The sequence below is a fragment of the Kitasatospora sp. NPDC018619 genome (assembly GCF_044391605.1).
Lineage (GTDB): Bacteria > Actinomycetota > Actinomycetes > Streptomycetales > Streptomycetaceae > Kitasatospora.
The window spans coordinates 377,228-430,803 of record NZ_JBISAI010000002.1 but is presented as its reverse complement, the minus strand read 5'-3'; the positions used below and the strand labels follow the sequence as shown (position 1 = coordinate 430,803).

Annotated in this window: 69 protein-coding genes and 3 tRNA genes (2 of these 72 running past the window's edge); 42 read left to right on the top strand and 30 right to left on the bottom strand. The window is 66.9% G+C overall.

What is annotated here, in order from left to right:
- The 3 genes in view from ACH5AR_RS04530 to ACH5AR_RS04520 are tightly spaced (at most 52 nt apart) and all read left to right on the top strand, a layout consistent with a single transcriptional unit that may run on beyond the window.
- Positions 1-72: the final stretch of an adenosylmethionine--8-amino-7-oxononanoate transaminase gene (locus ACH5AR_RS04530; protein WP_396299889.1), read on the top strand. Its footprint begins 1,233 nt before the window's first position; only the last 72 of its 1,305 coding nucleotides appear in the window; its start codon lies beyond the left edge, outside the window; its stop codon occupies positions 70-72.
- Positions 69-827, top strand: a complete 759-nt coding sequence (bioD, locus tag ACH5AR_RS04525; protein WP_396299888.1) for a dethiobiotin synthase — start codon at positions 69-71, stop codon at positions 825-827. The genes ACH5AR_RS04530 and bioD overlap by 4 nt, the downstream gene beginning before the upstream one ends.
- Positions 828-879: 52 nt before the next feature.
- Positions 880-1,326 (top strand): hypothetical protein, encoded by a 447-nt coding sequence (locus ACH5AR_RS04520; RefSeq protein ID WP_396299887.1) that lies wholly within the window; start codon positions 880-882, stop codon positions 1,324-1,326.
- 900 nt (positions 1,327-2,226) lie between these two features.
- Here ACH5AR_RS04520 and ACH5AR_RS04515 read toward each other — a convergent pair.
- On the bottom strand, positions 2,227-2,625 hold the full coding sequence (locus ACH5AR_RS04515; protein ID WP_396299886.1) for a hypothetical protein: 399 nt from the start codon (positions 2,623-2,625) through the stop codon (positions 2,227-2,229).
- A gap of 254 nt (positions 2,626-2,879) precedes the next feature.
- Complete coding sequence (locus ACH5AR_RS04510; protein ID WP_396299885.1) at positions 2,880-3,479, bottom strand: helix-turn-helix domain-containing protein; 600 nt, start codon at positions 3,477-3,479, stop codon at positions 2,880-2,882.
- A gap of 112 nt (positions 3,480-3,591) precedes the next feature.
- Here ACH5AR_RS04510 and ACH5AR_RS04505 point away from each other — a divergent pair, with 112 nt between their 5' ends.
- Positions 3,592-5,028, top strand: coding sequence for an aminopeptidase P family protein (locus ACH5AR_RS04505; protein WP_396299884.1), 1,437 nt, complete (start codon positions 3,592-3,594; stop codon positions 5,026-5,028).
- 136 nt (positions 5,029-5,164) lie between these two features.
- Here the strand turns inward: ACH5AR_RS04505 and ACH5AR_RS04500 are convergent, their stop codons facing one another.
- The 3 genes from ACH5AR_RS04500 to paaK are packed head-to-tail and all read right to left on the bottom strand — an operon-like array spanning position 5,165 to position 7,746.
- The gene (locus ACH5AR_RS04500) at positions 5,165-5,614 is read right to left on the bottom strand and encodes a GNAT family N-acetyltransferase (RefSeq protein ID WP_396299883.1); all 450 of its coding nucleotides are present in this window, start codon (positions 5,612-5,614) and stop codon (positions 5,165-5,167) included.
- A gap of 58 nt (positions 5,615-5,672) precedes the next feature.
- On the bottom strand, positions 5,673-6,344 hold the full coding sequence (locus tag ACH5AR_RS04495; protein WP_396299882.1) for a class I SAM-dependent methyltransferase: 672 nt from the start codon (positions 6,342-6,344) through the stop codon (positions 5,673-5,675).
- A gap of 52 nt (positions 6,345-6,396) precedes the next feature.
- Entirely contained in the window at positions 6,397-7,746 is a 1,350-nt protein-coding gene (gene paaK / locus ACH5AR_RS04490; RefSeq protein ID WP_396299881.1) for a phenylacetate--CoA ligase PaaK, read from the bottom strand.
- Positions 7,747-8,036: 290 nt separating this feature from the next.
- On the opposite strand from paaK, the gene ACH5AR_RS04485 reads away from it, so the two are divergent.
- Positions 8,037-9,578: a hypothetical protein gene (locus tag ACH5AR_RS04485; RefSeq protein ID WP_396299880.1), complete on the top strand. Its 1,542-nt coding sequence runs from the start codon at positions 8,037-8,039 to the stop codon at positions 9,576-9,578.
- 326 nt (positions 9,579-9,904) lie between these two features.
- Positions 9,905-11,068: an ROK family protein gene (locus ACH5AR_RS04480; protein WP_396299879.1), complete on the top strand. Its 1,164-nt coding sequence runs from the start codon at positions 9,905-9,907 to the stop codon at positions 11,066-11,068.
- A gap of 181 nt (positions 11,069-11,249) precedes the next feature.
- Here the strand turns inward: ACH5AR_RS04480 and ACH5AR_RS04475 are convergent, their stop codons facing one another.
- Positions 11,250-12,023: a GntR family transcriptional regulator gene (locus tag ACH5AR_RS04475; protein ID WP_396299878.1), complete on the bottom strand. Its 774-nt coding sequence runs from the start codon at positions 12,021-12,023 to the stop codon at positions 11,250-11,252.
- A gap of 308 nt (positions 12,024-12,331) precedes the next feature.
- Between ACH5AR_RS04475 and ACH5AR_RS04470 the strand changes: the two genes are divergently transcribed.
- Positions 12,332-13,135 (top strand): exodeoxyribonuclease III, encoded by an 804-nt coding sequence (locus ACH5AR_RS04470; RefSeq protein ID WP_396299877.1) that lies wholly within the window; start codon positions 12,332-12,334, stop codon positions 13,133-13,135.
- A 69-nt stretch (positions 13,136-13,204) separates the two neighbouring features.
- Positions 13,205-13,483 (top strand): hypothetical protein, encoded by a 279-nt coding sequence (locus ACH5AR_RS04465; RefSeq protein WP_396299876.1) that lies wholly within the window; start codon positions 13,205-13,207, stop codon positions 13,481-13,483.
- An 85-nt stretch (positions 13,484-13,568) separates the two neighbouring features.
- On the opposite strand, the gene ACH5AR_RS04460 is transcribed toward ACH5AR_RS04465, so the two are convergent.
- Both ACH5AR_RS04460 and ACH5AR_RS04455 read right to left on the bottom strand, forming a co-directional pair.
- Positions 13,569-13,811, bottom strand: a complete 243-nt coding sequence (locus ACH5AR_RS04460) for a hypothetical protein (protein WP_396299875.1) — start codon at positions 13,809-13,811, stop codon at positions 13,569-13,571.
- Positions 13,808-14,680 (bottom strand): helix-turn-helix domain-containing protein, encoded by an 873-nt coding sequence (locus ACH5AR_RS04455; RefSeq protein ID WP_396299874.1) that lies wholly within the window; start codon positions 14,678-14,680, stop codon positions 13,808-13,810. Before ACH5AR_RS04455 ends, ACH5AR_RS04460 begins: the two co-directional genes overlap by 4 nt.
- Positions 14,681-14,917: 237 nt before the next feature.
- Between ACH5AR_RS04455 and ACH5AR_RS04450 the strand changes: the two genes are divergently transcribed.
- The 7 genes from ACH5AR_RS04450 to ACH5AR_RS04420 all read left to right on the top strand — a co-directional run bounded on the left by ACH5AR_RS04450 (position 14,918) and on the right by ACH5AR_RS04420 (position 18,673).
- Positions 14,918-15,454: an ATP-binding protein gene (locus tag ACH5AR_RS04450; RefSeq protein ID WP_396299873.1), complete on the top strand. Its 537-nt coding sequence runs from the start codon at positions 14,918-14,920 to the stop codon at positions 15,452-15,454.
- Complete coding sequence (locus ACH5AR_RS04445) at positions 15,432-16,028, top strand: hypothetical protein (RefSeq protein ID WP_396299872.1); 597 nt, start codon at positions 15,432-15,434, stop codon at positions 16,026-16,028. Before ACH5AR_RS04450 ends, ACH5AR_RS04445 begins: the two co-directional genes overlap by 23 nt.
- Positions 16,025-16,486, top strand: coding sequence for an ATP-binding protein (locus ACH5AR_RS04440; protein WP_396299871.1), 462 nt, complete (start codon positions 16,025-16,027; stop codon positions 16,484-16,486). Before ACH5AR_RS04445 ends, ACH5AR_RS04440 begins: the two co-directional genes overlap by 4 nt.
- Before the next feature lie 68 nt (positions 16,487-16,554).
- Complete coding sequence (locus ACH5AR_RS04435) at positions 16,555-16,851, top strand: hypothetical protein (protein WP_396299870.1); 297 nt, start codon at positions 16,555-16,557, stop codon at positions 16,849-16,851.
- A gap of 277 nt (positions 16,852-17,128) precedes the next feature.
- Positions 17,129-17,356 carry a hypothetical protein gene (locus ACH5AR_RS04430; RefSeq protein ID WP_396299869.1) on the top strand — a complete coding sequence of 76 codons (228 nt, stop codon included), beginning with the start codon at positions 17,129-17,131 and terminating at the stop codon, positions 17,354-17,356.
- Between the two features lie 4 nt (positions 17,357-17,360).
- The gene (locus tag ACH5AR_RS04425) at positions 17,361-17,882 is read left to right on the top strand and encodes a hypothetical protein (protein ID WP_396299868.1); all 522 of its coding nucleotides are present in this window, start codon (positions 17,361-17,363) and stop codon (positions 17,880-17,882) included.
- Positions 17,879-18,673 carry a hypothetical protein gene (locus ACH5AR_RS04420; RefSeq protein ID WP_396299867.1) on the top strand — a complete coding sequence of 265 codons (795 nt, stop codon included), beginning with the start codon at positions 17,879-17,881 and terminating at the stop codon, positions 18,671-18,673. The genes ACH5AR_RS04425 and ACH5AR_RS04420 overlap by 4 nt, the downstream gene beginning before the upstream one ends.
- Positions 18,674-18,681: 8 nt before the next feature.
- On the opposite strand, the gene sufD is transcribed toward ACH5AR_RS04420, so the two are convergent.
- Positions 18,682-19,866 (bottom strand): Fe-S cluster assembly protein SufD, encoded by a 1,185-nt coding sequence (gene sufD, locus ACH5AR_RS04415; protein ID WP_396299866.1) that lies wholly within the window; start codon positions 19,864-19,866, stop codon positions 18,682-18,684.
- 208 nt (positions 19,867-20,074) lie between these two features.
- On the opposite strand from sufD, the gene ACH5AR_RS04410 reads away from it, so the two are divergent.
- Complete coding sequence (locus ACH5AR_RS04410) at positions 20,075-20,401, top strand: hypothetical protein (RefSeq protein WP_396299865.1); 327 nt, start codon at positions 20,075-20,077, stop codon at positions 20,399-20,401.
- A gap of 104 nt (positions 20,402-20,505) precedes the next feature.
- Positions 20,506-20,838: a hypothetical protein gene (locus ACH5AR_RS04405; RefSeq protein WP_380352158.1), complete on the top strand. Its 333-nt coding sequence runs from the start codon at positions 20,506-20,508 to the stop codon at positions 20,836-20,838.
- A gap of 61 nt (positions 20,839-20,899) precedes the next feature.
- Here ACH5AR_RS04405 and ACH5AR_RS04400 read toward each other — a convergent pair whose 3' ends face one another.
- From ACH5AR_RS04400 to ACH5AR_RS04300, 21 genes are all read right to left on the bottom strand, one after another.
- Positions 20,900-21,241, bottom strand: coding sequence for a histone-like nucleoid-structuring protein Lsr2 (locus ACH5AR_RS04400; RefSeq protein ID WP_117490992.1), 342 nt, complete (start codon positions 21,239-21,241; stop codon positions 20,900-20,902).
- A 39-nt stretch (positions 21,242-21,280) separates the two neighbouring features.
- A complete protein-coding gene (locus ACH5AR_RS04395; protein WP_396299864.1) occupies positions 21,281-21,655 on the bottom strand; it encodes a transglycosylase SLT domain-containing protein in 375 nt (124 codons plus the stop codon).
- A gap of 263 nt (positions 21,656-21,918) precedes the next feature.
- Positions 21,919-22,485, bottom strand: a complete 567-nt coding sequence (locus tag ACH5AR_RS04390) for a thymidine kinase (RefSeq protein WP_396299863.1) — start codon at positions 22,483-22,485, stop codon at positions 21,919-21,921.
- Complete coding sequence (locus tag ACH5AR_RS04385; RefSeq protein WP_396299862.1) at positions 22,478-22,636, bottom strand: hypothetical protein; 159 nt, start codon at positions 22,634-22,636, stop codon at positions 22,478-22,480. The genes ACH5AR_RS04390 and ACH5AR_RS04385 overlap by 8 nt, the downstream gene beginning before the upstream one ends.
- The gene (locus tag ACH5AR_RS04380) at positions 22,633-22,869 is read right to left on the bottom strand and encodes a hypothetical protein (protein ID WP_396299861.1); all 237 of its coding nucleotides are present in this window, start codon (positions 22,867-22,869) and stop codon (positions 22,633-22,635) included. Before ACH5AR_RS04380 ends, ACH5AR_RS04385 begins: the two co-directional genes overlap by 4 nt.
- Positions 22,866-23,090, bottom strand: coding sequence for a hypothetical protein (locus tag ACH5AR_RS04375; protein WP_396299860.1), 225 nt, complete (start codon positions 23,088-23,090; stop codon positions 22,866-22,868). The genes ACH5AR_RS04380 and ACH5AR_RS04375 overlap by 4 nt, the downstream gene beginning before the upstream one ends.
- Entirely contained in the window at positions 23,090-24,904 is a 1,815-nt protein-coding gene (locus ACH5AR_RS04370) for a DNA polymerase (RefSeq protein ID WP_396299859.1), read from the bottom strand. Before ACH5AR_RS04370 ends, ACH5AR_RS04375 begins: the two co-directional genes overlap by 1 nt.
- A gap of 273 nt (positions 24,905-25,177) precedes the next feature.
- On the bottom strand, positions 25,178-25,375 hold the full coding sequence (locus ACH5AR_RS04365; protein WP_117490981.1) for a hypothetical protein: 198 nt from the start codon (positions 25,373-25,375) through the stop codon (positions 25,178-25,180).
- Positions 25,368-25,643, bottom strand: coding sequence for a hypothetical protein (locus ACH5AR_RS04360; RefSeq protein ID WP_117490979.1), 276 nt, complete (start codon positions 25,641-25,643; stop codon positions 25,368-25,370). Before ACH5AR_RS04360 ends, ACH5AR_RS04365 begins: the two co-directional genes overlap by 8 nt.
- Before the next feature lie 79 nt (positions 25,644-25,722).
- Positions 25,723-26,244, bottom strand: coding sequence for a hypothetical protein (locus ACH5AR_RS04355; protein WP_396299858.1), 522 nt, complete (start codon positions 26,242-26,244; stop codon positions 25,723-25,725).
- 59 nt (positions 26,245-26,303) lie between these two features.
- Positions 26,304-28,331 carry a ribonucleoside-triphosphate reductase, adenosylcobalamin-dependent gene (gene nrdJ / locus ACH5AR_RS04350; protein ID WP_396299857.1) on the bottom strand — a complete coding sequence of 676 codons (2,028 nt, stop codon included), beginning with the start codon at positions 28,329-28,331 and terminating at the stop codon, positions 26,304-26,306.
- 8 nt (positions 28,332-28,339) lie between these two features.
- Positions 28,340-28,555: a hypothetical protein gene (locus ACH5AR_RS04345; RefSeq protein ID WP_117490971.1), complete on the bottom strand. Its 216-nt coding sequence runs from the start codon at positions 28,553-28,555 to the stop codon at positions 28,340-28,342.
- Positions 28,552-29,088: a hypothetical protein gene (locus tag ACH5AR_RS04340; protein WP_396299856.1), complete on the bottom strand. Its 537-nt coding sequence runs from the start codon at positions 29,086-29,088 to the stop codon at positions 28,552-28,554. Before ACH5AR_RS04340 ends, ACH5AR_RS04345 begins: the two co-directional genes overlap by 4 nt.
- On the bottom strand, positions 29,088-29,849 hold the full coding sequence (locus ACH5AR_RS04335; protein ID WP_117490967.1) for a metallophosphoesterase: 762 nt from the start codon (positions 29,847-29,849) through the stop codon (positions 29,088-29,090). The genes ACH5AR_RS04340 and ACH5AR_RS04335 overlap by 1 nt, the downstream gene beginning before the upstream one ends.
- A complete protein-coding gene (locus tag ACH5AR_RS04330) occupies positions 29,846-30,322 on the bottom strand; it encodes a DUF3310 domain-containing protein (protein ID WP_396299855.1) in 477 nt (158 codons plus the stop codon). The genes ACH5AR_RS04335 and ACH5AR_RS04330 overlap by 4 nt, the downstream gene beginning before the upstream one ends.
- Positions 30,319-30,897 (bottom strand): toprim domain-containing protein, encoded by a 579-nt coding sequence (locus tag ACH5AR_RS04325; protein ID WP_396299854.1) that lies wholly within the window; start codon positions 30,895-30,897, stop codon positions 30,319-30,321. Before ACH5AR_RS04325 ends, ACH5AR_RS04330 begins: the two co-directional genes overlap by 4 nt.
- Positions 30,788-31,183 (bottom strand): CHC2 zinc finger domain-containing protein, encoded by a 396-nt coding sequence (locus tag ACH5AR_RS04320; RefSeq protein ID WP_117490963.1) that lies wholly within the window; start codon positions 31,181-31,183, stop codon positions 30,788-30,790. Before ACH5AR_RS04320 ends, ACH5AR_RS04325 begins: the two co-directional genes overlap by 110 nt.
- A gap of 284 nt (positions 31,184-31,467) precedes the next feature.
- Positions 31,468-32,292 carry an AAA family ATPase gene (locus tag ACH5AR_RS04315; RefSeq protein ID WP_117490961.1) on the bottom strand — a complete coding sequence of 275 codons (825 nt, stop codon included), beginning with the start codon at positions 32,290-32,292 and terminating at the stop codon, positions 31,468-31,470.
- A 65-nt stretch (positions 32,293-32,357) separates the two neighbouring features.
- Positions 32,358-33,140, bottom strand: coding sequence for a RecB family exonuclease (locus ACH5AR_RS04310; protein ID WP_396299853.1), 783 nt, complete (start codon positions 33,138-33,140; stop codon positions 32,358-32,360).
- On the bottom strand, positions 33,137-33,394 hold the full coding sequence (locus tag ACH5AR_RS04305) for a hypothetical protein (RefSeq protein WP_396299852.1): 258 nt from the start codon (positions 33,392-33,394) through the stop codon (positions 33,137-33,139). Before ACH5AR_RS04305 ends, ACH5AR_RS04310 begins: the two co-directional genes overlap by 4 nt.
- A gap of 370 nt (positions 33,395-33,764) precedes the next feature.
- Complete coding sequence (locus tag ACH5AR_RS04300) at positions 33,765-34,223, bottom strand: hypothetical protein (protein ID WP_396299851.1); 459 nt, start codon at positions 34,221-34,223, stop codon at positions 33,765-33,767.
- 431 nt (positions 34,224-34,654) lie between these two features.
- Here ACH5AR_RS04300 and ACH5AR_RS04295 point away from each other — a divergent pair, with 431 nt between their 5' ends.
- The 25 genes from ACH5AR_RS04295 to ACH5AR_RS04175 form a co-directional block, all read left to right on the top strand.
- Positions 34,655-35,056, top strand: coding sequence for an HNH endonuclease (locus ACH5AR_RS04295; RefSeq protein WP_396299977.1), 402 nt, complete (start codon positions 34,655-34,657; stop codon positions 35,054-35,056).
- Between the two features lie 85 nt (positions 35,057-35,141).
- A complete protein-coding gene (locus ACH5AR_RS04290) occupies positions 35,142-35,486 on the top strand; it encodes an endonuclease VII domain-containing protein (RefSeq protein ID WP_259316803.1) in 345 nt (114 codons plus the stop codon).
- Between the two features lie 25 nt (positions 35,487-35,511).
- Positions 35,512-35,583: transfer RNA gene (locus ACH5AR_RS04285), tRNA-Asn, on the top strand.
- Between the two features lie 55 nt (positions 35,584-35,638).
- A tRNA-Ser gene (locus tag ACH5AR_RS04280) sits at positions 35,639-35,712 on the top strand.
- A gap of 2 nt (positions 35,713-35,714) precedes the next feature.
- Positions 35,715-35,788: transfer RNA gene (locus ACH5AR_RS04275), tRNA-Asp, on the top strand.
- Positions 35,789-35,822: 34 nt separating this feature from the next.
- Positions 35,823-35,996, top strand: a complete 174-nt coding sequence (locus ACH5AR_RS04270) for a hypothetical protein (protein WP_181970752.1) — start codon at positions 35,823-35,825, stop codon at positions 35,994-35,996.
- Positions 35,997-36,136: 140 nt separating this feature from the next.
- Positions 36,137-36,436, top strand: coding sequence for a hypothetical protein (locus ACH5AR_RS04265; protein WP_396299850.1), 300 nt, complete (start codon positions 36,137-36,139; stop codon positions 36,434-36,436).
- Between the two features lie 605 nt (positions 36,437-37,041).
- Positions 37,042-38,043: a terminase TerL endonuclease subunit gene (locus ACH5AR_RS04260; protein WP_117490947.1), complete on the top strand. Its 1,002-nt coding sequence runs from the start codon at positions 37,042-37,044 to the stop codon at positions 38,041-38,043.
- A gap of 9 nt (positions 38,044-38,052) precedes the next feature.
- Positions 38,053-39,567, top strand: coding sequence for a phage portal protein (locus ACH5AR_RS04255; protein ID WP_396299849.1), 1,515 nt, complete (start codon positions 38,053-38,055; stop codon positions 39,565-39,567).
- A 78-nt stretch (positions 39,568-39,645) separates the two neighbouring features.
- Entirely contained in the window at positions 39,646-40,212 is a 567-nt protein-coding gene (locus ACH5AR_RS04250) for a hypothetical protein (RefSeq protein ID WP_396299848.1), read from the top strand.
- Positions 40,213-40,259: 47 nt separating this feature from the next.
- Positions 40,260-41,327 (top strand): hypothetical protein, encoded by a 1,068-nt coding sequence (locus ACH5AR_RS04245; protein WP_396299847.1) that lies wholly within the window; start codon positions 40,260-40,262, stop codon positions 41,325-41,327.
- Between the two features lie 71 nt (positions 41,328-41,398).
- On the top strand, positions 41,399-42,046 hold the full coding sequence (locus tag ACH5AR_RS04240; protein WP_396299846.1) for a phage gp6-like head-tail connector protein: 648 nt from the start codon (positions 41,399-41,401) through the stop codon (positions 42,044-42,046).
- The gene (locus ACH5AR_RS04235) at positions 41,997-42,344 is read left to right on the top strand and encodes a hypothetical protein (RefSeq protein WP_396299845.1); all 348 of its coding nucleotides are present in this window, start codon (positions 41,997-41,999) and stop codon (positions 42,342-42,344) included. The genes ACH5AR_RS04240 and ACH5AR_RS04235 overlap by 50 nt, the downstream gene beginning before the upstream one ends.
- A complete protein-coding gene (locus ACH5AR_RS04230; protein ID WP_380352115.1) occupies positions 42,344-42,676 on the top strand; it encodes a hypothetical protein in 333 nt (110 codons plus the stop codon). Before ACH5AR_RS04235 ends, ACH5AR_RS04230 begins: the two co-directional genes overlap by 1 nt.
- A 23-nt stretch (positions 42,677-42,699) precedes the next feature.
- Positions 42,700-43,077 (top strand): hypothetical protein, encoded by a 378-nt coding sequence (locus ACH5AR_RS04225; protein ID WP_396299844.1) that lies wholly within the window; start codon positions 42,700-42,702, stop codon positions 43,075-43,077.
- Positions 43,074-43,715 carry a hypothetical protein gene (locus tag ACH5AR_RS04220; RefSeq protein ID WP_396299843.1) on the top strand — a complete coding sequence of 214 codons (642 nt, stop codon included), beginning with the start codon at positions 43,074-43,076 and terminating at the stop codon, positions 43,713-43,715. The genes ACH5AR_RS04225 and ACH5AR_RS04220 overlap by 4 nt, the downstream gene beginning before the upstream one ends.
- Before the next feature lie 111 nt (positions 43,716-43,826).
- On the top strand, positions 43,827-44,147 hold the full coding sequence (locus ACH5AR_RS04215; RefSeq protein WP_117490928.1) for a hypothetical protein: 321 nt from the start codon (positions 43,827-43,829) through the stop codon (positions 44,145-44,147).
- 131 nt (positions 44,148-44,278) lie between these two features.
- Positions 44,279-44,563: a hypothetical protein gene (locus ACH5AR_RS04210; protein ID WP_396299842.1), complete on the top strand. Its 285-nt coding sequence runs from the start codon at positions 44,279-44,281 to the stop codon at positions 44,561-44,563.
- A 9-nt stretch (positions 44,564-44,572) separates the two neighbouring features.
- Positions 44,573-48,118 carry a tape measure protein gene (locus ACH5AR_RS04205; RefSeq protein ID WP_396299841.1) on the top strand — a complete coding sequence of 1,182 codons (3,546 nt, stop codon included), beginning with the start codon at positions 44,573-44,575 and terminating at the stop codon, positions 48,116-48,118.
- Between the two features lie 73 nt (positions 48,119-48,191).
- A complete protein-coding gene (locus tag ACH5AR_RS04200) occupies positions 48,192-49,424 on the top strand; it encodes a siphovirus ReqiPepy6 Gp37-like family protein (RefSeq protein WP_396299840.1) in 1,233 nt (410 codons plus the stop codon).
- Positions 49,425-49,517: 93 nt separating this feature from the next.
- Entirely contained in the window at positions 49,518-50,441 is a 924-nt protein-coding gene (locus ACH5AR_RS04195) for a phage tail domain-containing protein (protein ID WP_396299839.1), read from the top strand.
- Between the two features lie 20 nt (positions 50,442-50,461).
- Positions 50,462-51,493: a hypothetical protein gene (locus ACH5AR_RS04190; RefSeq protein ID WP_396299838.1), complete on the top strand. Its 1,032-nt coding sequence runs from the start codon at positions 50,462-50,464 to the stop codon at positions 51,491-51,493.
- Positions 51,493-52,173, top strand: coding sequence for a hypothetical protein (locus ACH5AR_RS04185; RefSeq protein ID WP_396299837.1), 681 nt, complete (start codon positions 51,493-51,495; stop codon positions 52,171-52,173). Before ACH5AR_RS04190 ends, ACH5AR_RS04185 begins: the two co-directional genes overlap by 1 nt.
- Entirely contained in the window at positions 52,166-53,005 is an 840-nt protein-coding gene (locus tag ACH5AR_RS04180) for a hypothetical protein (RefSeq protein WP_396299836.1), read from the top strand. The genes ACH5AR_RS04185 and ACH5AR_RS04180 overlap by 8 nt, the downstream gene beginning before the upstream one ends.
- A gap of 3 nt (positions 53,006-53,008) precedes the next feature.
- Positions 53,009-53,576, top strand: partial view of a hypothetical protein gene (locus tag ACH5AR_RS04175; RefSeq protein ID WP_396299835.1) — the 5' portion only. It continues 41 nt past the right edge of the window; the window shows 568 of its 609 coding nt (coding positions 1-568); it begins with the start codon at positions 53,009-53,011; its stop codon lies beyond the right edge, outside the window.

Here is a 53,576-nt window from a genome sequence, read left to right as displayed (position 1 = left end):
CCCTATGTGACGGAGGACGAGGACGTGGCACGGATCGCTGCCGCCGTGACCGCCGCGGCGGTGAAGGGATGAGCGCGCGCATCCTGTTCGTGACGGGCACCAACACGGACGTCGGCAAGACCGTCGCCACGGCGGCGGTGGCCTCGGTGGCGCTGCGCTCCGGGCTGAAGGTCGCGGTGCTCAAGCCGGGGCAGACCGGGGTCGGCGCCGACGAGCCCGGCGACGCGGCGGAAGTCCGCCGCCTGGCCGGTGAGCTGACGGTCCGTGAGCTGGTGCGCTACCCCGAACCGCTGGCACCCGACACCGCCGCCCGACGGGCCGCGATGCCCCGCCTGTCCCCCGCCGCGGTGGTGTCCGAGGTCGCCGACCTGGCCGCCAGCCACGACCTGGTCCTGGTCGAGGGCGCCGGCGGACTGCTGGTCCGCTACGACGACGAGGGCCGCACGCTCGCCGACCAGGCCCGGGCCGTGCTCGACGCCGGGCTCCCGGCCGAGGTGCTCCTCGTGGCCTCCGCCGGCCTCGGCACCCTCAACATCGTCTCGCTGACCGCCGAGGCCCTCGCCGCCCGCGCGCTGCCCCTGGCCGGGGTGCTCGTCGGCTCCTGGCCCGCCGCCCCGGGCCTCGCCGAGCGCTGCAACCTGGCCGACCTCCCCCGCTGCGCCGGCGCCCCCCTGCTCGGCGCCCTGCCCGAGCGGGCGGGCGGGGCGGAGGACTTCGCCGCCCTCGCCCGGGCGGCGCTCTCCCCCGAACTCGGCGGCACCTGGAACGCCGAGCACTTCGCGCGGGTCCACCGGCCGGAATCGGCGCCGCTTCGCTCGATGGAGTGATCCCGGCTTCCGGCCCTGTCGGAAGCCGGGGCGGCTCAATACCGTTCCTTCCATGACAGACGGGCTCACCCCTGACGAGGCCCTGCGGGCCTTGGCCGCCCTGGAGGCGGCCTGGAAGGACGACGACGAGGCGCTGCTCGCGCTCGCGGCGGGCGGCGCCGGCGAACGGCCGCTGCCGGCACTGGTCGCCGCGTACGGCGAGCACGCCATGGACACCCTGATGGCCCTCGCCTTCGGGTTGCGCGCCACCATGAGCGACGAGGAGATCGCCGAGATCTCCGACGCCGTCAGCTCCAACATCGGCGCCCGGATGAGTGCCCTGCTCACCCAGACCCTCAAGGCCTGGGGCACCCTCGCACCGGCGGAGGACCTCTCCGTCACCAAGATCATCGCCCATACCGTGATCGACGCCATGCGCGCCGTCACGGAGGACCCGAGCAGGACCGAAGTGCTGCCGCTGCTGGCCACCTTCCGCAGCTACGCCCTCAACGGCACCTGAGGAAACCGGCTTTCGGCGTGGCACCCGCCCGGTGAGGTCGGCACGGTGGGACGCCACCGCACCGGGCGCGCGCGTGCGCGGGACGTCGGACCGGCCGACTTCCCGCGCTGTCGCCCCGCTGCCTGCACAGTGCCGCAGTCGGGCAGGGAGTCGGTGTTCTCGGCGATGTCGAGGTCCCGGACGTACCCGGCGCCGTCGGCCCACCGGACGCCGTTGCGGCCTGGGCGCTCGATGCCCAGGACCAGGCGTCTGCCGCTGTCGTCGGTGACCCGGCAGATGCCGGCCACGTCGCCGCCGGCCCAGGCAGTGCGGCGCAGGCCCGGTGGGCGGCGGTCCTGCGGTGGGCCGCGACGGTGGCGGCCCGCACGTCCGCCGCCGGTGGACGTGCGGGCACCCGCCGGCCCGGCCGTCAGGCCGTGGGCCCGCTCGGCCCCGGCGAACGGGTCCGTTCCCGCACGGCAGGCGGTGATCAGGCCGCGGTGGGCCAGGTCGCGGGCCTGGTCCACGGGCTGGCTCCGAGGGCCGGCTGTGCCGGGGCACTCGCCGTGGACGTCCTGGTGGAACTCCAGCACGGTGCTCAGGTCGGGAACGCCCGCCGGATGGGCGACGGCCGCATCGACCCCTCGGCGCCAGGAAGCCCGTGGCCGGGTCCACGAACTCCGCTCGCCCTGCGGCCCGGAGGACGAAACCACCCGAGCGGATCAGCGGCACGACGAGCACCGACCCGTCGGGCGCGCCGGTTGATCACCGGCCTGGAGGACCGGTGGTCCTCGAAGCGGGCGAGTTCGGTGATCCGCAGGCCCGGTCGATCGGATCTGCAGCCTGGCCGCGGCCGGCACGGGGCACCCGACGGGACCGCGGGTCGGTACGCAGCGGGCCCCGGCGGGCGGCGGGCACCCCTCAGCGGGCCTCGGCGACGAGGAAGCGGCCGGAGCGCCAGTGGAGCCGGGCGGGGCCGCCGGTGGGCCAGTCGTGGTTCAGGTGGCGGCGGCCGCGGCCGAGGGCGCCGAGGTCGTGGGGGCGCAGGGCGCCGCTCCGCAGGCCGGTGGCCTCGGCGGCGGTCAGCGGCAGGATGGTCACGTACTGGGCGTCGTCCCCGCCCATCCAGTCCACGACCTCGGTGAAGATCCACACGAACTGCTGCGAACAGTCCCGGCAGCGCCGGAGGTTGACGGAGAAGTGCGAGCCGTCCACCACCTCCGCCTCGTGCTCGAAGCCGTCCCGCTGCCGCCCCCACACGGCCCGCTCGTCCTCGCCGTAGCACTTCGCGCAGCCGAACTCCGCCATCGGCCTTCCCATCGGTCGACTCCCTGCTCCCGCGACGTCCCGGTCGCGGCCCATGATGCCCGCACGGCCCCGGTGGCCGGCCGGACTGTCACCCGACCGGGCAACAATTCACGGTCCGTTCCCGCGCTGTTGGCACCTCAGGGAGGAAGGCCGCACGGCCGGTTGACGTCCCGGGCCGGGGCGACGGGCCGCCCGCGCCGGCCGGCGGCGCCTGCGCGCCAGCGTTCGGCAAACCGAACGACCGGCCCGGTCCGCGGCGCCCCGGCTCAGTGCCCGTCCACCGGGCCGGCGAGGTGCGGCCGCTGCTCGGCGCGGTACTGCAGCAGGAGCACCGAGCGGACCGGCTCACCGCTCACCGCGGTGTAGCTGTGCGGCAGCGAGGCGTCGAAGCCGACGTAGTCGCCCGGCCCGAGCTCGATCTCGTGCCGCCCCGCCCGCACCCGCAGCCGCCCGGCCTGCACCACGGTGTGCTCGGTGCCGCCGTGGCCGCCCGAGAGCTGGGTGCCGTCGGTGCGGACCACCTGGTCGTAGACCTCGAACACGGCGTCCCCCGACTCGATCCGGCGCAGCGGGCGCAGGTCCACGCCCCGGCCGCTGAGCACCTCGGCCTCGGCGGCGCGCACCACCGTGACCTCGCCCGCCGGCCGGGCCTCGACCAGGTCGGAGATCGGCACGCCGAGCACCCGGGAGAGCCCGAGCACCGTCTCCAGGGTGGGATTGCCGGCCCCCGACTCCAGCTGGGAGAGCGTCGCCTTGCCGACCCCGGCCCGTCGGGACAGCTCGGACAGCGACAGTCCGCGCTGGGCCCGCACCCGCTTCAGGTTGGCGGCGAGGACACCCCGGACGGATTCCTCGGCATCGTTCACGCTCGACCTCTTCTCTCGCGGCTTCGTTCGATATACCGTACGGGACGCATGCCGACGGACGGGGCAGCGTAGCGAGACACCGCGCACCCACCACCCCCACCAGGAGAACGTAGTGACCGAGCCCGCCGAGACCATCACGTACCGAAAGAACGGCCTGACCCGCGGCGTCACGGACGAGCTCGCCGAGAGCATGAAGCAGGGCTGGGCCGACACCGAGCGCACCGCCCTGGAGCCGGTCCCGCAGGCCGCGCACACCGCCCGCCGCCGCGCGCGGCTGTCCGCCGCCTTCCCCGGTGAGCTGCTGGTCGTCCCGTCCGGCAACCCCAAGGTGCGGGCCAACGACACCGACTACCCGTTCCGCCCGTCCTCCGACTACGCCTACCTGACCGGCGACCGGTCCCAGGACGCCGTCCTGGTGCTCGTCCCGACCGGCGAGAGCGGCCACGAGGCGGTGCTCTACCTGCGCGACCGCTCCCGCACCGACAACGGCGAGTTCTGGCTGGACACCCACGGCGAGCTGTGGGACGGCCGCCGCAACAGCCTGACCGAGAGCGAGCGGCTGTTCGGCCTGCCCTGCCGCGACGTGCGCACCGTCCGCGCGGACCTGCGCGCCGCCACCGGCCCGGCCCGCGTGCTGCGCCGCCACGACGCGGGCGTGGAGGCGGCCCTCGCGGAGCGGACGGACCCCGGGCGGGACGAGGAGTTCGAGGTCTTCCTGTCCGGGATGCGCCTGGTCAAGGACGAGTTCGAGATCGAGGAGCTGCGCTTCGCCTGCGCCGCCACCGCCCGCGGCTTCGAGGACGTGGTGCGCGTCCTCGGCAGCGACTCGGCGACCGCCGAGCGGCTGATCGAGGGCACCTTCTTCGTCCGCGCCCGGATCGAGGGCAACGACGTGGGCTACAGCACGATCGCGGCGGCCGGCCCGCACGCCACCACCCTGCACTGGGTGCGCAACGACGGCCACGCCCGCCCCGGCGACCTGCTGCTGCTCGACGCGGGCGTGGAGACCAACCACCTCTACACCGCCGACGTCACCCGCACCCTGCCGGTCAGCGGCCGGTTCACCGAGCTCCAGCGCAGGGTCTACGACGCCGTGTACGCGGCCCAGGAGGCCGGCATCGCCGCGGTGCGCCCGGGCGGGCGGTTCCGCGACTTCCACCGCGCCGCCCAGCGCGAGCTCGCCGAACACCTCACCTCCTGGGGCCTGTTCGGCGACCTGAGCGCGGACAAGGTGTACGAGCTGGGCCTGCACCGCCGCTTCACCCTGGCCGGCACCGGGCACATGCTGGGCATCGACGTCCACGACTGCGCCCACTCGCGCACCGAGGAGCACGTGGACGGCCCGCTGGAGCCGGGCATGGTGCTCACCGTCGAGCCGGGCATCTACTTCCAGGAGAACGACCTGACGGTGCCGGCGGAGTACCGGGGCATCGGGGTGCGGATCGAGGACGACATCCTGGTCACCGAGGACGGCAACGAGAACCTCTCCGCCGCCCTCCCGCGCCGCTCCGACGAGGTCGAGGCCTGGCTGGCCCGCCTGCGCGGCTGAGCGCGGCCGAACGCGACGGAGCGCGAGGGAGCACCGCGGAGCGGCACCGGTGCGCGGGCGGCACCCCGGTGCCGCCCGCGCACCGGAAGCGGCCGCCAGCGCTCGGCGGCCGTCCGGACGGCGACCGGCCCGGCGCTCAGGCCCGCGCTCGGGCCGCCAGCGGCTTGACCCAGCGGCTCCACCGCGGCTCGGGCCGGTAGCCGGCCGCCTGCCAGGTGCGGTGGCCGAGGGCGTTGTCGTCCAGCACCATGGCGTCGGCGCGCCGCCCGCCGAGCGCGGCGAAGCGCTGCTCGGCGGCGGCCAGCAGCGCGGCGCCGATGCCCCGGCGGCGGTGCCCGGGGTCGACGGCGAGGCGGTAGAGGTGGCACCGCCAGCCGTCCCAGCCGGCGATCACCGTCCCGAGGAGGGCCGCCGGGTCCTCGGCCGGGGTGGCGACGATCAGGCAGTCCGGATCCCTGGCGAGCAGCGCGGCCAGCCCCGCCTCGTCGTCCGTGATGCTGGTGCCCTTGGCGGCGCGGGCCCAGAGGGCGAGCAGGGCGGGGATCTCGTCGGGGCGGGCGGCGCGCAGGGCGATCTGGTCGGTCATACCGGCCTGTCTAGCAGGCCGTCCGGCACGGCCGTGCGGATTTCCACCCCGTGGACGGTCAGCCCAGCCGCCACACCGTGGTGGTCTTGACCGCGGTGTCCTCCAGGTCCGCGACCACCGGCACCCGGTACGCCGCCACCGCGGTGAACCGCTCCCGGGGCAGGTAGGCGCGCCCCGGGTCGCCGACGATCACGGTGGCCCCGCGCGCCGCGGCCCGTTCCAGGAAGGGCAGGAAGCGGGCGGCCATGGCCCGTTCGTAGAAGACGTCGCCCGCGAGCACCACCTCGGCGGGCCCGCCGTCGCCGTCCACCAGGTCCACCAGCGCGCCGTCCACCCGCACCCCGTTGGCCTCGGCGTTCAGCCCGATCGCGGCCACCGCGTAGGCGTCGATCTCGGCGGCGCGCACCTGCCTCGCCCCGCGCAGCGCGGCGGCCACCCCGACCAGCCCGGAGCCGGCCGCGACGTCCAACACCGTGCGCCCGTCGACGAGTTCGGGGTGGTCCAGCACGTAGCGGGCGACCGCCACCCCGCCCGCCCAGGCGAAGGCCCAGAACGGCGGCGGCAGACCGTCCTCTCCCCGTGCCCGCTCGGTGGTCTCCCACAGGGCGATGGCGTCCTCGGCCATGTGCAGGCTGATCTCGGGTACGAAAGGGACGGGCTTCAGCTCGGTCTCCCGCCGGATGAAGGCAAGATCGGCGCCCGGCTGGAGAGTTGGCAGCTCGTTCGGCATGCACCGCAGCATAGGGCCCGCACGGGGGTGCCCACGTCCGCCGGGCGGCCCCTCATCCTCGCTCGTCCACCACCCGCCTGATCTTCCCGACCGAGCGCTCCAGCGCGTACGGGTCCACCACCTCGGCCGCGACCGTGATCCCGACGCCGTCCTTCACCGCACGGACGATCCGCGCGCACGCCGACTCCCGCTGCTCCGCCGAGGCCTCCGGGCGGGCCTCGACCCGGACGGTCATCTCGTCCAGCCGCCCCTGCCGGCGGATCCGCAGCTGGAAGTGGGGCGCGACGCCCGGGGTGCGCAGCAGGATCTCCTCGATCTGGGTGGGGAAGACGTTCACCCCCCGCAGGATGATCATGTCGTCGCTGCGCCCGGTGACCTTCTCCATCCGCCGGAAGGCCGGCCGCGCCGTGCCGGGCAGCAGTCGGCTGAGGTCGCGGGTGCGGTAGCGGACGATCGGCAGCGCCTCCTTGGTGAGCGAGGTGAAGACCAGTTCGCCGCGCTCGCCCTCGGGCAGCACCCCGTCGGCCCCCAGCCGGTCGGACAGCGGGTCGACGACCTCCGGGTAGAAGTGGTCCTCCCAGATGTGCAGTCCGTCCTTGGTCTCCACGCACTCCTGGGCGATGCCCGGGCCGACCACCTCGGACAGGCCGTAGATGTCGACGGCGTGCAGGTCGAGCCGCTCCTCGATCTCGCGGCGCATCTCCTCCGTCCAGGGCTCGGCGCCGAAGATGCCGACCTTGAGCGAGGTGGTGCGCGGGTCGACGCCCTGCTTCTCGAACTCGTCCAGCAGGGTCAGCAGGTAGGACGGGGTGACCATGATGATCTCGGGCTCGAAGTCGAGGATCAGCCGCACCTGGCGGGCCGTCATGCCGCCGGAGGCCGGGATGACGGTGCAGCCGGCCCGCTCGGCGCCGTAGTGCGCGCCCAGGCCGCCGGTGAACAGGCCGTAGCCGTAGGCGATGTGCACCTTGTGGCCGGGCCGGCCGCCAGCCGCGCGGATCGAGCGGGCGACCACGTCGGCCCACATGGAGAGGTCGCCGTCGGTGTAGCCGACGACGGTCGGCAGCCCGGTGGTGCCGCTGGAGGCGTGGATCCGGCGGATCCGCTCCATCGGGACGGCGAACATGCCGAAGGGGTAGCCCTCGCGCAGGTCGGCCTTGGTGGTGAAGGGGAAGCGGGCGAGGTCCGCCAGGGTGCGGCAGTCCTCGGGGCGGACGCCGGCGGCGTCGAACTTGCGGCGGTAGAGCTCGACGTGGTCGTACGCGTGCCGCAGGGTGGCCCGCAGCCGGGTGAGCTGGTGGGCGCGCAGTTCCTCCGGCGCCATCCGCTCCCCGGCGTCCAGCAGTTCCGGCGGGAGCGGCTCCCCGAGGTGTCGGCGCGGGGCGGGTGCGGTGCCGGTCATCGTCGCTCCTTCGCTGCTCTGGGCCGTGCGGGGCACCCTTCGACCACCTACCGATCGTTCGGTCAGGCCCCCTCTCGGGCTCCATTGATCCAGTACCCGAACCATCTGTCAAGGGATCGCACCGGCCTTCCGGAATGCGATGTTCCGCCCGGTTCGTGGTGACTTCGGCCCGACGGCTTGGCTATGCGATATGAAAATCATTACAGAATTTTGACTCGCTGCCGGGCTCCCCCGGCGCACCCCCGTGGTTCAGTAGTGCGGTTTCCGCCCCGCACCCCGGAGTGATCACCGTGCCCACGACTCCCGCCCTGGTCAGCGCGCTGCGCGAACTCGGCGACCGACCCGCCGTCGTCGCCGACGGGCGCGCGATCAGCGGCATCGGCCTGCTGCTCGGCGTCTCCCCGCCGGGCGGCCTGCCCCGGGCCCTCGCCCGCCGCGTGGCCGAGCACGCCGCGCTGCCACCGGCCGCCGCCCGGGCCGCCGAGCAGCGGCTGCGCTACTGGGCCGGCGTCCTCGGCCCGCCGCCGATCCGGCACACCGTGCTGCACCCGGTCACCGACCTCGCCGTCGACCTCGCCCTCGCCACCCTGCTGGCCGGCGGCACCGTCCACTGCGCCGACCCCGAGCTGCGCCCCGAGCAGCAGCTCGAAACCGTCGCCGCCGCGCGGGCCACCCACCTCAGCCTGCCCTCCGCCCTGCTCTGGCGGCTCAGCCGGCAGCCCGGCCTCGACGCCCACGACCTCGGCGAGCTGCGCCTGGTCCTGCACGTCGGCCCGGAGCCCCGGCAGGAGGACGTCTACGCCGCCGTCGACGCGCTCGGCGCCGTGCTCGCCCACGTCCGCGCCCCGTTCAGCAACGCCGAGGCGGCCGACCGCCGGCTGCGCACCGACGCCGCGGCCGCCACCGCCGCGGCCTGGAAGCACAGCATCGGGGTCACCGCCGAACAGGTCGGCGACTTCGGCGCCCAGCTCGACCGCGCCGTGCTCGCCGCCCTGCTGCACACCCTCCAGCAGGGCGGCGTGCTCACCGACCCGGCACGCGGCTACCCCGAGGCCGAGGTCCTCGCCGCGGCCCTGGTCACCCCCGCCCAGCGCCCCCGGGTCGCCCGCTGGCTGGACGCGCTCGCCCGGCACGGCCTGATCACCCGCCAGGACGGCGGGGCCCAGGGCCCGGTGTTCCGCGGCGGTCCGGGGCCCGGCGCCGCCGAGGTCCGGGAGGCCTGGCGCCCGGCCGTCGAGACCTGGGCGGACGGGCTCGGCCCCGCCGCCGCCCTGGACCGGGTCCGGCGCGGCGCCCTGCGGCTGCCCCGGCTGGTCACCGGCCAGGAGGCCCCCCGGCCGGCCGCCGCGCCCGTCCGCTGGGCCGCCGCCCGCGGGTACCTCGGCGCCGCCCTCGGCGCGCTGGTGCGCGGCAGCGCCGAGGCCCACGAGGGGCCCGGACCGCTGCGCGTCCTCGAACTCGACCCCGAGGGCGGCGAACCGGCCGTCGCCCGCGCCCTGGCGGCCCGGCCCCGGCCGCACACCGAGCACCACGGCGCCCCCGACGGCGGGCGGTACGACGTCGTGGTGGCCGGCGCCGGACGGCCCCTCCGGGACGTCCCGGAGCTGGTCCGGCTGCTCTCCCCCGGCGGCCGGCTGCTGCTGCTCGCACCCACCGCCGAACAGCTCGACCTGCTGATCACCGGCGACGCCGACGGCGGCGACGCCCACCCGGCCGAGCACTGGCGGGCGGCGCTCACCGCCGCGGGCTGCCCCACGGTGCTGACCCTGCCGGAGGACGGGCACCCGATGGCGCTGCTGGGGCACCGGCTGTTCGCGGCGCGGGTGGACTGACGGCCGGAGGGCCCGGGGGCTGCCGCCCGGCCACCCGCTCCCACCCGGCCCCTACCCGCCCGTCGTGGCCCGGCGGTGAAGCCCGGGTCACGCACCGCCACCCGATGCGTACCATTTCGATACCGAAGCCTGGATGAGCTGCAAGGATCCTCGCCGCCCGGGTCCGTCCCCGGGTAGGCTCCGCTTGTCCTCCGGCCCTCGCGCAGGCGGCCCCCTGCCGCCGTGCCGCGTTCTCCGGGGGCGCACCCCCCGCGGGCCATTCGGTGGGCACCGCGCACTCGACACCGCGCGCCAGGGCAGTCGCGCGAACGGCGAAGGGCATCGCATTGGCGGATCGGCTCACCGGAGGAGACTCCTCGCTGCTGCGGCGGATCAACGCGGCGGTCACTCTTCGGGCGCTGCGGGACGGCCACTCCGTGACCCTCACCCAGCTCGTCGGCGAGACCGGGCTCTCCCGCCCGACGGTCGAGGGCGTGATCGAGGGGCTGGTCGAGACCGGACTGGTGGCCGAGGTCGAGCAGCCGAGGGAGGACGGCCAGCCGGCCTCCGGCCGCCGCGGCCGCCCGGCCCGCTGGTTCCGCTTCCGCGCCGAGGCCGGGCACATCCTCGGCATCGAGATCGGCGTGCACGACATCCGGGTCATCCTGGCCGACCTCACCGGCGAGGTGGTGGGCAGTCACTTCAAGCCGGTGGACGAGGCCCTGGACGCCGAGGACCGGCTCGCCGCCGTCCGCACCGCCGTCGCCGAGGTGCTGCGCAAGGCCGGCATCTCCCGGGACAACCTGTGGGCCGTCGGCATCGGCACCCCCGGCATCGTGGACCGCGAGGGCACCGTCCGGCTGGGCACCGCGATGCCCGGCTGGACCGGCCTCGACCTCGGCGCCAAGCTGCGGCGCTCGTTCCGCTGCCCCGTCCTGATCGAGAACGACGCCAACCTGGCCGCCATCGCCGAGCACTGGCAGGGGGCGGCGGTCGGCGCCGACGACGTCGTCTTCGTGATGGCCGGCCTCAGCCCGGGGGCCGGCTCGCTCATCGGCGGGCGGCTTCACCGCGGCTTCGGCGGGGCGGCCGGCGAGATCGGCGCCCTGCACCTGCTCGGCCAGGAGGTCACCCCCGAGCGCCTGCTGTCCACCACCGGAAAGCCCCTCAACCCGCTGGACGAGGCCGCCGTGGCGCGGGTGCTGCGGCTGGCCCGGGAGGGCGACGAGGTCGCCAAGGTCGCCATGGACCGCTTCCTCACCCGCCTCGTCCAGGGCGTCGCCGCGCTCGTCCTCGCCATCGACCCGCAGCTGGTGGTGATCGGCGGCTGGGCGGCCGGCCTCGACGGCGTCCTGGACCCGCTGCGCGAGCGCCTCGGCCAGCTCACCCTGCGCGCCCCCGAGGTCGCCCTGGCGGCCCTCGGCTCGGAGGTGGTCGCGATGGGCGCCCTGCGCGTCGCCCTCGACCACGTCGAGGAGCAGCTCTTCGCGGTGGACCCGCCCCGGGCCTGACCGGAGCGGCGGGCCTCACCCCGACCCCGGACACCGGATCCCGGACCCCGGGTGAGGCCCGTCGCTCACCGTCTCACCGCACCGCCCCGACGTCCCGACGTCCCGACGGCAAAGGCCCGGACGCCGGTCGGCGTCCGGGCCTCGGCCTGAGGGTTTCCGGAAATGGTCCAGGGGCGGTGCGTCAGGAGGCCGTACGGACCTCGGCCGTCGCGGCGACGGGGGTGACCTCGACGAGGCCGGCCTCGCCGAAGGTCAGCTTGCAGGTGTCCGCGCGGTAGGTGGCGACCGCCAGGGCCACCAGCCGGCCGGCCGAGGCGTACTGGGTGGTCATCACCAGGACCGGCGCGCCCGGCGGGCGCTCCAGCAGGGCGGCCTGCTCGGCCTCGGCGACGCCCAGCTCGACCGAGCGGGACTCGCCGTCCACCTCCAGGCGCTCCAGCTGGCGCAGCACCGAACGGGCGCGGTCGCTCTCGGCACGGAAGCCCGGCAGGTGCGGCAGGGCGGCGGCCGGGACGTGCAGCGACTCGGTGGCCACCGCGCGGCCCTCCACCAGACGGACCCGCCGCACGGTGTGCACGGTGGCCCCCTCGGCGACGCCGAGGCCCTTCGCCAGCTGTGCGGAGGCGGGGGCGGTGGTGCAGTCGAGCGTCCGCCAGGACTGGCTGCGGGCGGCGCCGGGCCAGCCCTCCTCCTGCCGGTTGACCGGGACGCCGACCCGCGGGGCGGCGATCAGGGTGCCGATCCCCCGGCGGCGCACCAGGCGGCCCTCCAGCTCCAGCTGGTCGAGGGCCTGCCGCAGGGTGGCCCGGGCGACACCGAAGCGGGCCGAGAGCTCGCGCTCGTTGGGGAGCACCTGACCGGTGGAGAACTCCGAGTCGATGGCCCGCAGCAGCACCGTGCGCAGGTGCCAGTACTTCGGCTCCGGCACCGCAGAAAGCTGTCCTGTCGTCCCCACCGCGTCCTCCACCTGATGTCGTCCGCCCTGTGACAAGGAGGGCGGAACCCCGGCCCACTGCCCGCGTCGCGGCTGGTGGGAGAGCGGGCCTTTATCCGTCCTTCTTTATTAAAGGTCCTTGCAGTAAGTGACCCTAGGCGCTCCGTCCGGAGATGGTCAAGACCAATGGCAGAGCCTGACGGGACTGTCGCACATCTTCATGCCGCGTTCACGACAGGTTCGGTCAGCCGCTGTCACCGTCCGGCGGCGGCGCCCCGCCCCGCGCGTCACGGTCCGGGCCCCCGAGCGCCAGTCGGTAGGCTGCTCGGGTGATCGTGGTGACGAGTGTGAACGTGAACGGAATCCGGGCGGCGGCCAGGAAGGGCTTCGTCGAGTGGCTGGCCGCCACCGAGGCGGACGTGGTCTGCCTCCAGGAGGTGCGCTCCGAACCCGCCCAACTGCCCGTCGAGCTGCGTGAGCTGGAGGGCTGGCACGCGCTCTGGGCCCCCGCCGCCGCCAAGGGCCGGGCCGGCGTCGCGATCCTCTCCCGGGTACGGCCGCAGCGCACGGCGATCGGCTTCGGCTCCGAGGAGTTCGACGGGTCGGGCCGGTACGTCGAGATCGACCTGCCCGGCCTGACCGTCGCCAGCCTCTACCTCCCCTCCGGCGAGGTCGGCACCGAGCGCCAGGACGAGAAGGAACGCTTCATGGCGGAGTTCCTCGTCCACCTCACCGCCCTGCGCGCCCGCGCCGCCGCCGACGGCCGCGAGGTCGTGGTCTGCGGCGACTGGAACATCGCCCACCGCCCCGAGGACCTCAAGAACTGGAAGGCCAACCAGAAGTCCGCCGGCTTCCTCCCCGAGGAGCGCGCCTGGCTCTCCCGCGTCTACGACGAGGCCGGCTACGTCGACGTCGTCCGCGCCCTCCACCCCGACCGCACCGGCCCCTACTCCTGGTGGTCCTACCGCGGCCGCGCCTTCGACAACGACTCCGGCTGGCGAATCGACGCACATGTTACAACGCCTGGCATCGCTGGCAAGGCGGTCGAGGCCTACGTCGAGCGAGCGGCCTCCCACGCCGAGCGGTGGAGCGACCACGCCCCGGTGACCGTGGTCTACGACCACGACTTCTAACACCGCCTGCCCGGAAGGAAGTCCTTCATTCCTTCAATCCCTCCCCATCCCGGACGCTAGCCTCCGCCCATGACCGACCCGACCAGCACGACCTACCCTGATTCGGCAAGCAACACCTCCGAGCAGTGCCCGCGGTGCCGGAGAAGGCCCCTGGGTGCCTTCCCTGGCCTGTCCCGGGTCACCGAGGAAGACATCCTCATCTGCTCCCCCTGCTGTAGGGACGAGGTGATCCGTCTGGTGAACGGCGTACCTGTGACGAAGTGGCCGGTGAACAGTGACTTGGAGGCGGAGGATCTGGCTCTTCCCGAGGGCTACGAGCTGATCACTCCCGGAGCCACGCCCGAGTAGCAAGAGGCCTCTCCACCAGGTCCCGCTAGACGGCGAAACGCCCCGGAGCCGATAGCTCCGGGGCGTTTCGTTCATGCAGCCGACGTCAGAGGCCGAGCCGCTTACGGATGGCGTCCATGCCATCAGCCATAGCGATGAACTCCTCGATCGTGTGCCGGACGCCGAGAAGATCGGGGTTCTGGCTGTCACCCTGGTAGACCCCAGCCAACTCACCGGATGAGTTCAGGATTGGCGCAAAGGTGGCGCAGCCGCTGTTCTCAACGCTGAGCGGGGACTTGAAACGCTCCTCAACGGGAGGGGTGACGCTGTACAGATCGGCCTTGTTCATGATCGCATTTCTTTCTTGGCAGTCTCGATGAGCTCGCCCGACTGCTCCGGGCTCAAAGCCCTGGCAGCGAAGAAGTCGAAGCGCTGGCGCCAGTCTCGCACTTCCTTCGGCTCCTCAAGGAACTCAGCACCGGTAGCAGTGTCAACCACGACAATCCCGGAGTCGTTCTTGACCGGGAAGTCAAGGATCGTGGTGACAGACATAGCCACATAGGTCCCGGCCGAGAACGGCACAACTCGCACCGTGATGTTCTGCCATCGTGCAAGGTCTTGGATGTGGCTGAGCTGCGCAGCCATCACATCAGGCCCACCCATCTGAGTGCGGATGGCCGCCTCCGAGAGGAGAAGGTCCACAACCACGGGACGGGGCTCACGACTCAGAACATGCTGGCGCTTTTGTCGCACCTCGTGGAAGTGCCGGGTCACCGCCTCGCCGTGCACCTGGCGGAAGTGCTCATCGATCGCCCACATGTAGTCGGGCGTCTGAAACGGGCCGGGGACGATCCCAGCCATGAGCGCCATTCTCGACGCGGTGTCTTCGAACTCGATCAGTCGGAGCAGGGACCTCGGAAGGCTTTTGTATGTGCGCCACCATGCTTCAGCGTCACGCTTGGCCTCTCGGATCTGGGCAAGGACATCAAGCCGCGTGGTGGTGTCAACCCCGTACAGGTCGAACAACACCCGCAGCTCTTCGTCAGTGGGTAGCTGCGCCCCGCGCTCCATGAGCGACACAACGTCTTGCGACTTCCCGAGCTTCTTACCGACGGCTCCCTGAGTGAGGCGTGGCTGAACGGCCTTGCGCAGGTCCTGCAAGCGCCGGCCGATGGCCAGCATCGCGCGGGTCACCGCTGGTCTGGTGATGGTGGCCACAGTGCTCCTTCCGGTACCTGGTCGGTGTACAGGATGAGCGTATCGGCTCCTCAAAGTCCCAGTTAACCCCTGTGAGTGAAGGCTCCTGACGTCTCTTCACGCGGACCTTGCGCTCATGGGGTGTCGTACGACACCCTGAGGACTGCACCACACCGCTACGAGCCACTTGCGGAGTGTAGTGCGTCCGCGATGACGCACGGCTCCCTCCGGCCGACCTGTGGAGGAGCTGTGCAATCCGTGTTCGATCACGCCCACCTGAGCACCATCGTTCGCCTCTTTCGATCGGAATCCTTCGAACCTGACCCCACCTCGGTTCGCGGCGTCCGGCGGCTCATCACGGAGTCGTGCCAGGTCATCGGGATCGACCCCGACGACCCGGTGCTCGTCGCCTGCGAGCTGGCGACGAACGCGCTCCGGCACGCCGAGACGCCCTACCGGGTGACCTTCGTGGCGCTGTGGAACCGGCTCCCGTGGATCGAAGTGATGGACGGCTCCACGGACCTCCCGAAGCCCCGCATGGCCGGCACCTACGACACCGGCGGTCGAGGCTTCGAGCTGATCACGGAGCTGACCGCGTCGTGGCACTGGGACCTCAACCCGGTTGACCGCTACAAGATCGTCTGCGCCACTTTCAAGGGGGAGGTCCAAGGCAGTGAACCCGGCGGACAGCATGTCCATACAGCCTTATCCGCAGGACAGCTCTCCGCTCCGCCGGGGCCGGATCTCCGTCGAAGAACTCGGCCCGTCGCAGTTGGAACGCCTCGGTCGGCCTGAGCTGCCGATCCTGCTGACCCTGAGCGGGATCGGCCTCGACGCCGCCGAGGGCCACCCCCCTCCCCCGATCGAACTCCGCCTCACCCGCAAGACCGTGGTGAGGCTGGAGAACAAGATCAACAAGGCCCTCCGCCCCACGGTCGGGACCGCGCCTTCGAACCCCCAGACCAACACCGCGCCCCGCCGAGGGCGGATCTCCGTCGAGGAGATCCCGCCGGCACAGGCGCAGCTCCTCGATCGTCCGACCCCGTTCCGGATGACGTTCAGCGGAATCGAGCCGGACCCCTCCGGGGAGTGCCCCCCTCCTGTACTCGAACTCCGGCTCACCCGGTCGATGCTGGAAGACCTGCACGCCCAGATCCGCGCTGTCCAGCTCGCATCGGTCGTGAACGCCGGCCGGGCCGCGGTGGCTCGCCCGTTGGCTCGCCGCACTCGCGGTCGAGCGCTCCGCGAGCACTGCGGCTTCAGCTCCGAGCAGATCGAACAGCTCCACCAGGACCACAGCCACCAGGCGCCGCCGGCCGATCTCATGCAGCGGCTACTCGACGGCTTAAGACGGATGGAGGTGACATGACTACCACTGCCGAACCCCCCGTCCAGACCGAGCTGGACACCCCCCTCACATGCTTCACCGCGGAATACCCCTACGTACCCGAGTCGGCCGCGCTGGCCCGCTGGCTCGTGGACGCCGCCCTGGCCGGCTGGGAGCTGTTCGACCTGATCGACAGCGCCGTGCTGGTGGCGAGCGAGTTGGTCACGAACGCCATCGAGACGGCGTGCTGCCGCAAGCTCGGGCTCTCGATCCAGCGCCTGGGCGAGTCCACGGTCCGGATCACGGTCAGCGACGGCTCCCGCTCGCTGCCGGTCTTCGTGGACGCCGGCCTCCCGGCCGGCCCCGACCACGTACCCCTGCGCGGGCGGGGGCTCCTGGTCGTCACCCGCCTGGCACACCGCTGGGGCGTTGACCTGTACGCCTGCGGCAAGGACGTGTGGGCCGAGCTCCGGCTCCGTCCGCAGTCCCGCGCTCGCTAGTCAGGGTCATCAGGCTCCCCAGCCGGCTCGAACTACTCTCCCTTCTCTTGAGAAATGAGTATTCACGTATGCACACGGAATGGCTCTGGGAACGCGCGCACCTCATGCACGCCCAGTTGAAGGAGCGCTCCAAGAACGCGCCGGACTTCCTGAACCTGCTGATGCTCAGCTTGCAGGAGTACATGGGCAACGCGGCGCTGAATATGCTGAAGCTGCGAAAGATGCGGCCCAGCCAGAAGGCTGCCGCTACCAGGGACCTCCACTCGGCCCTGGCCGTGATCGCGATGACGGCCCTGGTGGCGCTCGTGGAGTGCTCCGAGGACGCGCCCGAGGTCTTCCGATCGGAGGTGGGGCCCCGAAATTAGAGCCTCGGGGCGACCCGCGCCGGGCTGCCAATAAATGGCAGCCCGGCACTCATCTACCACCCTATTTCATTTGCCGAAATAGGGCGCTTCGCCATGCCCAAAGGCAGAAATTCCGGAATGCGAAGTTCCCTATAAATAGTACTGCCGAAAGCGCTTTAGTGGATCTCCGATGTCGGCTATGTTAATGGCACCTTCGAGGGGCATCCCGCTTCAAGGGGATCGTCTCGAAGATTCCTTCCGGCAGCCCGCTGGGAGGAAGCTCGGGAAAGGAGAGCACATGTCCTCGTTCGACATCTCGGCGGTCATCGGTGCCGACCCGGAGATCAGCGGCGCCCTCACCGGCGTCACCGACGTCACCACCCAGGGGAACGCCACCTTCTCGGCCGGCAGCGTCGTCACCGACGACGACCAGGTCGCCGTCACCCTCGTGGAGTCGGCGCCCGAGGACGCCGGCCTGGTCGAGCTGCTGGGCGTCCGGCGCGTGGCCCTGCTGAACGCGGCCTGATCCCGTGGGAACCGTCATCACGGCCGTCGTCCTGACGGCGTGGTTCATCGTGTCGGCTGTCGGCCAGTTGACGGTTCCGCGGCGACTGCTGGACCGGCTGAGGGCCTGGGATATCTTCGGGATTGTTCCGAATTACAGATTCTTCGCGCCCCGGCCGGTCCAGCACGACTATCACCTCCTCATGCGGACGGCAGGAGCATCCGGAGAATTCGGCCCCTGGCATCAGGTTGCCGGCCCTCCGGAGCGCTGCTGGTGGCACATCGCCTGGAATCCGGACCGTCGTGCATTCAAGGGCTTGTCCGACGTGATGTCCGTCGCCCACCGCTTTGATGTGCAGAGGCCGCGCGCCGTGCAGGTTTCCCTGCCGTACCTCGCGATTCTGAACTACGTCACCGCCGTTGCATCGAGAGTCCCCGACGCCCGCGAGGTTCAATTCGTCCTGGCAATCTCGCATGGCGTTCTCAGTGACGAGAGCCCGGACGTTATCTTCAAATCCGGCCGCCACCGCCTTGGAGAATCCCGGTGATTCCGTCCTCCGCAATCCACCTCACGGAGATCGTCGCCGGGATCGGCGTACTTATCTCCTCTCTTGAGGTCCTGGCTCGGCCTCGAAGCACCGACGACGCGTCGTGGAACAGTTGGCGTGTCCTGCGGCTGCGCCGACGCTGGACTTCGACGGGACGCACCGGGGCCGTGGTCGACGGCCTGCTGGGGTACCCGCGCGACCTGATCGGCGTGGCGGTGCGTTCGGTGGCCGCCGCCGCGCTGGTCCTGGCCGCCCCCTCTGGGGCCTGGCAAGCCCTTCTGCTGTGGCTGGTGACGGCGTCGCTGGCGATGCGCGGCCTGCGTGCCCCCTACGGCGGTGAGGGCTCCGATCAGGTGCTCCTGATCGTCTTCGGCTCGCTGGCGTTGGCGCAGACCTTCGGTGGTCAGCGGATCGCCCTGTGGTTCATCGTCGCAGAGGCGTGCTTGGCGTACTTCTCGTCGGGGTTCGCGAAGGTGCTCCACTCAGAGTGGCGTGACGGGAGCGGCCTCTTAGGAGTCCTCCGAACGCGTTCGTGGGGCAACGCCTGGGCGGCGCGCCGGCTGTCCGGGCGGCCTGTTCTGTGCCGCTGGCTGTCCCGCGCCTTGATCGGGGCGGAGACGGCGTTCCCGCTGGTGCTGCTGGCGCCGCCTCCGCTCCTTCCGCTGCTGATCGGGCTTGCCCTGACCTTCCACGTGATCGTTGCGATCACTATGGGATTGAATTGCTTCGTGTGGGCGTTCGCGTCCTGCTACCCGGCCGTGGCGTACGTCGTCCTGGGGAGCATCCGGTGACCCGCCGGTCAGCTCAGCCGGTCCAGCTCGCCTTCGATCGTGCCCAGCACGCGGTCTTCCACCTCGGGGATGCCGATCTTCCCGATGATGTCCCGGAAGAAGCCGCGCAGGACCAGGCGCCGCGCCTCGTTCTCATCGATGCCTCGGGACATCAGGTAGAACAGCTGCTCGTCCTCGAATCGCCCGGTCGCGCTCGCGTGGCCGGCGCCGACGATGTCACCGATCTCGATCTCCAGGTTCGGGACCGCATCGGCACGGGCACCGGCCGACAGCAGGATGTTCCTGTTGGCCACGTAGGTGTCGGTGCCCTTAGCCGCGGAACGGATGAAGGCATTGCCGATCCACACGCTTCGGCTATCCCGGCCGTGCACAGCACACTTGTAGTTCACCCGGGACGTGCAGTTCGGTCCCGCATGGTCGGCGATGGGCCGGTGCTCGATGTGCTGGCCTGCCTTCGCGAAGACCAGACCGGCCAACTCCGCGTCCGCTCCGGGCGCTTCGAAGGTCAGGGTGGGGCTGACGCGAACCACCGCGCCACCGAGGCTGACAGTGGTCAGCCTCAGCTTGGCGTGATGTCCGAGGCTCGTGTGGTGCGCCGAGACGTGGACGGCATCCGGGCCCCACTCGTGGAGGACCACTACGGCCAGGTCGGCGCTCTCTTCCACAACCAGCTCGACATTGTCCGCGAAGGTCCCCGAGCCGGTGTAGGTCAACACGACGGTGGCCTTGCTGAACCTGCCGGCCCGGATCGTCACGTGCCCGTACGCCGCGGTGCCCTCTCCCGGGCCGGTGACTCCGACCACAACAGGCTCCGTCGCGATCGTGTCCGGCGGCACGGTCACCAGCAGTGCATGGGTATGGCTGCGCCACGCTTGAGCTGCAACACGGTCGGCCGGCGCGACGGCCGAACCGATGCGGGGGTCGTCGACCCCTGCACCGGAGGCGACGACCTCAACGCGGGCCCCGCTCTCCAGCCGCGCAGGGCCGGAGTAGAGGCCGTTGTCGTGATGTACGGCAGTCCCGTCGTGCAGCCCGTTCAGCCGCCACAGCGGGGTGAATCGCCAGTCCTCTTCTCGACCCTTCGGGACTTCGAAGGCGTCAACATCGAGGGAGGTGAAGCGGTGGATCGTGGACAACGCCAGAACATCGCCGCCAGCGTGGCCAGCCGCCAGTTGTTCGTCAGGGAGTTCCATCCTCGCAGCCTACAGCCAACTTGCCGCCGCCAGACGCCAGTTGGTTTATGTGATCGATGTGTCTCCGACGCCGCTCCGGGCCTCGCCGCAGGCGTCTCGTGCGTGCGAGGGCCTGCCGAATGCCGCCGAGGCCCGCCAGGGCTCCTCTACGAGCCAGAGCCCCCGAAGTCGATTGCATTCGCCCATCCCGAGTAGATAGCGCCCAACCGTGAGCTCGATAGATCCACAACTTCAGATTCAGCTCAGTGCTGGCAATGCGGCACTGACCATCGCAGGCGTCTTCCAGGTGAAGCGCTCGGACTCCGGGGTGCCGCGCCCCGAGGGCGATCGGCTGGCACGAGAACAGCTGATCTCATCGATGACGCAGCTCGAATCCGAACACGGCTTGAGTCCCGCCGTCGCCATGGTCGAGTTGCTTCGCGCGCTGGCGATGCTGTCGGCCGGCCTCCTGGCGGAGAACTCCCTGCTGACCAAGATGCCGGTGGGCGAACTCATCGAGGCCCGGCGGATGGAACTGCTGCTGTACGGGACTTGAGTCCTCGCGATGCCCCATGGGGAATCTTTCGCATACAAACCAAAATCGACCATGATTCATCGCCGGACTGAACCATTGAAAACTCGACCAGATAGCGACGAACTATGACCAACGTCGAAAAGGCTCAATGCGCCGCCGACCACGCCGCACTGAACCTCGCATCGGTCTTCCAAGTCATGAATGTCGAATCCGGAGTCCCCCAAGCCGAGGCGAACGAGCTGGCGAGTGCACAGCTGATCGGCGAGCTTATGGGGCTCTCGGATGGCCTCCGCCTGACACCGGACGAGGCCGCTGGCGAGCTGCTGCGGTCGTTGGCGGCACTCTCGGCCATCCTGTTCGGTGAGCTCGCGGCCCTGACGGGCAAGCCGATCGAGGACCTGATCCAGTTCCGTCGCATGGAAGTGACGTACAAGGGTTCAGGGCCAGCGTTGGAGTAGACCTTCGGCGCGCAATGACGGAGGCCCCCTACCGGTTCGGTAGGGGGCCTCCTTGCGTACCTCAGCCGTTCTCCTTGAGGTAGGCGTCGACGATGTGCTTGGGGATGGCGCCGCGGTCGTTGACCTCCATGCCCTTCCCCTTCGCCCAGGCCCGAACGGCAGAGGCGTCGGGGCCCGGCTTGCCGGCGGAGCGGTTCCTCTTGGGGGCCGGGGAGGCCGGCGTGGAAGCAGCCTCCCGCTGAATGCCATGCTCGGCCAGGAACTCGTCCAGGTCGGTCTTGGACTTCTCGTAGGCGGTCAGCTTGGCCTCAAGCTGGGTAATCACCTTCTTGTCGCCGAGCTCCCCCCGGTAGGTGACGCCGTCAACGTTCACCTTGACCTGCTGAACTACTTCGATCGGCATTGCAGACTCCTTCTGTGGTGCCTGAATGCTAATCCTAGTTCAGTAACCCTTCCAACACTTTCCACCACATCGAGTGGCCACCACATAGTCGATGGAGCCGTAGGTGTCAGCCGCGTACGCGCATGCGGCACAGATGTTCGCCACCGGGTCAGTGATGTCCCAGGAGGTTCCCGGAACGTGGTAGGCCCGGAACGTGGTGGGAACGACCTGCATCAGGCCCCTGCTGTTGTTCTTGGCCCTGGCGTTCAAGTCGTCGTAGTTCGTCGCGTCAGGGTCTCCGCCGGACTCGTGCTCGATGGCAACGTGGATGGCGGCAGCAGTGCCTGGAATGCCCCGGGTGTGCATCACGTCGACGGCTTCGGCCACCCATCCGTTCAGATTGTCGGTGTAGGAGGGCTTCGAGGTGCCCGCCACCTGCTTCTGCTGGGTAGGCCTCGGAGGGGGTTCCGGGGCCGGTAGGTCGGAAGGTGTCGGTACCGGAGGGGGAGGCGACTCCGGCGTCATCTCCGGAGGGCTCGGAGACGGATTCAAGGGGGCAGCAGGAGGAGACGTCGGAGGCTCTGGGAGGGCTTTCTCCGTCCCGGCCGGTGTGGTCGGTGCTGCGGCCGGCACGACGGACGCCGCCAGAAGTGCGACACCCCCCAGCACTGTGGTTGTGGTCCAGATCAGGCGTTCCTTCATGCAATCCCCGCTCTGTGGTGCCTTCGACAGAGGCTCCGATAGGTGCCCATGTCACCGACCTCGACCAGCGCGCCGGAGTGCACCATCACGCCGTCCCTGACACGTGCTGTGTGCGTGGCCTTTCGCCCGCACCAGCACAGCGTTTTGACCGGCAGCTCCTCGACGCGGTCGGCCAGCTCCAGCAGCCTCTTCGAGGCCGGGAAGAGCTCTCCGCGGAAGTCGGTCCGCAGGCCGAAGGCGTACACGTCGACACCTAGCCCGTCCACGGCGTCCGCCAGGTGGTTGATCTGCTTCGGGGTGTAGAACTGGGCCTCGTCGGCGATCACGTACGGAATTGGCTCAGTGACCTCCGCCAGCACCATCAGAAGGTCGTACAGGTCCATCCGGTCGGTAACCTCGATGGCTCTGGCCTGGAGGCCGAGCCGGGAGGAGATGGTCCCGGCGCCGGCCCGGCCTCCCTTCGTGAACATCACTCCGCCGCCGCCGAGCGAGTGGTGAAGCTGGAGCGCCAACGTCGACTTCCCCGCGTCCATCACACCAAGGTGGGCGACGAGTTCAGGCATGGTCGCCTTCCTCGGCGATGTCGCCAACACACGCCAGGAAGTAGTCCTGGTGCTTGTCGCCGTACCGGAGTGCCAGATTGATGAATCGCTCCGGGTCGCTGCCCAGGTCTTCGACGTCACTCAGGACACAGGTGAAGCGGTAGCTCGTCACTTCTTCAGCTCCATTCGAACTCCGTTGACGATCCAGACCAGGACCCAACACCCCTGGACCACTGGGAAGGCCAGATGCATCTGGAGCCCGACGATGACCATCGCCGTGTTGGCGGCGATGTTCAGGGCCGTGGCGAATCGACCGTTGGCTTCGATGACGCCCAGGAGCAGGGCCAGGACGCCCCAGGCGAAGCAGGCGAGTTCGGCGATCAGGCCGAGCGTGGAAGGGCTCACCGGGCATTCTCCTTGAGGAAGTTCGAGACGATCGCCTCGCCGATGTAGCCGACACCGGACTCGGTGATGAGCGTCGGAACGGCGTAGACATCGTGCTGGTTCATCTTCTTCAGCGAACCGGCCGCGGTGATGTCGACGACTTCGGTGTTGGGGAATGCTTCGAGGACCAGGGGCTTGATCCGCTTGCATGGCTGGCAGCTCGGGCTGGTGAACAGCATCATCAGTGCTTCGTTTCCTTGTCGTAGATGGCGCCCCAGGGGCGCGCGTCGGCTATGTCTGCGTCAGTTGGGATCAGTAGGCCGTTCATGGTGAACTGCATGATCTCTGCGGCCTGCTTGGCCAGTTCTGCGGCTCGCTCCTTCGGGAACGAGAAGACGATTTCGTCGTGGATGATCAAGCGGACCCAGGGTGTGAAGCCGGCGCGGTCGAGCTCGATGACCGCCCTGGCGGTGATGTCCCTCGCAGCGCTCTGAATCGCGTAGTTCAAGGCGGCGTACGGGCGTCCGCGGTCCACCATGAGCCGGTGACCGGTGGCCGTGTAGATGTAGCCCTTCTTACGGGCCTCGTCCTGGAGCCGGTCAGCGAGGACCCGAACGCCCGGGTACGCCCGCCAGAACCCCTTGACCGCCTTCTTGGCCTCTTCGACACTGACGCCGGCCTGTTCATGAACGGCCTGCCAGCCGCCACCGAAGGCGACACAGAAGTTGGTGGTCTTCCCGGCCTTGCGGCTCACACCGGCGGCGTCCGCCGTCATCTGGTGGAGGTCCGCGTCGTTCCGGAAGGCCTCCAGCAGCGTCTGGTCCCCCGACAGGGCGGCCATGACCCGGAGTTCCATGTTTCCGTAGTCGATGCTCACCGTGACGTGGTCCGGCTCCGCGAGGAAGCAGTTCCGGACGAAGGCCTCCCCGGCCGGAAGCGTCTGGGCCGGGATGCCCGTACAGGACATTCGGAACGTCCGCGCGCCTGCGGTATTGATGGAAGCGTGGCAGCGGTTCGAACCGTCCCGCTGCTCCAAGAAGCGCAGGAACCACGTCTTGGCCCACTTCCCGCACTTCTTCGCCTTGATGACGGCCTGGGCCAGCGGCTCGGACGAGAACGACGACAGGATCGCGTCGTCCACCTTCCACTTGCCGGTCGGCGTCTTCTGGGTGAGCTTGTGCCCCCGCTCGATCAGCGCTTCGGCGACCTGGTCGGTGGAGTTGACGCTCTCGACGCCCAGCTCGGCCGCGACGTGGCACCAGTGCTCGGCCTCGGCGATGAGCTTGTCTGCCTCCCGGCGGGTGTAGTCCACATCAAGCAAGTAGCCCTGGCGCTCGATCTTGGCGCAGACGTGGGCGAGCCGGTGTTCCCAGCTCATCAGTCCGCGTCGCTTTGAGCGGGCGGGGACCAGGCGCCGCAGCGTCCGGTAGAGCCGGAACGCGAGGACGGGGTCCATGCCGGCGTAGAGGTTGAAGCCGTGGTGCGTCAGCGGCACGACCGGCCATATCTCGGACTTCTTGACGCCCAGCTCCTTGGCTATGGCCGTCATGGACCCCTTGACCTCGTCGGCCACCACAGGGTCGATGTAGTGCTTCGTCGCCTCTTCGAGCTTGTGTCCCGGGCCGCCTTCCTTGACGGCCCGGGAGTCGACCAGCTTCCCAAGCAGCACGGTGTCCCACGACTTCGGGGCCAGCTCCTCCATGCGGACGCCCAGGGTCTCTTCGACCACGTGCATGTCGTAGGTGCCGTTGTGGGCGATCAGGCGCTTGACGGTCCGCAGGGCCCAGCGCACCGCCGTGCGGAAGTTGTCACCGGGGCCGACTTCCTTCTCGACCGGGATGACGAACGATTCGGATGCGTTACCGAACTGGGCCAGCCGTATCCGGAAGGTTCCGGCTTTCGCATTCCACCAGTCCAAACCCGTGGTCTCTGTGTCCCACGCACAGAGTTCCTGGTTCGCCTCGATGAACTTCTTGAACTGCGCAAGATCTGAAGGGTCTTCGACCACATTGATCCGGATGGGATCGTTCTTGATCTTATACTCAATGACCTTCAAACTCTTGCCTTACTCGTTTATGCTCGGCACCTCGCACGCGGGGCAGGGTGTGACCTCTGGCAGTTCGGTATCCGGCGGGAAGGACTCCGCGAACTCGAACAGGCACTCACCGCAGAAGTAGCTGACCAGAATGCTGTTAAGCGTCGACATGGTCGGAGATCCTTTCCATTGCTTCACCGCAGCCGGGGCAGGTCTCTCGCTCGCAGAACCCTTCGAAGGGGCCCCAGATCATTCGCCGGACCCCACATTCACACTCACAGAGGCTGGTCGGCATCAGCTCTTGATCTCTCCGCTGATCATCATCTCGACCAGCATTCCGGCCTGCTTCCGGGTGAGGCCGGCGCGGCGCGCCTTCCATCGGACCTTCCCGGCAGCTTCGGCGATCAGCTCGTAGGTGCGCTGGCTCTGCGCGACCTGAACGACGACGGCTTCCCACAGGGCTTCGTCCAGGGCGTCATCGAGGTCAGTCACAGTCGAACTCCATCTCGTAGGCCTGATCCGACAGGGCCTCGCTGATCTGGTCTCGAAGCGTCATGGCCGCTTCCCGGCTGAGGTGCAGCGTCGAGGTGGAGCTGCTGTTCTCGTTGAGGTGGACGCCCGAGATGAGGATTGCGCGCTCACCCTTCGGGCCGATGGTGTGTGCGGCATCGGTCTTGTTCACCACCAGGCCGTAGTGCCGGGTGGAGCTCTTTCGGTTCGGGTTCCTCAGCAGCTCGCCGGGGATGTAGGTCCAGCTCATGGCGTCTCCCGCAGGGGCGGGAGCGGGGGCCTTGAATGCCCCCGCTCCGCAAGTCAACTTTTAGGGCAGATTGAAGCAATCAGCGCTTCACGGCGAACTTCCCCGTCTTCTTGTCCAGGAAGGCCGGCGGGCACTTCGCCTCCCCGGCTCGCTCGTCGGCGTTGCAGAAGTACGCCTCCCAAGTGCCCTTCGCCACGTGGGTGCGCGCCCCGTGATCACAGGTGAGGTCACCCTTGTGACCAGACTCGGCGCCAGCCGAGTTCTGGACCCGGCCGCCGGAGAACGACAGCTGGCCCGCGGCCTTGTCGGCCTTCGGCGGGGCGAGGGTGACAACGTAGGCGCTCGCCTTGCCCATCGTCTCCAGCAGGCCGCTCTCCTTGGCCTCACCGATCTTGCGCTTCAGGCCGTCCGCCGAGCCGTCTCGCATGACAAGCCACGGTGCGTCGTACCCGGGGCCGAACTTCAGGGTCGCGCAGAAGCCTTCGTTGTCGGCGGTCGCAGGGGTGGTCATAGGCGTCTCCTCGACAGTGGGGGTTTCGGTCAGATCGGACTTCTCGTCCCAGGGACTGATATCCGCGAAAGGATCGTCATAGTTGGGCACTTGTCCTCCTACTTCCGTTTGTACGTTGATTAAATCCGCAAGTCAACTTCTAGGGCATGCTAAATCGGGCAGGCACCCGAAGCGCAGATCTCGTCATAGCCGGTGTCCTCGACCTCGATGCCCAGGCGCTTGGCGTGTGCCTCGTACTCCATGGGAGAGATGCGCTCGTACGGGGCCTGGGATCGGGAGACTTCCGGGAAGATCGTGGCTCCCTTCAGGTCGCCGAGGTAGCCCTTCAGAATCTGCATGAGGTCTTCGACGGTGTATCGGTTCGGGTCGATGTTGGCGGTGTAGGAAACTGCCTGATCGGCCCAGGACTGCTGATAGAGGCGCTGCACATTCAACATGTCTTCGATGGTGAGTTCACCGGCATCCTGAACGCTCCCCTCCCCTACCTCCGACACAAGCGGGTCCTTCGTCGGGATCTCAACGACCGTGGTGTTCGCGGCGTACAGGCAGGGCTCGGTGTGGTAGCCCTTTGCCTTGTATTCCTCGACCTGGGCGGCCTCACGGGGGTCGACGTTCGAGAATCGGATTCGGCGGATGAAGTAGCGCCCGAAGATCGGGTGGACAGCCTCGCCGGAAGAGCCGGCCAGCTTGCTGATGGTGCCGGTCGGGGCGATGACCCGCTTCTTGACGGGCGTCGGGATGCGCAGTTGGTGCGCGTACTCGGCTGCGGCCTGGTCCACGACTTCGGCCAGCTCCTCCAGGTCCTCGATGACGTTCAGGTTGAACGCGGCCTTGCTGTACAGGACTCCGCGCCGCGCCAAATAGTCGGCGAATCCCAGGTGACCGAGGCCGATGCGGCGCATTCGGCTGATCGCCTTCTGGGATTCCAGGTCGGCCACCGGCGCGAAGGTGGCGCGGATCAGGTATCGGGTCATGAGGCGGTGAGCCGCGACGAGTTCGGACCACTGGAGGCCCGTTTCCTGATCCACGAACGCACCCAGATTGATGGAGCCGAGGTTGCAGGGCTCCGCGGGCGTCAGCAGGGCCTCGGCGCAGGGGTTCACAGTGAAGGTGCCGTCCGGCTCTCCAACGGCGCTCAGGGAGGAGTTCCAGAACCCTGGCTCGCCGTCGTGGAGCATGCCTTCGCACAGCGCCCGGTAGACCTCCTGGGCCTTGACGCGCTCCTCGTGCTCGAAGATGTTGACGGTGTCGTCCAGGGCCTGGACGAAGCGGTGGTCGATCTCCACCGAGATGTTGGTCGTCCAGTGCTTCGACATATCCCGCTTGCAGCTCAGGAAGGCGTCAATCTCCGGGTCCTCCCAGTGCATGAGGCTCATCCGCGCGGACCGGCGAACGCCGCCGGAGACGATGCACTGGGCGATCTCGTGATCGATCTCCATGCACTGGATGCCGGACAGGCGACGGTGCGGCGGGGTGGCCTGGATGATCCGGCCGATGTTCAGGAGCATCTGGGCGAACGGCTGGGGGCCGCTCGCGGTGCCGCCGAACTTCTTGAGAGGGGCGCCCTTGCGCCGGATGCGGCTCACGTCGTAAACGCGGGTCACGTGCTTCGTCCTGGGATCGTGCGCGGTGTTGATCAGGTCGGCCAGCGCATCGGTCCAACCCTCCCGGGAGTCCTCGACGGGGAAGGCCCCTGCCCACTTGTGGCTGTAGGTCTCCGAGAGGAGGCCGGCCTCCTCCATCTCGTCGTGGTCGGAGTGCTCGGGGTCGCACACGATGTGGACCTCGGTGGGTACGGCGACGGCAGGCATGCCCTCCAGGTAGCGGCTGCTGTAGTTGGTGCCGACGCCTCCGCCCTCTGCCAGGCGCGCCATGGTGAAGGAGAAGTGGCGGGCTACGTCGTCCGCGTCCCACGGGGCCGCCCAGCAGTTGTTGAGCGCGTAGTCGGCGACGCCGGAGGAGCGGAGGTGACGGCCTGCCGGGAGTGCCTTGAAGTCGAGCAGGAGGTTCATCAGGGCTTCGCGTTCCCCCGGCTCGATGTAGCGCTCGGGGACCAGGGCCAGGTTGCCGTTCACGACCCGCTCAACGGTCTGGGCCCAGGTCTCGGAGGTGCCGTCCGGCAGCTCGCGGGAGTAGGTGCGCCGGAACACGGTCTCGGCGGTCGGTGTCTTGAACATGGGCTCTCCTAGAGTCGGATGGAAACGGTGTTGGTGCTCGCGGCCGCGGTGAGCATCGCGACAAGGGCCGCGCGGGTCTTCGGGTCCACGGTGAACTCCAGGCTCTCCGGCGGAGAGCTCTTGTGGACCTGGATGTAGGTCAGGGAGTCCGGCTTGTCGTCGTGGACGACGCGGAGCTCAACCATCTCGTCGTCGCTGGTGTAGTGCTGGTCCGTCTCGATCATGCGGTCTGTTCCTGCTTCCTGATGTTGCGGTTCATGGCCGTGGTGAGGGCGTCGACGGCCCTCGTCAGCAGCTTGGAGTCCATGACCTCCTGGTCGTCCACCAGGTGGTTCCAGACCACCTCCCGGTAGCGCGGGGAGATGCACTTCATCCCCTCCATGACGTCGCAGCGGCCCGGGACCAGGTTGTCCGTGACGCGGCAGTGCTGGAGGTCGTCCTTCTTGCCGAGCATCTGGGCGAGTTGATCGTTGTCGAGGCCGAACGACCGCACCAGCGCGCGGACTTCTTTCGGGGTGTACCAGTACTGGTCATCCACCAGGTTCTGGTAGTCGCGCTCCCGGCTCGCGTACCGCTGGCCGATCGAGCGGAACACCGTCGCCAGGTAGCCCCGCTCCTTGCCGGTCAGCCGGGCCTGGTTCTCGACCACGTGGGTCAGGATCTCCTGGCTCACGTCGTCGGCGTCCACGACGGGCCACCGCCGGCCGATCTCGCGGCCGATGTCGGCGGCCAGCTCCTGGACCAGCTCCCAGTCCATCACTTGTACAGCTCCCCTTCCACGATGAAGGAGCCGGTGCGGCTGACGGGAACGACGTTGGCCTGGACCTGGCCTCCGGCGATGTAGAGCAGCCCGAAGGCCGACTGCCAGTTCGCGAGGCGTGCGGGCCCCAGGTAGCCCGCCCGGGAGACGTCCATGAGGTGGCCGACCTCGACGCCCGTCAGGGTCCGGTGGGCGCCCATGCCGGTCGACTCGGAGACGATCCCCGCACGATGCGTGTGGCCCATGACGACGTTCTTCTGGAGCTTCTTGGCCGCGTTGAGCGCGGTGCCGCCAGCTGTCCGGCTCAGGCTGATTCCGCGGGCGTGGCCGTGGATCGCCGTCCAGCCGGGCGCGAAGTCGTACTTCACCGGCTCGAAGCCGATCCCGAGGTCATCGAGGCAGAGCAGCTGTGGCTCCTGGAACTCGTCGTAGTCGAAGAGGGCCGGGCACCGCTCGACCAGGTACTTGTTCGGGCGCTCGCCATGGTTCGAACCCAGCAGGGTGTACTTCCCGTCATAGACGGCCCGGACCGGCTCCAGGTGGTGGCGGACCGTGTAGGCCGCCTCCTGCTTGACCGTCATGCCGAACTCGGCGCGCCTGCCGCTAGACCAGCGGGAGGGGGCTGTGTAGTCGGTGATGTCTCCGATGTTGATCACTTCGTCCGGCTGGAACTCGCCGATGAAGCGGATCAGGTTCTTGTTCGCCCGCCGGTTCTCCAGCGGCATCTGGAGATCGGAGACGACGACGATCTTCTTCACTGCATGGCCTCTCGTCGCTGGATCTCTCGATTGATGTAATAGCGAGCCTTGTTCAGGTCCTCGATGTCCTTGCCACTGCCCTTGAGTCCTGCGCGCCAGATGTACTTCACCGCGTTGCCGAGGTTGAAGTTCATGTGCTCGGTCACCTGGATGCACTCGACCCCGCTCGGGTGGCTGGTGTAGTGCTTCGGGCTGTTCACTACGTCGTGCTCCACCGGCCTGGCCGGCTCTGGCTTGTCGCGAAAAGCCGATCGCATGATCTCCTGCTCTCGGGTCAGCTTCGGCGTCTCCTCCAGTTCGTCAAACGAGAAGGCGTACGGTCCGACCCCCCAGGGGAACTTCACTTCAACGGGTCGGTAGTCCCTGTCTTCGATCGCGACGACTTCACCCACCTTGCCGTTGAATATGCTGTCCATCCCTTCGGGGCTCAGGACAACCTTCACCATCGCTCCGCAGGTCAACTTTTTAGTCATGAAAAAAGACCACACTTCTCCCGCAGCGCTTCACGCCCGTACTTCATGTAGAAGCTGTTCACGTCGAGGCCGTCACCCATGTCGATGTGCTTGACGTTCGGGAGCTGCCCCGCAAGCTTCTCCGCGAACTTGCGCCCCGGCCCGTCTCCATCGGACAGGACCAGCACGGATTCGTAGCCCATGAACGGGGGCTCGAAGTGGGGCTTCCAGCTTCCGACGCCGGGTATGCCGACTGCCGGTATGCCGCAGAGTTCGGCCGTCATGGCGTCGATCTCACCTTCACAGATCGCTACGACGGGGCTGGCCGTGATCAGCGCCTTGGTGTTGAACATCCGAGTCGGATCACCCGGCAGACTCAGGTACTTCGGGTCTTCGTTCCCGATGGCCCGGAAGCGAAGGCTAGCCACCTGGTGGATGCCGCCGGCCGGGCGGAAGTAGGGGATCGCCAGCCGGCCGTCAGCCCGGTCATGCCCAGTCTGAGGGGAACCGACGTACCCGAGGCCGAACCTTCCTGCCACCTCCAGCAGGCCCCGGCTTGCCAGGTACGGTTCTGCCGGACTGTCCTCCAGCTCCATGTGGTACACCTTGGCCGCCTGCACCATGGCGCTCTGCCGCGATTCCTCGGGCCTCACTGAAACTAACTCCTTCTTCCCTCATGATGACATCCAACGAATCCTCGTGAATGTCACACGCGAAACAGCTCCATCTGTTCCGCTCGCGGTGCAGCGACGCTGACGGCCGGCTCTCCGGGTGTAGCGGGCAGAGGATCTTCTGCCACTCCCCGCGGCCCTCGCTGACCGTCGTCTCCGGGTAGTACTGCCGGAACACGGCCAGGATGCTCGGCCGTTCCTGTGGGTCCATAGCCGTCCTTGTAGGTGATCGTCACCGGGAAGTCGTACCGCCGGAACCGGGAGAGGAACGTGTGCCGATCCCCCCGGTACTTCCGGTAGTTGAAGGCGAGTTCCTTAGCGGGCACTGTCCGCCCCGATCCACCGGCAGCGACGGCGGTAGGCCATGAAGTCCAGCCGGAGTTCGACAGGGATCTCCCAGAGTGGGGTAGCCGGGTCCAGGGCCTGGAGCTCTTCCCGGGTCATCTTTCTCCCTTTCGCTTTCAGGATGTATTCCATTGCTCCGTCAGTCAACTTTTAGGGCAAAAAAATTTCGCCTGCATCAACGTCGGTCAGCCTCATGGTCGAGGTGTTGAAGTCGTACGAGGCGAACGTCTCGCCGCTGCTGTCTTCAAAACCTTCCCTGTTCTTGACCGGGGAGATGTGCAAGACGCGGGAGTCCATGCCGTCGATCTCCTTGTGTATGGTCAGGATCAGCGAAGGCACCCGGGAGATCTTGCCCTTCACGCCGGATTGCGGGATTGGCTTAAGTCCGTCACTGAACTCGCCGGTGACGTGGTGCAGCGCCAGGACGTGGGCGTGGGTCTTCCGGGCCATCTCGTTCAGGTACTCGCACATGCCCTCCAGCCCGAAGGTGTAGCTCTCGGCGGAGTCGGCCCCACCATCCACATTTGTGATGTTGTCGATGATCACCAAGTGCGGCGCGATGCCGAACACTTCGACGTACGACTTCAGGTGGAGTTCCAGATCCTCCGCTGTCGGCCTGGCGTCGAAGTTGAACCTCAGCCACCACCGGTCGGAGAGCACCTTGTCGTACTGGTCGAACTCATCCGTTCGCAGCTTTCGCTTGAGGGTCTGGATGTCCTCTCCCGTGATCAGGGCCGTGGCCCTGGTGAGCTGTGTCGCTGCGTTGCTGTCGGCCGAGAAGTACAGGGACGGGATGTTCGGCAGGACGCTCAGGTTGGCGGCGAACACGCTCTTTCCTGTACCGCCTCCGGCACAGACGATCGAGAACTCGCCTCGCCGGAACTCGACGCCCATCTTCGTCAGGCCCTTGAACGGCGAGGGGATCGGCTCGCCGGCCGCGCCCTTGACCCGCTTGGCCTGAGAAAGTGAAATCAACTTTCTTCATTCCTTTCCCTCATCAATAAACCTATGTCGCCTAACTCCGCGAGTCAACTTTTGGGTTAAAAAAAATCGCACTTGTGCGACACGTCACAGAACCGGCAGTTGAAGCCTGGACGCGGCACGAACTCCCCTGCCTTCACGCCTTCGTCCAACGCTACGAACGAGGCCTCGATATCCTGCTCGGGCATGCCCAGCTTCACCGGCCGGGAGAGCCGGTTCTCCTTTGCCAGCCACCAGTCACCCTCCTCCACTCGGACACCCGGCACCATGCGCCGGAGGGCGCTGCCGTACGCGTAGAGCTGGAACTTGCTCTTCATTGTGCCGGTCTTGTTGTCGCGCACGACGAGAGAGCCGTCCGGGCGCTCCACGACCAGGTCGATGAAGCCGACGACGGGCACACCCGCGAACTCGACCTCGAAATGCAGCTCGATCGCCGGCACCCCCGCCGGGGTCTCCCAGATGCGCTCCAGGCGGTTGTTGGAGTGCGTCACGTAATCGGCGGCCTGCTGCATGCCCAGCTCGTACCGCTGCTCGATGTCGTCTTGCGTCTCCCCCTTGGCCCTCAGCCAGTCGTCCAGGTCGGGCCACTCCGTCATGCTCTTGTTGATGGCCTCGGTGTAGGCGTCGTTGAAGAGGGCCTGAGCGTCGCCCTGGTCCAGGAGGCCGTCCCCCTTCCAGCGGGCCAGCTCGACGTGCTCCGCGGCCGTGTGGAATGCCGTCCCGTGATGGCTCCATGCTGCGGGCCGCTGGGGAACCCTGTCGATCCGCTGGAGCTTGTAGCGCCAGCTGCACCCCTCGAAGTACTGGTTGAACTGGGAGACGCTGCGACGGTGCTTACTCATCGGGTTCCAATCACGGTGGAATCGAAGTAGCTGAACTCAAGGAAGCCTGTGCTTCCTGGGATCTTGGGGTGCGGCCGGCTTGACTCGATGACCTGCACCAGATCAGATCCGCGAGGTATGCGGTCGATGAACTCATGCATATCTTCGGCATCCTGATCAGTCATCACCTCGGGGTCATAGATGAGAACCCATTCAGTTCCCGTCCTGCATTTGTTGATGATCATCACGATTCCGATCGCCATCAGGGTCTGCACATGACCCCATCCCGGTGCCCTCGTAAGGGCTGTGACCAGCTCCTCGTTCGCAAACAGCGTCCGAAATTCTGGAGGCACCAGCATCCTGCGCAAACCTTCCTGAGAGTTTCCTGGGAGGGATTGTTATTCCTCGGTCACCGAGGGCTTCATCACCTTACATGTCGTCCGCCGGTCAACCAACTTTAAAGCGTTGGTTAAAAAGTGATGAGAGCCACACAAGTTCAGTGCGTGAAACATATAGGCCTAGGGGTATGGCATCGGCCGATCTCCAGGCGGGACCAAAGTCCTGAAACGGACGGACTTTGGACATGAAAAAACCCCCGACTTTCGTCAGGGGTTCAGCGGGAGTCAGCTGCACGGCTGTGGCAAGTCATACCTCTGGAAGCTCCAGGGCCTTTCGCGCCTCCTCCGAGGGCTCCGGTGCGTCCGCCGGCCAGCGAATCGCCAGTCGACCATCGGACGGCTGTCTGGGCACCTCGGACCAGCCCGTGGCCGCGTCGTAGTCCAGCACCACTTCCTTGACCGCCAGGAGGTACGCGTAGTTCCGGCCGTCTCTCTGGCGGACCGCAGGCACCTCCTCGTCCCCCAGCTGCATGCGCATCCAGTAGCGGAGGTTCACGTACCGCAGGGCCTTCCGGTGCTCCTTCTCAACCTGCCAGGGCAGCAGATCCGCGACTGCTCGCGCGATGGGCTTACTGAAGTACCCCAGGGCGGTCAGTCGCTTGTTGACGGCCTGCTTGGTGACCCCGTAGAGCTTGCCGATCTCCTCGTGAGTCATGCCCCGCTGGGCCAGCTTCAACAGCTCACGATCGTCGGGGAGTGCAGTCATGACTCGCTTGAGCTCCGTTCCTCTTGATCCTTAACTTCATCCAAAGCTAGCACTCACACAGCGTCAGTCCAAGTCCGCCAGTCAACGCGGACTGATCAATAAGTCATTGGATGAATCCAATGTGACCTGGATCACAAATTCAACTCTGGCGCCATGAGCCGCCTCCTCCGGCACCTATGTAGTTAGTGAGAGAGAAGAGAGAGAGTGAAGCGAACTCTCTGATCTCGAACGCCCAAGAGAGCAGGACCCCCAGAAGGGTCCTGCTTCTACTGGAGAACACCTCCTTCTGTTGAGCCTCTGGTTGAGAGTTCAACTCCCGGACGGCTCCAGTGGGCGTCTACCGGCCCAGGCCAGATACGAAACCCTGGGCCGGGCAAGACTTCCAGGACTACCGCCCTTAGTTGGTGATCCGCTCCGGCGGAGTGCCTGACATGCGCCCGCGGCGCCGTGCACCGGCAGTCCTGGTCCTTTTGTTCAATCTATCAATCCGCCCGGCGGGAGCACAGATGCCCAGAGCCAAAAGTGTCTGCCTCGTCGACGGATGTATTCGAACAACCGTTCGAGATGGCCGCTGTGCCGAGCATCAACTCCGCAAGCCATGGGCGAACCATTCCCGCAGAAACCGGGAAGTGATCCCCGGTTGGAGTCGGATCAGACTCCGAGTTCTCTACCGGGACAGGAAGACCTGCTACCTCTGCCAGTCAACCGGCGCCAATGAGGTCGACCACATCGTCCCGGTTGCCCGTGGCGGAACCCATGACCCCACGAACCTGGCTGCGGTCTGCTCTGCCTGTCACCGGCAGAAGACACAACGAGAGTCCAGAGGGGGCTGACATGGCCGAGCCCCGCAAGGGATTCCGACGCTGCTCACGCTGCGAGCGCAACCGCTCTCAGCGCTTCTTCGCTCCCCGCGGCCGCGTGTGCTCGACCTGCCGGAAGCAGGCCGGACGAAAGGCCGCGCACGAGTCCCGCGTCCAGCGGACCTACGGTCTCCGGCCCGGCGAGTACGACGTGCTCTTCGCCGCCCAGGACGGCCGCTGTGCCATCTGCCGGGAGCGACGGTCACAGAACCTCTCCGTCGACCACGACCACAAGAACGGGGCCGTGCGAGGGCTGCTCTGCCGCCGCTGCAACAACCAGCTGCTCGGCAAGGGCGCCCGCGACCGCGCCGACGTCTTGCGGAGGGCCGCGGACTACTTGGACGCCCCGCCGGCTCAGGCCCTGCTGGGTCTGCGCATTCACATCGACAACCAGCAGGCATGACGCTCCGCCCTCCTCCGAGGGATCTTCCCCGATAGCTCAACGGCAGAGCAGGGCCCTGTTAAGGCCCGGGTTCCTGGTTCGAATCCAGGTTGGGGAGCCGCCGGCCACCGGGCTGATCACCTGGTGGCCGCAAGGCCGGGTCGCTCCCGGCTGGAGTCGTGGTGTAGATGGCGAGCACTCCGCCCGCGAAGGGCGGAAGAGCAGGTTCGAATCCTGCCGACTCACTTAGGTCCCGTAGCTCAGCAGGTCAGAGCACTGCCTTGTCACGGCAGAGGCCGCCGGTTCAAGTCCGGCCGGGGCCGCCTTTCACTTTCATCCGACACGGAGTCCTGCACCATGCGTCCCTACGCCCTGAACGACGACGACCACAGCGGCCAGTACGCGCCTTCCAAGCCGGCGCACACGCGGGCCGCTCAGCGCCGTTCCTGGCGCCAGGACGCCCTCTTCGAGCTTGAGGACCTGGGCGAGATCTTCGGTATCTCCGAGGCCGCACTGAAGGCGGTGCGCTGATGGCTGGCCGGGGCCCCGCCCCGAAGGCCAACGCGGTGAGGCGCAACAAGGACCCGTGGTCTCACCAGGCGTCAGCCGAGCCGCTTCCCCAGCGTCCCTACCCGCCGTGCCACTCGATCTACGAGGACTCGTGGCACCCGATGGCGCTCCGCTTCTGGGACGTGTACTCGACCTGCCGTCAGGCCTCTCTCTTCATTGAGACTGACTGGTTCGAGCTTGAGCAGTGCATGAACCTAGTGCACGAGATGTACGTCACCGGGAAGTCGAAGGTGATGCTGGCGGCCGAAATACGTCAGCGGGTCGCCAAATGGGGCTCGACGGTGGATGACCGCGCCCGGTTGCGCATGACGTTCGATGATCTCGATGCCGCCGCTACGGCAGACGAGACGGATTCCAGGGTGCTCCGGATGGAGCGGTTCAAGAAGCTCGGAGGTGTGTGATGCAGACAGGCAACATACCTTCCGGAGTTCCCTCTCCCCAGGAAACCCTCGGATACGAGATCCTTGAATGGGCCGAGACCTTCCTTGTCCAGCCTGACGGCGAGAATGCAGGCCAGCCCTGGCAGTTCACCGATGAACAGGTCCGCTTCATTCTGTGGTTCTACGCCATCGACAAGCGGGGGAGGTGGCTTTACCGGTCCAGCGCCCTCCGGCGCGCCAAGGGCTGGGGTTTAAGGCAAGACACCCCTTCTCGCAGCACTCGCGATCATCGAATTCATCGGTCCTGCCCGGTTCTCTCACTTTGACCAGGACGGGTACCCGGTAGGCAAGCGCGTCGCCCTTCCCGTCATCCAGATCGCCGCTACCTCCCTGGACCAGACGGCCCAGACCCGCGACATGATCCGCGGAATGCTGGCCTCAGGGCCGGCGCAGGAGACGTACGGGCTGGACATCGGAAAGTCGCTGATCCAGTTCCGCAATGGCGATCCCGGCCGCATCGAGCCGGTCACCTCCTCCAGCCGTGGTCTTGAGGGGGCGAGGCCGAGCTTTGTCGGACCCCGGCAGAAACGTTCCTGCCGGGGTCTGACTTTGCCTGATTCGTCATCATGGACGAGACCCATCATTGGGTTGAGTCAAACCACGGCGTCTATGTCTTCGAGACGCTGGACAGAAATGTCCGCAAGACCTCCGGTGCTGGTTCCCGTTGGGTCCAGACCACCAATGCATTCAACCCGGCCGAGAACTCGGTTGCCCAGCGCGTTGCCGAGTCCACGTCGAAGTCCCGCCTCTACGACTGCCGCGAGGCACAGCGGAACATCGACCTGGACGACGAGGAAGCTCTCCTGGCAGGCCTCAAGGAGGCCTACGGAGACTCGTACTGGGTCGACTTCTCCGGCCTGGTGGATGCCATCCAGGACAAGGCCACCACGCCGGCCTCGGTCGCATACCGCTTCTACCTGAACAACATCGCCGAGGGCGCCGATGGATGGATGTCCAAGGAGGAATGGGATGGAAGCTTTTCTGATTCTGACCCTATATCTCCAGGTGATCAGATCTCTGTGGGATTTGATGGTTCTCTGCGCGGAGATAGCACTGGTCTCGTCGGCTGCCGGCTTCGCGATGGTCGCCTATTCCTGTTGGGCCTCTGGGAGAAGCCGCGGGAAGCGGGACCGGACTGGGAAGTAGACGTTCTGTCGGTCGAGGCCGCGGTGAAGCGCGCCTTCGAGACGTACAGCGTCGAATGGATGTATTGCGATCCGCCGTACTGGCAGGAGCCGATTGGTCGCTGGTCCCTTCAGTACGGAGACGACAAGGTCTTCGAGTTCTGGACCAATCGCCCGACCCGCATGACCAATGCCATTGAACGGTTCCGTACCGCCGTTTCCACCGGCGATCTCAGCCATGACGGCAATGAGCACATCACCCGGCATGTCCTGAATGCCGTCACGAGGGAAGTCCCGCAGGGCCTTCTCATCCAGAAGAACTCCCCGAAGAGCAAGAAGAAAATTGACCTCGCCGTCTGCTCTGTCCTGGCGTTCGAAGCTCGGGCAGACGCGATAGCCGATGGCCGCCTCTTCAAGCGAAGGAGACGAGTAGCAGGTTTCTAGGAGAAGCGCATGGACCCGTTCAACCGACCGACGACGCCACCGGAATGGTTGGATTGGTTGTATGGGAAGCTGACCCGCAATTGGGCAGCCGGCCAGCGCTTCACCAACTACTACGAGGGCAACCACGAGTTGATGCGCTTCGCTCAGGCGCAGTACTCGAATGCGTTCGGTGAGATCTTCAACAAGTGGGCCGACAACTTCTGTGGCCTGGTGGTCGACAGTGCCAATGAACGGATGCGCGTCGAGGGTTTCCGGATGACGGATGACCCGTCCGCCGACCGGGACGCACAGGAGATCTGGCAGCGCAATCACATGGACGCGGACTCCAACGCCGCGCACCTTGGCGCCATGGTCACCGGTGCCAGCTTCGCCGTCGTCTGGGCGGACTCGGACGGACGGCCGACCATCACGGCCGAGTCGAGCGAGAACATCGCGGTCCAGTTCAAGCCCGGATCGAAGCGGGACATCGAGGTCTCCGCGAAGTTCACCACCGACGACTGGGGCCGCCAGACGGCCACCCTGTGGACCGACACGAAGGTCTACACCTTCGACAACGTCAAGGGCGAGTGGGTCAATCCGAAGGTCGGCAGGAACCCCCTCGGGACTAATCCCGTCATTCCGCTGATCAATCGGAACCGCCTGGCGGCGCCCAACCTCTGGCATCCGTACTCGGATCTGCATGACATCATCCCGATCCAGGATGCCATCAACAAGACCGTCCAGGACGCCATCGTGGCGTCCGAATACGCCGCTTTCCCTCAGCGCTACGTCACCGGCATGGAGATCACTGAGGATGAGAACGGCAACCCGGTCGCCCCTTTTCAGGTCGCCGTCGACAAGCTTCTTCAGGCTGAGGACCCCGATACACGTTTCGGATCCTTCGAAGCCGCGAATTTGGCGAACTACTGCGTTCTCATAGACAAACTCGTCGCAAACATGGCGGCAAAGGCGAAGCTCCCGTTCCATTATTTCCTGTCCGGCGGAATGATCCCGTCCGGCGACGCCATCGCTTCTGCCGAGGCCGGTCTTATTTCGAAGACCAGGGAGCGGATGCTTCACTTTGGTGAAGGCTGGGAGCGCGCAATGCGGCTGGCCTTCAAGGTTCTGGGTGATCCTCGTCAGGACGCCTTCCAGGCGGAGACGATCTGGGCTGACCCTGAGATTCGTACCGAGGCTCAGCATATTGATGCACTGATCAAGCAATCTGCTCTCGGCATTCCGCGACAGGCTCTCTGGGAGAAGGCCGGCTACACGCCCCCGCAGATCCAGCGCTTCAACCGGATGCTGGCGGAGCAGGAGGAGCTGCTGCACCGGTACCCGGCGATGCTCGGCCCGTCGAAGGGCGGAGTCGACCTGGCGGGCCTGGCCCAGAAGGCTCCGCAGGGCAACAGCGGGAACGTGAACCGGGAGCTGGCCGAGGCCGGCGGCTCGGTCGCTACGGCGACGAAGGCCGCGGGCTCCTCGTCCACCCGGCCCCGCTCCGCGCCGGCCAAGAACCGGCGTCCGAAGAACAAGCCCGCGTAGGGCGACAGCCGAACACCGACCACACCGAAGGCCGCCGTCATGGCGGCCTTCCCTATTTCCCCGACATGGAGAACACGCATGAGCGACGAGACCCCCGCCCCGCAGGACGGCGCCGACCCGACCACCCCGGACCTCCAGGCCGAGGTGGACAAGTGGAAGTCCCTGGCCCGCAAGCATGAGGCCCGCGCGAAGGACTCCTTCACGATGCTGGAGGCCCTGAAGCCGGAGTTCGACGCCCTCAAGCAGGCGTCCCTCTCGGACCAGGAGCTGGCCGTCGAGACCGCCCGCCAGGAAGGCCGGCGATCCGCCGCAGCCGAGTTCGGAACGCGCGTTGCCACAGCTGAGCTGAAGGCGGCAGCCGCGGCCGCTGGGGCCCGGCTCCCGGACGCCGACTTCCTGAACCTCTCCCGCTTCGTCAGCGAGGACGGCACCCCCAACTCCGAGGCGATCTCGTCGTTCGTCGATGGCCTCCCGAAGGCACGCAAGACGCCGGAGTATCGCCAGGATCTCGGCCTTGGTCCTCAGGGTGGCGGAGCCGGTGCGGGTCAGGTCACCCGCGACCAGCTCAAGCGCATGACCCGCCAGGAGATCAGCAAGGCCCGTTCCGAGGGCCGTCTCGACGCGATCATGCGCGGCCAGCTCTGAGCCCCGCTCAGGCATCACCGCACCTTTCAATCCCCTAGGGAGACTTCATGTCCACTCAGAACAAGGACCTGTTCTACGGCGATACCGGCGCCCGAATCACTGACGGCGTCAAGGGCGTCTTCACGCCGGAAATCTGGACCACTCAGCTCCTGGACGACCTTGAGGACAACCTGATCCTCGGGAACAACAAGTTCACCAACCGGTCGTACGAGGGCGAGTTCCACAAGGGTGGCGACACCATCCGCATTCCGCACTTCCGGTGGACCGACGACGACGGCAACGACATCGTCAACGACTACGGCATGGTCAAGGCCTACGGCAAGGTCGGCAACCGCGACCACGCCCAGCTTGAGTACATGCGCATGACCGTTCAGAAGGGCTCCAGCTTCCACCTGGAGATCGACAGCGTCGACCAGCTGTTCACCCAGCCCGGCGTCGACAAGCTCTCGGACCTGATCCGCAAGCGCGCCCGCATCCAGGCCGAGACCATCGAGCGCACCCTCGCCACCACCCTGATGTACGCGACGCAGGGCCTGGACTACAACTCCGTCGAGGCCGACGCCGTGCCGGCCGCGAAGCTGGAGGGCGGCGCCGTCGAGCTCCTGGACCCGGTCCTCAAGGACCGGGGCGACCAGGTCGCCGATGGTGCTGTCTACGGCGCGGTCGTGGACATGGTCACGCAGCTCGACATCAACAACGCCCCCGCGGATCGCGTGATTGCGGTATCTCCGCACGTCTACCGCGCACTGCTCAAGGACCCCCAGTTCATCGACGCCCAGCGGTACGGCGGCACGCCGGTCATCCCGAACGGTCACATCGGGTCGGTCCTGGGCGTTCCGATCCTGGTGTCCAACACCCTCGGCAACCACGACCGGAACAAGTCCCCGCTGATCCGCAACCTGACCTCGGACCTGAACAAGCTCGACATGGCGGCCTTCGCCACCGACGCCATCAGCCTCGTCATGCCGTTCGCGGAGATGAAGGCCTACGAGCCGGAGGAGAGCTTCACCCACGCGATCAAGAGCCGCATGTTCTACGACGCCAAGGTGATCCGCCCGGAGCAGGTGATCGCGGTGAAGTCCTTCGAGAAGCCGACCACCAAGGTCACCAAGTAAGCGATCCGTCCTTTTTGTTTGCTCCAAAAGTTGACTTGCGGAGCGGCGATCCTCTGGAAGGAGGACGGAAGGTGACTGAGAATCCTCTCGTCACTGTCGATGACGTGGCCGCCCGTCTCGGGCGGCCCGTCTCCGACGAAGAGAAGCCCCAGTTCGAGGCCTTCATCGAGGACGTGACCGGCCTCATCGAGGACTACTGTCAGACGGACTTCCGGTTCCACGAGAACGAGACCGTGTCGCTCCCGCTGGCACTGTCGATCCAGCTCGACCTGCCAAGGCGCATGTTCCCCCTGGAGTGTGTCTCCTCGGTCGTCCTCGACGGCGAGGTGGTCACCGACTACCTGTTGAAGGGCGGCTCACTGTGGCGCCGCGACGGGTGGCTACCCCGCCCGTTCCACGGGATCAGCTCCAGCACCTCCGACGTGAAGGTGACAGCCTCCTGGGGCTACCGGACGTGCCCCGCCGGCCTCCGGGCCATCGTGTGCGCCGAGGTGATCCGATGGGCCGCCCTGCGGCCCGGTGTGTCCATGGAGCGCGTCGGCGAGCTGGAGACCTCCTTCGGCTCGACCCCGGGCCAGGCCTCCCTGTCCGAGGCCACCCTGAGGGCGCTTCGACGACGCTACCGCCGGGGCTCCGTCCGCACGATCACGATGCGGAAGGAGGACACGGATGTACCCCTTCAGGCACACCATCTCGGTCCTGCGGGCTGGCCTCGCTGAGGACAGCTACGTCCTGGAACGCGACTGGACGAACGCCTCCGTAGTCTTCACCGGCAAGGCGTCCTACCAGCCGATCGGCGGCACCTCCCGCCGCGTGTTCACCTCCCCCGACGCCGGCCGGGAGACCGAGACCGAGCAGGCCGTCTTCTACGTCCTGGGCCAGGTCGACGTCCGCGACACCGACCGCATCGTCTTCGACGGTGAGCACTACCAGGTCAACGGTGCACCGCAGTTCTGGGACCACGGCTCCCCCAGGAACAACCACACCAAAGTTCAGGTCTGGCGGGTGAACCACTGATGGCCGTCGAACTGGTGCTGGACCCCTACGCCTTCGAGGAAATCTGCCGCACCTCCCCCCAGCTCGAAGCCGCGCTGCTCCGGATCTGCGAAGGCATAGCCCGGCGGGCCATGGCCCTTGCGCCCTACCGCAATCGCGCACGGCACTGGAACACCATCAAGCGGCAGTTCGAAGTCCGCGTTGCCCGCGGCGAGGGCCTGGTCGTCATCGAGCCGAGCCACCGTGTCCGTCACGCACTGCTGCTCAACTACGGCTTCACTGACAGCTCGGGGAAGCGACACCCCGGTTCTCACTTCCTTGAGGCCGCTCTGAGAGAGGCCCGATCGCAGTGAGAATCGACCCCGCAGTCTTCCTCGTGAACTACCTGCGCTCCCTGGACGAGTTCAAGGGTGTCTTCATCTCCGGCGACATGGTCGGCCGGAACTCCGGCACCCCCGCCGTCATCGTGGAACACGACGGCGGCCACCGTGACGTCCGGGACCGGATGGACCGTGCCGGCTTCTCGATCAGCACCTACGCCGGGTCGAAGCCGCAGTGCTCGGCCCTCGCCTACGCCGTACGCGAGTACCTGTTGGAGCAGATGCCCTCGCTGGTGCTCGACAACGTTCAGGTTCTCGATGTGGTCGAGGGCAATTCGCCGCGTTCGTTTCCCGACCCCGAATCTCGTGAGGCCCGCTACCTGGGCACCGTCGAGATCCTTTTCGTTGAAGTCAGCCCTAGGAAGTCAGTATGAGCAACAACAACAAGAAGAACATCCGCTTCGCCCCGAACGGGCAGATCTGGGTTCACTTCGGTGAGGACTCCCCGCTGCCCGCCAAGGTCGACGAGGACCCCAAGACGCTAAACTTCGTGCCGCTCGGCTACGCGAACTCGGACGGTGTGACGATCACCCCGAAGATCGAGACCGAAGCCGTCGAGGTCTGGCAGTCCGCGGTGCCCGTGCTCTACACGGTCAAGAACGCTTCGTTCCAGGTGAAGGCCACGCTCATGGAGCTGAACGCCCCGAACACGGAGCTGTTCTACGGCTCGAAGTGGGAGCCGGCCACCGACAAGGACGGCAAGCCCGTCGAGGGCCAGTACCGGCTGAACATCGCGTCGAACCCGAACCTGGACACGATCTCCGTCATCGTGGACTGGAACGACGCCAGTGCGCGATACCGCGCCGTCCTCTCTCAGGCCATGGTCTCGGACCGTGGGGCCATCACCCTGACCCGCACCAAGAACCAGGCCTACGAGCTGACCATCGATGCACTCGATGACGGCAACGGCTTCCTCGGCTACCTGGTCACCGACGACCAGAACATCATGCCGTCGACCACGGGCGGTTCCACCCGAAGCATTGCGGCCTCCGGCCCGACTTCCAAGGCCTAAATTTTTTTTGCCTTAAAAGTTGACTTGCGGAGCGAAAGCCTTTCCGGGCTGGCTTTAACCGCCCGGCCTCTCTTCTCTCCTTCTGCGCTACTCACAATTTCGAGGTACCCCATGACTGTCACCACTAAGGCCCGTGCCGCCAAGGCTGTTGCGGCTACCGGCAAGCGCCCCTCCATCGCCCAGGACGAGGCCCTGGAGCAGGAGACGCACTTCGACTTCCGGGGCACCGAGTACACCATCCCGGCGCCGCTGGACATGCCGGTTGAGGTCATGGAGCTGGCCGGCTCCGACGACACCGTTGGCATGCTGAAGGCGATTCTGGGTGAGGACCAGTGGTCCGGCTTCCTTTCGGACAAGCCGAAGATGCGTGATCTCCTGGAGTTCGCCGAGGTGCTGTCCGAGGCCGCGGGGTTCGGTGAGCCGGGAAACTGATCCTGCTTTCCATCGCCCTGACGGATCATCTGCCGGAGTTCGAATCTGACTGTCTTCGGCACTTCCAGACGGACGTGTGTGATCTCTGGCGAGGAAAGCTCTCACTTCGCCGTCTGTGCGTACTGGCCCGAATGCTCCTGCGAATGCCGGGCCAATCCCTATTCGCCTCCAGCGTCAACGAAGAGATGTCCTGGGGGCCGCAGGAGTACCTGACTGCTCGACTGGTCGACTCCCTTGAGGTGTCGAATTGGATGTTCCTGAAGGCGAACTCCGGTGAGGGCGCCAAGGACATCCCGTTCCCTGAATCGGTTCCGCGCCCTGGCGAATTCGAGGAGGCCTCGCAAGAGGCTCCCGCGCCGGAGATGACGCCCGTGGCTGACGTCGCGGCGTTCTTCGCCGACCCGTTTCAGATCTAGGGAGTAATGATGGCCGAACCGATCAAGGTGGGGTCCGGCTACATTCCCGTGACTCCCCGCCTGGACAGGGACGGGTTGGACAAGTTCCGGCTGACCCTGATGCGGCAGATGGAAACTCTCGGCCGCAATGCATCGAACAGCCTGAGTACCGGCCTGCTCGCCAACGAGGGCAAGATGCGGACCGCCGGCCGCAGGATGGGCAGGGCCTTCGAGGAGGGCATGGTCTCCTCGACCAGGGCCACCAGCGCGGCCCTGCGGGAGCTCAACACCGCTACGGCCAGGCTCGGGCCGGAGCTGCGTCGGATCACGACCGAGGCCCGGACGGCCACGGCCGTCCAAGAGCAGCTGGCCGCCTCGATGACGGCCGCGGCTGCCGCCGCCGACCGCCAGGCCGCCGCGCAGGCCCGCCTGGCGCGGGCTGAGACCGAAGGCGCTGTTGCCACCACCCGGCACACGAGTTCCCTGCACGCCTTCGCCACCGGGGCCGTCGCGGCCGGCCACGGGATCACCCGCTTCGTCTCGGGTCCGCTGTTGGCGCTCGGCGTCGGTGTTGTCGACGTCTCGGTGAAGTTCGGCGACCTCCGGAACCGGACGATCGCAGCCATCGCCGCATTCCAGGGTCAGGACGCGGCGGTCAAGATGGTCGACACCCTTGACCGGATGTCGAAGACGCTGCCCGTCAGCATCGACGACATGTACAAGCTGGCCCGAATTCTCTCCTCCCTGGAGACGAATGTCGCGCCGGTGACTGACGAAGTCCATGCGATGTCGAATGCCATCGCCGCCCACCACCTGAACACTTCTCAGGCGAACCGGGCGATGATCCAGTTTGAGCACATGCTCATGGGTGTCTCCATCAACTCCAAGGAGTTGAACACCCTCACGATGGACGGCATCCCCGCCTGGGACCTCATGTCCCGGGCGACGGGCAAGAACATCGAACAGCTCAAGAAGATGTCCAAGGAAGGGAATCTCCTTTCCAAGGACGTCATGCCGAAGCTGATCCACTTCCTGAACACGGATGAGACTTACACCAAGTCCGCCGCAGCGGCCAACGAGTCGCTTCAGGGTTCCTGGCTCAAGCTGACCAACGTCCTCAAGGTCGGTCTCGGCTCCAATGAGAAGACCTCCGAGTCGGTGACGAGACTCGCCGAGTCGGTCAGCAAATTCGCTGATGCTCTCGACAGTGCGATGCCGTTCCTGACGGTGTTCGCCGCGAAGGTCATCGACGTCTTCTCGATGATCATCGGATGGGTGTCGAAGTTCGCCGTCTGGTTCTCGACGCTGCCGAAGAACGTCCAGAACGCCATCGGCAAGACCGTGATCGCCATTGCCCTTCTCGGGCCTGCCATTCTGATTCTCGGCCAGCTCGCCCACGCAATTATCGGGATCATCGTCGTGAGTCGGGGGCTGGGTGCGGCGATCGCCGTCATGTCCGGCCCGGTCGGCTGGGTTATTGCCGCCATCGCACTCGTCGCCTTCGGCGTCTACGAGCTCTATCAGAAGAACAAGACCTTCCGTGACTTCTGCCAGAGGGCCTGGGTCGACATCCAGCAGGCCGTTTGGATCGCGTGGGCTCAGTACATCAAGCCCGCCTTCTTTGCGACCAGGGACTTCATCAGGAACGACCTGGCGCCGGCCACCTTGTGGTTCTGGCAGAACATTGTGGTTCCCGCATGGAACGGGATCTCCACGGCCGTCTCGATTGCCTGGTCTCAGTACATCAAGCCGGCGTTCTTCGAGACCCGCGATTTCATCATGAATCAGCTGGTCCCAGCCATGCTCTGGTTCTGGCGAAACGTCATCATCCCGGCCTGGGACGGGATCGCCGCAGCTGTCATGTGGGCCTGGCGCAACGTCATTTACCCGGTCTACGACGCCTTTCGGGTGTTCATCGTAGATTACCTGGTGCCGACCGTCAGGGACTTCTGGCGATCCTGCATAGTGCCCGCCTGGAACGGCATCGGCACGGTCATATCGGTTGCCTGGAACGATGTGATCTACCCGATTCTCCGACTTTTCTGGTCGGTGATCCGGAACATTCTCTGGCCGGGAATTCAGCAGTTCTACTCCGATGTCATCAAGCCGACCTGGGACCTCATCGGATGGGCCATCCACACAGCGTGGAAGGTTGTCATCGAGCCGATCCTTCATTTGTTCGAATTGTTCCTAAAGAACATTCTCGGACCGGCCATCAAGTGGTTCTACACGGACATCGTGAAGCCCACCTGGGACGGCATCGGGACGGCAATGTCCTGGACCTGGGACCACGTGATCAAGCCTGTGCTTGACACCTTCGGAAGCGCGATTCTCGGCCTGTCGAATTTCTTCGACAAGTCGAAGGAAGCGATCAAGAAGACCTGGGGCGAAGTCAGTGACATCGTCCAGGCGCCCATCAAGGCCGCGATCAACTTCATCAACAAGGAACTCCTCGGCTCGGAGAAGAACCCGAATGGCGGCGTGAACTGGGTTCTTGACAAGCTTGGAATTCCAACGATTCCGAACATTCCAGGGTTCGCCACTGGTGGCATTGTCCCGGGCTACGCGCCTGGTGTGGACAACTATCCAGCCATCCTTTCTCCGGGTGAAGCTGTTCTTCGTCCTGAAGTTGCTCGGTCCATTGGCCACAGCCGAATTCTCTCGTGGAATGCGGACGCGGTTGCAGGCCGGCCTCTCCGGTTCGCCGAAGGCGGCCTCGTTCCTTCGGCGCCGAAGAAGAGGAAGGGCTTCGACTGGAACCCGATCCACTGGGTTCAGTCCGCGGTGGGCTGGGCTGAGGACCAGCTTGCCAAGGGTGCCAAGTTCGTCTGGGAGCACACGGCCAAGCCGATCGTTGACGGCCTGGACAAGACGCTCGCCGGAACCCCGCTGATCCTCTCCCGGCTCGGCATGGCCCCGGCCCACTCCGTCTACAACGCCGTCGACAAGTTCCTCGGCGGGGTGGACGAGAAGGGGTCGAAGGGCGGAGGCTCCGGCCCGGCCCCGACCGGCCAGGTGAAGTCCTGGATCGATCAGGCGATTGCCCTCACGGGCGTGACCCCCCTCGATCTGTGGGAACGCGGCATGGGGACGATCGTTCAGCGTGAGTCCGGCGGCAATCCGGGCATCTGGAACACCACCGACATCAACGCTCAACTGGGGCACCCTTCGGGCGGTTTGGCTCAGGTCATCTGGCCGACCTTCGCGGCCTACCACCAGGCCGGAACGTCCTGGGATCTGCTCGACCCGATCGCCAACCTGGCGGCCTCGATCAACTACATCGTGGCGCGGTACGGCGGCATCCAGAACGTGCAGCAGGCCAACCCGAACCTGCCCCCGAAGGGCTACTGGCGGGGAGGCCTGGTCACCTCGCGCACGTTCGCCGAGATCGGTGAACGCGGGCCCGAACTGATCCTCCCGCTCACCGACGAGCGGCGGACCGACCAGCTTCTACGGATTGCTGGATTGAAGGATCGAAGCGGTCACACCGTGATCGTCAACGCCGCCCCGGACGTCCCGTCCGAGCGGCAGATCATGAGGGCCCTGAACACGGCTGCCCTTATGAACGGGTTCTAGTGACACGGCCCGGCAGGTTGGACCTGCCGGGCCTCGTCCTGCCCCAACTAACCAGCCGAGAGGAGAAATTCAGGTGAGCGAGTACCGAGTCCTGGTGCGGGACCGCGACCTCAATCCGATCGGCCAGGTCGATGACTTCCTGGAGTTCCAAGCCGTCCTGCGCTACTGCGACACCGGGCACTGGCAGATCAAGATCATGGCCGGCACTCCGCACGCCCAGCTCTTCCAGCCGGGTCACGGCATCGTCGCCTACCGAGAGGGGGTCGACAAGCCGATCGTCTCCGGCCCCATACAGACCGTTGAGAAGTACTGGACGGTGGACACGGACTCCGGGCCCGGCGGCCTGATCATCTCCGGGTGCGATGACAACTACATCCTCGAAGCCCACGCGGCCTACCCCAACCCCGAGTTGCCGGTCACCAACCAGGACCGCGCCTCCTACACCAACGGTGGCGTCCGCGCCGCCCAGGCCGTGGAGGAGATGGTCAGCCGCAACGCCGGCGCCCTGGCGCTCGACGGCCGCACGCCGGCTCGCTTCGGCACCCCGGACGGCGACAAGAAGCCCTGGCACCAGTTCGGCAAGGTCACCCCGTTCAACCTGCAATGGGACAACCTCCGGGACGGCCTCAAGCCGGTGTGCGACGCGGGCAACGTCGGCTGGCGAACCGTGTACGACGCCGAGAGCCGCACCATCCAGCTCGACGTCTTCGAGCCCCAGGACCGCAGCGGACACATCCGCTTCTCCGCGGACCTGGGAAACCTCAAGGAGTTCGTCTACTCCTTGAAGGCCCCGAAGTACACCCGCGCCATCGTCGCGGCCCAGGGGCAGGGTGCCGAACGCTACATCAAGGAGTACATCGACCGGGAGTCCGAAGAGTACTGGGGGATCATCTCGGAGCTGTTCGTCGACGCCCGCGACATCCCGGTGAAGAAGGTCAGTGCCTCGGACGGCACGCCGGTAGCCGCCGATGAAGACGTGAAGGTCGAGGATGCCCTTGCAGCGCTCGACGCCAAGGGGCAGCAGGCCCTCCTGGACAACGGCCCGCAGGGCAACTTGCAGCTGTATCCGATCGACACCCCCCAGCAGACCTTCGGCAAGGACTGGTTCATCGGCGACACCGTGACGTGCATTGTCGACGGCGACGAACACCGGGACATCGTGCGCCAGGTCACCATCGAGGTGAATTCGAACGGACACAGCATCACCCCCGTGATCGGGGATCAGGGTACCGACAGCCCTGCGAATGTATTCAACGAGATCAAGAAGCTGTGGCAGCGGGTTCGAGAACTGAGTGCGAGGGTTTGACCAATGCCGATTCCTGCGAAGTACTCAGAATTCCCGGAACCGGGTGGACTCAACAAGGGCCCCTACGCCCCCATCAAGTGGCCGCACACGTACGTGACTTGGACCAGTGCCAGCGGCGACGTCATCCCGCTGACTGGGGATATTTCCGGAAGGCGACCGGCAGGGCTGGCGGTCCAGTGGGGGCCGTCCGGCTTCGACCTGCCGACCTACGACCTCCACGCGGACCAGCTTCCGAACATGGACGGCGCCATGTTCCGCACCACCAGGGCGACTTCCAGGGACGTCACGATCCCCCTGTACATCCGCGGCCTCGACCGCAAGTCACTGATCACCATGAAGGACCGGCTCTTCTCCGCGCTGAACCCGCACGCCGGCCCCGGCCTCCTCACCGTCCGAGACGGCGACCTCCCGGCCCGGCACTTGAAGTGCTTCTACGTCTCCGGTCTGGAAGGCAACGAGACCCAGGAGAGCGCCGGATTCCTGCACATCCGGTACGCGCTGATCCTCCGCGCCATGGACCCGTATTGGTACTCCAACAGCGAGAACCAATTCGACTGGTCGCTCAAGTCCAGCGACGTCGGTTCGTTCCTGTCCCCGCCGAAGGATCTGCACCGGAAGTTCCTCAACCCGCTTCGCATCGGTTCGGCCTCGCTCGGCCCCGAAGGCGTGGTCGAGGTCAACAACCCCTCCTCGGTGGAGTCCTGGCCCGTCTGGTCGATCTCCGGCCGAGCTACCGGCCTGAAGGTGCTCAACAAGACCACGGGCAAGAGCTTCGCCTTCTCCTCGAAGTACACCGTCCCGGACGACCAGGTGGCGACCGTCGACACCCGGCCGGGGTTCAAGACCGTCGCCCTGGACGACGGCACGAACCTGTGGCCGCACCTGGCCCCGAACCCTGCCCTGTGGGCCCTGGCACCCGGCAGGAACATCGTCCAGGTCGAGGGCGGCGACTACGACGACAAGACCCTGATCCGCCTGCATTTCACCCCCCGCTACCTGTCGTACACCGGTGGCTGACAAGACGAAGGATTGAATGAATGGCTGAGAACTCCTGGCCCTTCAACGAGGGCGACGGCGCCAGCGTCGATCAAGTCCGCTGGCAGAAGATGGCCGCCGCGTTCTCGCCGTCCGGCGTCATCGGCAAGGCCACCGACAATGCCCTCTCGGTGGCTCAGAACCTCTCCTCGCAGCTCCCCAGGACCGTGGACGTCCAGCCCGGCAAGGCCTTCGTGAAGGGCTTCTGCTACGAGTCCGATTCCGCGGTGACCCTCCAGTTCTTCGAGAACCCGGACATGAACCCGCGCATAGACCTGGTCGTCCTGGAGCTGGACATGAGCAAGGGGATCGTGAGGCTGGCGACCGTGAAGGGCTCGCCAGCCTCGACTCCTCTCCCTCCGAGCCTCACCCAGGAGCTGGGCGGTGTGTGGCAGATCGCCATTGCCGAGTGCACGATCGCCTCCTCCGCAACGTCGGTGAGCACGATCTATGACCAGCGGGTCTTCATCGGCAACTCGCTACCGCAGGTGCACAGCGATCTCGGGCGGACCATGATGGGCACCCCCGGTGACATCGTGTACGCCCGGGACTCGGTGGGCGGTGAGGCCGTCTGGGGTTACGCCGGGAACGGCGGCTGGTCTCCGATCAGCAACCTCGGGCCTACCCGGAAGTACCGACCCGAGCTTCACGGCCTAGTCTCACAGGACGGCATCCAGGCCACGGGCCACTTCCAGTGGGTGGGCTCCAACATGTGCTGGGTCACCGCCAACCTTCAGAACGTCTCCGGCCGGGACCTGCGAAACGGCACCACGCCCCTCTCGGTGTCCCTGCCGTACTCGCCGCGAGGCGGAATCACGCAGCTCATGAACGTCATGCTGTACCGCGACAATGGCGGCGCGGACTCACTGATGCTCCACAACGGCAATGCCTGGACGGGCGGCTGGAACCTCGCCTGGATGAGCTTCCCGAACACGGACTGGGGTACCTACTGGCTCCAGACCTTCCCGAAGGACGCCAACCTCTGGCTCACGGGCCTGATCGAAATGGACCTCTTCCACGAGGGGAATAGCTAATGGCAAGGCGAAAGTTCGCGGGGGACGCAGCAACCCCGGCGGAGGACAACAGCGGGGCCCGGCTTCCCGGCGTCACCGGTACCGTCTGGGATGGCCTGGGGAAGGATGCCCGGCAGGTCACCGACCTTCAGGACGCGGCCGGCAATCCGATCAAGAACCTGACGGCCGACGCCCGCGGCATGGTCCCGGAGTTTCGGGGGCCGGACAACGACGTCTTCCGCCTGTGGGTCGACTTCGGCCCCGGCCGAATCGCCATCGAGGCCAACGACACCCCGGACAAGCTCCAGGAGCACGCGAAGGGCACGGACCCTCACGGGGACCGCGCCTACGCCGATCAGCGGTTGCAGGGGTACGCGCAGCTCGCCGGAGGCAACCGGGCCGAGTCCTCCGGCGTCCCGTGGCTCCAGGTCGAAGGCGACGGCATGGGGGCCAGGCCAGTCCTCCAGGTCACCGGCAAGGGCAACGGCAACACCGCGTTCCAGGTCTCGGAGAGCGGTGACGCGACCGCCAGGAACCTGGCCATTCACGGCAATGTGAGTGCGGGCGGGGACGTCCACTGCGGAAATCTCGCAACGCAGGGAACGGTGACCGCTAAGAACGTCGGAACTGCTCGGGTGTTCTCCGGGCCGAAGCCTCCGGAGAACCCCGCTCCCGGTGATGTGTGGGTGCAGTATGGGTAATGCGTCGTACGTCTGGGATGGGTCAACGTGGCAGTTCGCCAAAACAAGCGTCTTCGACGGCAAGGCCTGGAAGCCGGTCGGCGAGATCCCGATGTACGACGGCCACAACTGGCGGCCCGCCGGGCAGACGCCCGAGGAGTTCCCAATGTTCATCGCGGCCAGGAGCGCGACGTTCAGGGACCGGAACCACGTCTCCCTGCCCATTCCTCCGGAAGTCGCGATGGGCGACATCGTCGTGTCGCTGTGCGCGTCGTACGGCTCGGTGACGAAGCCGGCCAACGGGCTCCGGCCAGTGGTCGACCTCCTCAGGCTCCGCCCCTCGGACATCCACCTGACCCTGAACATGTTCCTCTGGACGCCGGATTGCGGCTATGAGAGCGCCTTCGAGTCGTTCGGCGAAGACGACAACATGACGGTGGCTAACCTGGTCTACCGCCACGGTGACACCGGCAACATCCCGGCGAAGCCCGTGATCTCGTACAAGACCTACGAAGGCGTCGCGAAGGCCCCCCTCGATCCCGCCGACGACTTCACCACCCTGTACGTCGCCATCGCGGCCTCGAAGGACATGACCGCCGCGGGCTGGCCCCGAGGCGTACAGCGACGGGTCAGCGAGCACGGGCCTTGGCAGACGGAGACGATCCACATCATGGCCGCCGACACGGTCGGGTCCGGGTTCACGCCCGGAGACCTGGTCTTCGACTCCCTTGCCGATCAGCTGGCCATTGCCGTGATCACCATCCCCGGCAAGCCGAACCCTGATGGGAAGCCGACCTGGATTCTCGGCGACCAGAAGGCATCCGTACTCGGCTCCTCGACTGTCCTGGAGTAACCCATGACCCTTCCCAATCTGGAGAAGTGGGCAGACCGCGAGGTGGTCTCGCCCGAGAAGATGAACGCCCAGGTGTACGACGTCCACCAGGCCCTCTACGGCAGCACGACACAGCTGCTCGCCGACACCGACGGCCTCAAGCGCGACACTTACCGACTGGGCCAGAATCCGGTCATCTCCCTCGAAATCAAAAGCCCCTTTGACGTACCGAACGGGGTGTCGGTGAACCCCGAATGGGACCTCAACCGCCCCGCTGCCAAGGTCGGCAACTGGGCACTCGACAACCCCCGCCAGCTCACCATTCCCGAGAGCGGCGTGTACCGCGCCCGGTTCCAGTTCGCCTGTTACGTAGACAACGTCCGGGGTGCCGCCGCCGGCAAGGTCCGGGGAACTGTGGCACTGCCCTACAACTACAAGGCGGTGCAGGAGCTTGTTCCATCGGGCAACGAGGACAACCTGAAGACCTACTCCGTCGAGGTCGTCGGCCATTGCGCCAAGGGCGACAAGGCAGGGGCCAGCATCATCTGCTGGTGGGCGGACGCACACGTCCACGACACGGCCATGATCTCGC

Bases quoted from the DNA above. Each gene is read 5' to 3' on its own strand.
- nrdJ (WP_396299857.1), bottom strand. From the start codon at position 28,331: ATGTTCAAGACACCGACCGCCGAGACCGTGTTCCGGCGCACCTACTCC.
- bioD (WP_396299888.1), top strand. From the start codon at position 69: ATGAGCGCGCGCATCCTGTTCGTGACGGGCACCAACACGGACGTCGGC.
- ACH5AR_RS04375 (WP_396299860.1), bottom strand. From the start codon at position 23,090: ATGATGCTGTTCACCAGCCCGAGCTGCCAGCCATGCAAGCGGATCAAG.
- ACH5AR_RS04300 (WP_396299851.1), bottom strand. From the start codon at position 34,223: ATGACTGCACTCCCCGACGATCGTGAGCTGTTGAAGCTGGCCCAGCGG.
- ACH5AR_RS04500 (WP_396299883.1), bottom strand. From the start codon at position 5,614: ATGACCGACCAGATCGCCCTGCGCGCCGCCCGCCCCGACGAGATCCCC.
- ACH5AR_RS04235 (WP_396299845.1), top strand. From the start codon at position 41,997: ATGTACCCCTTCAGGCACACCATCTCGGTCCTGCGGGCTGGCCTCGCT.
- ACH5AR_RS04215 (WP_117490928.1), top strand. From the start codon at position 43,827: ATGACTGTCACCACTAAGGCCCGTGCCGCCAAGGCTGTTGCGGCTACC.
- ACH5AR_RS04210 (WP_396299842.1), top strand. From the start codon at position 44,279: ATGCTCCTGCGAATGCCGGGCCAATCCCTATTCGCCTCCAGCGTCAAC.
- ACH5AR_RS04440 (WP_396299871.1), top strand. From the start codon at position 16,025: ATGACTACCACTGCCGAACCCCCCGTCCAGACCGAGCTGGACACCCCC.
- ACH5AR_RS04260 (WP_117490947.1), top strand. From the start codon at position 37,042: ATGGACGAGACCCATCATTGGGTTGAGTCAAACCACGGCGTCTATGTC.
- ACH5AR_RS04220 (WP_396299843.1), top strand. From the start codon at position 43,074: ATGAGCAACAACAACAAGAAGAACATCCGCTTCGCCCCGAACGGGCAG.
- ACH5AR_RS04205 (WP_396299841.1), top strand. From the start codon at position 44,573: ATGGCCGAACCGATCAAGGTGGGGTCCGGCTACATTCCCGTGACTCCC.
- ACH5AR_RS04520 (WP_396299887.1), top strand. From the start codon at position 880: ATGACAGACGGGCTCACCCCTGACGAGGCCCTGCGGGCCTTGGCCGCC.
- ACH5AR_RS04190 (WP_396299838.1), top strand. From the start codon at position 50,462: ATGGCTGAGAACTCCTGGCCCTTCAACGAGGGCGACGGCGCCAGCGTC.
- ACH5AR_RS04230 (WP_380352115.1), top strand. From the start codon at position 42,344: ATGGCCGTCGAACTGGTGCTGGACCCCTACGCCTTCGAGGAAATCTGC.
- ACH5AR_RS04310 (WP_396299853.1), bottom strand. From the start codon at position 33,140: ATGAGTAAGCACCGTCGCAGCGTCTCCCAGTTCAACCAGTACTTCGAG.
- ACH5AR_RS04435 (WP_396299870.1), top strand. From the start codon at position 16,555: ATGCACACGGAATGGCTCTGGGAACGCGCGCACCTCATGCACGCCCAG.
- ACH5AR_RS04265 (WP_396299850.1), top strand. From the start codon at position 36,137: ATGGCGCTCCGCTTCTGGGACGTGTACTCGACCTGCCGTCAGGCCTCT.
- ACH5AR_RS04185 (WP_396299837.1), top strand. From the start codon at position 51,493: ATGGCAAGGCGAAAGTTCGCGGGGGACGCAGCAACCCCGGCGGAGGAC.
- ACH5AR_RS04180 (WP_396299836.1), top strand. From the start codon at position 52,166: ATGGGTAATGCGTCGTACGTCTGGGATGGGTCAACGTGGCAGTTCGCC.
- ACH5AR_RS04515 (WP_396299886.1), bottom strand. From the start codon at position 2,625: ATGGGAAGGCCGATGGCGGAGTTCGGCTGCGCGAAGTGCTACGGCGAG.
- ACH5AR_RS04320 (WP_117490963.1), bottom strand. From the start codon at position 31,183: ATGGACCCACAGGAACGGCCGAGCATCCTGGCCGTGTTCCGGCAGTAC.
- ACH5AR_RS04360 (WP_117490979.1), bottom strand. From the start codon at position 25,643: ATGAGCTGGACCTACATCCCCGGCGAGCTGCTGAGGAACCCGAACCGA.
- ACH5AR_RS04430 (WP_396299869.1), top strand. From the start codon at position 17,129: ATGTCCTCGTTCGACATCTCGGCGGTCATCGGTGCCGACCCGGAGATC.
- ACH5AR_RS04270 (WP_181970752.1), top strand. From the start codon at position 35,823: ATGCGTCCCTACGCCCTGAACGACGACGACCACAGCGGCCAGTACGCG.
- sufD (WP_396299866.1), bottom strand. From the start codon at position 19,866: ATGGAACTCCCTGACGAACAACTGGCGGCTGGCCACGCTGGCGGCGAT.
- ACH5AR_RS04245 (WP_396299847.1), top strand. From the start codon at position 40,260: ATGTCCACTCAGAACAAGGACCTGTTCTACGGCGATACCGGCGCCCGA.
- ACH5AR_RS04465 (WP_396299876.1), top strand. From the start codon at position 13,205: ATGACCGACCCGACCAGCACGACCTACCCTGATTCGGCAAGCAACACC.
- ACH5AR_RS04325 (WP_396299854.1), bottom strand. From the start codon at position 30,897: ATGGAGCTGGAGGACAGTCCGGCAGAACCGTACCTGGCAAGCCGGGGC.
- ACH5AR_RS04345 (WP_117490971.1), bottom strand. From the start codon at position 28,555: ATGATCGAGACGGACCAGCACTACACCAGCGACGACGAGATGGTTGAG.
- ACH5AR_RS04400 (WP_117490992.1), bottom strand. From the start codon at position 21,241: ATGCCGATCGAAGTAGTTCAGCAGGTCAAGGTGAACGTTGACGGCGTC.
- ACH5AR_RS04250 (WP_396299848.1), top strand. From the start codon at position 39,646: ATGAGCGACGAGACCCCCGCCCCGCAGGACGGCGCCGACCCGACCACC.
- ACH5AR_RS04460 (WP_396299875.1), bottom strand. From the start codon at position 13,811: ATGAACAAGGCCGATCTGTACAGCGTCACCCCTCCCGTTGAGGAGCGT.
- paaK (WP_396299881.1), bottom strand. From the start codon at position 7,746: ATGACCGGCACCGCACCCGCCCCGCGCCGACACCTCGGGGAGCCGCTC.
- ACH5AR_RS04390 (WP_396299863.1), bottom strand. From the start codon at position 22,485: ATGCCTGAACTCGTCGCCCACCTTGGTGTGATGGACGCGGGGAAGTCG.
- ACH5AR_RS04330 (WP_396299855.1), bottom strand. From the start codon at position 30,322: ATGACTAAAAAGTTGACCTGCGGAGCGATGGTGAAGGTTGTCCTGAGC.
- ACH5AR_RS04295 (WP_396299977.1), top strand. From the start codon at position 34,655: ATGCGCCCGCGGCGCCGTGCACCGGCAGTCCTGGTCCTTTTGTTCAAT.
- ACH5AR_RS04255 (WP_396299849.1), top strand. From the start codon at position 38,053: ATGGACCCGTTCAACCGACCGACGACGCCACCGGAATGGTTGGATTGG.
- ACH5AR_RS04495 (WP_396299882.1), bottom strand. From the start codon at position 6,344: ATGCCGAACGAGCTGCCAACTCTCCAGCCGGGCGCCGATCTTGCCTTC.
- ACH5AR_RS04340 (WP_396299856.1), bottom strand. From the start codon at position 29,088: ATGGACTGGGAGCTGGTCCAGGAGCTGGCCGCCGACATCGGCCGCGAG.
- ACH5AR_RS04405 (WP_380352158.1), top strand. From the start codon at position 20,506: ATGACCAACGTCGAAAAGGCTCAATGCGCCGCCGACCACGCCGCACTG.